The sequence below is a fragment of the Thermodesulfobacteriota bacterium genome (genome assembly GCA_040757775.1).
Lineage (GTDB): Bacteria > Desulfobacterota > UBA8473 > UBA8473 > UBA8473 > UBA8473.
Genome location: JBFLWQ010000006.1, coordinates 1 through 57,671, shown reverse-complemented (window position 1 = coordinate 57,671; position 57,671 = coordinate 1). Strand labels below are relative to the sequence as shown.

The following is a 57,671-nucleotide window of genomic DNA, read 5'->3' as shown; positions in this document are numbered from 1 at the left end:
CTCTCTGTTCTTTGGAGTGCCTGCAATGGATCCATCCAGATCTACAACATGTATTAATTCAGCTCCCTTATCTTCCCATCTCATAGCTATCTCAGAAGGATCATTGGAAAAGACAGTGACTTTATCCATCTGACCCTGCATAAGGCGAACGCATTTTCCCTCTTTTAAATCAATGGCAGGTATAATAATCATAAAAATTTAACCCATGCTATTTTCTTCTTAATCCGGGGAATTTTTTTAATACATCTTCAACTGCCTGTTCTGCCAGCTCATCCGCAGTTAACCACTTGCTTCCTATTTTGAGAAATGCATACAATTTGAGTACATTTTCACTGAGAGATTTTTGGGTTTCGTCAAAGGAACCTTCCCAGATACTTTTATCCTCTTTTAGGCTGATGAGGTGCACTTCGAATGCTATTGATGCCGGCCTGCTGACTGAATAAGCATATCCTTCACGCTCCTGGTAACGAAATACAAAACCTGCTAAAACTGCATCTGCATTGAGCTCTTTTCCAACCTGGACCGCCATTTTAAGATGGGATGCTTTTAAATCATCATATAACGCCTTGGAAATAGCCCCCCCTGCCTGATCCATGGGTAACACTCTATAGACCTCTAAGGCATTTAGCCTCTGATAGAAAAGGTTGGCAAGCCTTTTTTCAGCATTTGGCAGAATCTCCCCGCTTCTGAATAGGTTTCCACATATCGGGCAGCTGACAACCCCCCTATTTTTTGTTTCTTTCACTATTGTTTGAAATGGTATTATGGCAATTGTATTAATGCCAGCGATCTTTTCAACAGCAGGTTGAGGTGCCCTTGCAGCTTTCAATTGTGCACACCCCATCATTATAAGGCTTATCCAGATAATCATTAATTTTATGAAAGGCAATATACACCTTTTGTTCATGTCTATCATGCCCGTTTCACACGGGAGTCCCATCTATTTTAATTTACTGAAGTTTTTCAAAATCTGTAACCCCAATTTTTGGCTCTTTTCCGGGTGGAACTGCATGGCAATGATGTTATCCTTCCAGATGCTGGATGTGAACTCGATTCCATGAGTTGTTGTGGTTGATATTATATTCTCATCTTCGGGAACAACGTAGAACGAGTGGACAAAATAAAAATATGAGGCGTTGTCTATGTGTTCGTACACAGGAGCCCTTTTCCTGAATTTCAAAGAATTCCATCCCATATGAGGGACCTTTAATCGTGCCCTTTGCTCCGGGTTATTACTGTCCTCTACTGGAAGATTGGCGGGAAGCCGTATTACCCTTCCTTTAATGATGTCCAGCCCCCCTGGGTTACCAAACTCTTCGCTTTCTGTGAATAAAATCTGCAGCCCCAGACATATTCCCAGAAAAGGTTTGCCTGCTTCGATAGCTCTGTATATGGAATCCACAAGACTCAGCTTTTCCAGATTGTTCATGCATTTTGCAAACGCTCCCACACCCGGCAATATGACTGAAGAGGCATCTGAAATCTGCCCTGGAGTATTGGCTATGATTGCCCTGCTGCCAATCTTTTCCAATGCCTTTTGGACACTTCTCAGGTTTCCCATCCCATAATCTACTACAGCAGTAAAACCCTTCGCCATTTATAACTTGCCTTTCGTGGACATCACCCCTTCTATTCTCCTGTCAATTGCGGTGGCTTTATCTAATGCTCTGCCAAATGCCTTAAAGACAGCTTCAATTGTATGATGGGTGTCCTTACCGTACATAACATTGATATGTAAGGTTATTCCGGCGCTGCTGCTGAATGCCCTGAAAAATTCCCATATCAATTCTGCGTCAAATTCACCTGTTTTACCTTTCTTCAGTTTACTGTTATAGACCAGAAAAGGCCTGTCCGAGATATCCAGCACAACTGATGCCATAGCCTCAACCATGGGTACCGATGCCTCACCGTATCTTACAATTCCATCCTTTTTCCCCAATGCCTGCTTAAATCCTTCACCCAGGCATATACCCACATCCTCTACGGTGTGATGTAAATCTACAGAGGTGTCGCCCCTGGCATTAATCTTTAAATCAAAGAAACCATGTTTAGCCATCAAAGACAACATGTGATCCATAAAGGGGACAGAGGTATCTACATCATATCGCCCCGAACCATCGATATTGAGATCTACCTTAATATCAGTCTCGGAAGTTTTTCTTTGAATCTTGGCTTTTCTTTTCATAGCTGCCCTCTATTTAAGTGCCATTGTTTAAAAGGGAATTCCTTTGAGCAACAGCACGTTTATATGGTTTTTCTAGAGTCTTTAAGTTAGAATATCAACGCCCTGTTGTCATGTCAAGAAATTTATATTTGTGATGAAAGGGATGCAGAATATAGGAATCAGGTTGGGTACCTGTTAATATATATTGATGAACCTCAGTTATTTTGCTACTATATCACAAACCAACCCTCTGCTTGGTTCTCAGGAGTTCTAAATGGCTGTTCATATAATTATCGACGGATACAATTTGATTAAGCGGTCCCCGGTCTTGAGCAGATTGGACCACATGGATATAGAGAAGGGGCGGAATGAGTTAATCAGCAGACTGGTTGCCTATAAGAAGGTAAAGAACCACGGGATTACCGTGGTTTTTGACGGCTGTAAGGGGGGTGGTATTAAACAGGAGAGAACCAGGGACAGAGGGATAAATATTATATTTTCCAAAAAAGGCGAAGAAGCAGATGAAGTGATAAAGAGGGTTGTTAAGGTTGCAAGGGAAAAGGTGGTTGTGGTAACCTCTGACCGTCAGATAGTCGATTTTTCTGAAAGGCGAGGTGCCGCTGTTATACCTTCTGGCGAATTTGAGATGAGGATGGAGATGGCGGTCTTTGCCAGAGAGAAGGGGTACAATGACGAGCTTGATGATGAACCCGTTAATGAGGCTATTCACACTCAAAAGAAAGGGCCATCAAAAAAGCTTCCCAAGACACAGCGCAGAGCTATGATAAAGATCAAAAAACTCTAGGAAGACCAGATAGTTTTTAAGATAATACCTTTTCCTTAAGGGGAACTACTATCTCCTCTGCCTGTTTAACGATACGGTTAATGAGTTCCTTACAGGTCGGGATATCGTTGATAACCCCGGCGACTTGCCCACAGGCAATGGATCCCCACTCTAAGTCACCTTCATAAAAAGCCTTTCTGAATCTGCCTCTGGCGTGCTGCATCATCTCCCAGGGAGAGACATTACTTTCTTTCATCTCCAGAAGACTCTGGGAAAACTTGTTCTTCAGTACCCTGCAGCGTATACCGGTCAGGTTATCTGTAACTACGGTATCTTCTTCCCCGGAACGGGTTATCCATTCCTTAACATGCTGGGGGATAGGGCATTCCTGGGTAGCTATGAATCTGCTTCCCATAGAAATTCCTTCAGCTCCCAGTGCCATAGCGGCAATAAGCCCTTTTCCATCGCCAAATCCGCCAGCGGCTATTACAGGTATCTTGACCCTTTCCGCAACCATTCTCACTAATACGGAACTGGCAACAAAGCCTGTATGACCACCCCCTTCGGTTCCCTGAACAATAACGATGTCGGCACCATCTTGCTCCGCTTTAATAGCATGTCTGACTGCCCCCATAGTGGGAAGGTTTATTATATTATGGGGTTTTGTCTTTTCTATAATCCTCTTTGGATTTCCCTTGCCATAACTGACTACCGGCACCTTTTCTTCTATTATGATGTCTAGGAGATCTTCCAGTGCGGGGTTCTCCGGCATAAAATTAACACCAAAGGGCTTCCGGGTAAGCTTTTTTGTCTCTCTTATGTTTTCTTTGAGTTCCTCGGGCTGCATAAAGGATGATCCCAGTATCCCAAGTCCCCCTGCATTGGAAACCGCAGCTACAAGTGGAGGGAGAGAAACCCACGCCATTGCCCCCTGGATTATAGGATATTTTATTCCCAAGAGTTCTGTGACCCTCGTCTTCATTTAAACCTCCTGATTTTTAATGGTCGGGACAGGGGGATTTGAACCCCCGACCCCTGCGTCCCGAACGCAGTGCTCTACCGGGCTGAGCCATGTCCCGTCCTTGTTATTTCAGTGAGAGCTTTGAAGAAGTACCCCCTTTCTCTTCAGTATACCTGTCTGTGTGCATCGCACAGGCAGGCATTTTTTGACCCATCTAAGCTCGCTCCATTGAAAATTTACAAACTCCCCGCCTCTGGCGGGTCAAACATGTGAATTTTCTATCTGCCTCTGGCGGACTAAGAAAGGTTCCCCAAAAAATCTATGAATTCGCTCTCAGGGGACTTCTTCAAAGCTCTCTCAGTATAAACAAATTAATTGAGAAATCGCAATCCTATGCATCTTAACATAATCCTGAAGACGTTTGTCAAGATTTAATTCCCTTTTTTCTTAATCTGGCAGCAAAGAAGCCGTCCATGTCGTGGAGGTGAGGATAGGATTTAAAGAACCCCCGATTGTCGACCAGAGAACAACAACTGGCTGGAAGAACCTCTGAAATGCTGTCCAAAGCAAACTCTGGGTGATTTGCAAGAAAATCATCAATAACCTCCTCGTTCTCTTCAGGAGTAACAGTACAAGTGCTGTAAACCATTAAGCCATCTTCCTTCAGGTAATATGCCAGATTATTCAAAATGCCTGATTGAAGCCTTTTAAGAGGGGCAATCTCTTCTTCTCTTTTCTTCCATTTGCTGTCAGGGTTCCTTCTAAACACTCCCATACCAGAACATGGAGCATCAACCAGGATTCTATCAAATTTCTCTGAAAATCCCAGTGGGAGCAAGGCATCTTTTTTGAAGGCTTTCACATTGGTAATCCCCAGCCTTTTACAGTTCTCCTCAAGAAGGGCAAGCCTGGAGGAGTTGATATCAAGGGCAAATATCTCACCTCTGTTTTCCATCAGTTGTGCCATATGGGTGGTCTTGCCACCCGGTGCGGAGCAGGCATCGAGCACCCTCTCTTCTGGTTTGGGAGCTATGATATAAGCCACCAACTGGGATGCCTCATCCTGAACCTGAAACAAACCCTTTTCAAAGGAAGAAATTGCTGTAATGTCAGAAGCGCCTCTAACCTGTAGCCCTTCAGAGGAGCATGGGGTTAAAGATACCTCTTTTACATTCATTTCCAGCGCATGGAACAGTTCTTGTCTTGATGTCTTTAATGTGTTGGTTCTGATCGTAAGGGGCGGGGTCTCATTATTGCTCTGGCAGAGATCGATAGTAGCTTCTACCCCAAAGGTCTTTACCCACCTCTTCACAATCCAGAGGGGATGGGAATATACCACAGATATGTGGAATTCGGGACCTCTTTCAATATCAGGGTACTCTATTTTATCCCGTTCCCTGTCAACTGCTCGAAGATTGGCATTTACAAATCCTACTTTACCCTTATGCCCGTAAAGTTCTGTCAGGTTAGCCGATTCATTAACTGCTGCAAAAGGGGGCACTTTGGTTAAAAAAAGTAGCTGATAAACCCCAAGCCTCATTATATTTAATATCCGGGAATCCAGTTTATTGAGGGGGATATTAGAAAACCGGTTTATAATCCAGTCAATCTTTCCTTGCCATCGAAGGGTGCCGTACACCAGTTCCGTAATGAAGGCTTTGTCTAAAGTGGTGAGGAGATTATTCTTTCTAACTACAATATCCAGGGAGATATCCGCGTATGCCCCCTGGGTGTCCACCTTCTCCAATATCTCCAATGCTATCTGCCGGGCTGACTTTATCTTTTCCCCCTGTAAATGATTTACCTTAAAAATAACCTCATTGCCTGTTTAACCTCATCCATGTCCACCTGAGTGTTGAAACAGGGCCCATAAGGTCGTTTGTTTAGTATACCATAAACCGGTATAGGGTAACTGTCTTGAATACCACTGGTAAGATCTCTCTCGCAGGCTGTAGCAATAATTAATTCTGGTTTGTTTTCTACTACAATCCTTCTGGCAATGGTTCCTCCCGTGGCTACAGAGAGTTTTACATCATTCTCATCAGCCAATTCCACTAACTCCTTGATTTCACACCTTCCACACCTTTCACAGTTTCTTACATTTCCTGTAATCCTTACCTTACATTCATTGTCCTGAAGACAATGTGGCATCAATAGCAGCAACCTTTCCGGTTTTACCTTAAAGGGCATGGAGAGAACAAGTTGATTATTTATCTCAACAAAAGACTGCTGAATCCTTTCCTTTGGTATTCCTAAAAGTCTGCCCAGAAATACCATTAATGGAAATACTATATGTACTACCGCCCCTCTTAATTCATGAGAAAGAAATATTTCTTTCTCCATGACCACAGTTGAGATTAAGAGCACTATACCGGCTATTATTACCAGGACGATACCTGCCAAAATACCTCCATAAATCAAAGGCAAACCGTGGTAGATATTGACCAGCCCTATATACGGCACCCACCAAAGAAAAAAGGCTACGGCAAGCACAATCAGGCAGGAAAATGCCAGTAGACCTACAAATATCGGTTTCTGAGACTTGACTGCCTTTTTAACATCCTGTGATAAGTTTGAATCCATCTTCACCTTAAGGTAGTACCCATGCTGATTTTGTATTTGTGCCCTCTGAGAAAATCAGCTATCCCCATTTTTTTATGACCCTGCAGCTGTACCTCTGTTATTAAAAGAACCCCTTTACCAGTAGAAACCTTTATTCCTTTTTCATTCATCTCTGTAATGGTTCCCGGGGTATTATCCTCTGAATCTTCTCCCAGTGCAATACCCTTAAAGATCTTGAGTATCTTATCCTGGAGATGGGTAAAGGCACCAGGCCAGGGGGTGAGACCTTTTATCAGGTTCGATATCCGAACTGCCTCCTTTCCCCAATCTATTAACCCATCTCCCTTTTTTAACATGGGAGCTATGGTTGCCTTGGAATGATTCTGGGGAACGGGAGTTATGCTACCTTCTTTTAACCTGTGGAGGGTTTCCAGTAACAATTTTGCCCCTGTTTTTGCCAATTTATCATGGAGGTTCTCGGCAGTATCCTCCTCCTCTACCCCCACTTCCTGTTGAAGCAAGATGTCTCCTGTGTCTAATCCCTCATCCATAAGCATGGTAGTTACACCTGTCACCTTTTCCCCGTTTATAACAGCCCAGTTAATGGGGGCGGCTCCCCTGTATCTGGGAAGGAGAGATGCATGTAGATTGACACAACCAAATCGCGGGATTTTAAGGATTTCTTTTGATAGAATCTGCCCAAATGCTACCACAACAATTACATCCGGGTTTAATTCTTTCAATTTTGAAATAAAGGGATCGTCTATTATTTTTTCAGGCTGAAATACGGTGATACAATGACGCTCTGCCGTTTCTTTAACCGGCGGAGCTTTTAGCTTTCTTCCTCTCCCTTTAGGGCGATCAGGCATTGTTAATGCACCAACTATATTTTCCCCGCTTTCTATAAGGAGATCCAGTGCAGGGATAGCAAAATCTGGTGTCCCCATGAATACAATCTTCATTTTTCCAGGAATACTATTTCTTTTTTTTCTTTAGCTTCTTTTTGAAAATATCCCTTTTCAGCCAGCTAACTCTATCTATTATAAGAATCCCGTCTAAATGATCTATCTCGTGTTGAAAGGCAATTGCGAGTAAACCCTCTGCAGGTATCTGTATTTCCCTTCCTTTAATATCTAACCCTTTAACTATCACCTTCTTCTTTCTCGAGACAGTCTCTTTAAAGTCTGGTACGCTTAAACAGCCCTCTTCCTCTGCACACTCACCTTCTCCCGAGATTATCTCCGGGTTAACCAATACTACGAGATCCTCTCCTTTGCGAGTTACATCAACGATGATCACCCTAAGAGACTCGCCAACCTGAGGAGCCGCTAAACCTATCCCCGGAGCGGCATACATAGTTTCGACCATATCCTCTGCCAGCTTTTTTATCTTTTCATCTATAATTTCAACTTGCTTTGCCTTCTTTTTCAGGACAGGATCAGGATATGTCAGGATTTTTAAGATAGACATCTTACAGTTCCCTTTTTATACAAGTTTCAGGTTATTTTTTATGTTCAAGAAAGGATCTTCGAAAAACTACTATTAAAAATAATCACAACATATTAACCGGGTCAACATCCACTGACAATGCAACCCCCTTCGCCTTTATCCTCAAAGGTGCTTCTTCCATTACCTGTCTTGCAAAAGAATGGAGCAGATTTGATTTTTTGCCCTTGATTAACATCTGCCATCGATACCTACCTTTTAACTTTTCAAGGGGAGCAACAACCGGCCCGAGTATTTCGATATACTTATGGTAGGCACTGTTTTTCCCTAACAGGTCATCACAAAGCCTTCCCAGATCCCCGGCGTATTCTGCCACACCTTTTTTGCTGTTACCTGAAATCCTGAAGTTAATAAGACGGCAAAAAGGGGGATAGTTCAATTCTCTCCGAAAAACAACCTCTTCTTTGTAAAAATTTGTGAAATTATGGAGTCTTGCCTGTTGTATGCTGTAATGCTCGGGATTGAAGGTCTGGATAATAACCTTTCCCGGGAGTGTCCCCCTTCCAGCCCTGCCGGCTACCTGAGTCAACAGCTGAAAGGTTCTTTCACCTGCCCGAAAATCAGGGAAACCCAGAGATGTGTCGGCAGAGATAACCCCTACCAGAGTTATTTTTGGCAGATCATGTCCCTTGGCGATCATCTGGGTGCCAATGAGTATATCTATCTCTCCTGCTTCGAACTTCTCTAATATCCTGTGGTGAGATCTCTTTCTGGTAGTAGTATCTCTGTCCATTCTTGCAACCCTGGCATCAGGGAAAAGCCTCTTTACTTCTTCCTCTACCCCCTGGGTACCCAGCCCAAACGATCGAACCCCCGGCTTTCTGCATCCTGAACAGAGGTTTGGTATTTGTCTGGAATAATTACAGTAATGGCAATGGAGGGCATCCCCTTTGAGATGATGGACAAGGGAAACACTGCAGTTAGGGCATTTAATAATTAATCCACACTCTTCACAGATGGCAAAGGTTGCAAACCCTCGTCGGTTTAGAAATAAAATGATCTGCTCTTCTTTTGTCAGAGCCTCTTCGACAGCGTCTTTCAATCTCTTTGAAAATATCAGACCCTCCCGGGGACTCTCTTTAACCTCATCTCTCATGTCTACCACTTCTACCAATGGGAGGGGCCTATTCTCGATCCTCTCGGGCAGACTCAAGGGGGTCATCTTGCCAGTTTTTGAATTATAATAAGATTCCAGAGAGGGTGTGGCTGAACCCATAATTACTGCTGCCTTTGCCAGCTTACCTCTTACCATTGCCAGATCTCTTGCACTGTATCGTAGTTTATCTTCCTGTTTGTAGGAAGTCTCATGTTCTTCGTCTACGATAATTATCCCAGGATTTTCAAAAGGGGCGAAGATGGCAGAGCGAACCCCTACGGCTATCTTAACCTCCCCTTTCTTTATTCGTCTCCATTCATCGTATCTCTCCCCTTCCGATAGCCCGCTATGTAAGAGGGCTATGTTGTTGCCGAATCGCCACCTGAAGCGGTTCACCAACTGAGGTGTCAGAGATATCTCGGGAACCATGACGATTGCTTCTTTGCCCAATCTCATCGCCTCTTCAATAGACCTCAGATAAACCTCGGTTTTGCCACTTCCTGTCACACCATGGAGGAGAAAAGGAGAAAACTTGCCTGAATTGATTCCTTTAATAATTTTGCCTAGGACTTCCTGCTGCCTCTTCATCAACCCTGGTGGAGTATCCTGGCTATAAGGATACTCTGCGAAGGGATCACGATACACCTCTTCCCGGGACACAGAGATTAATCCCTTCTCCTTAAGCCTTTTAACACTGACGGATGGATTGCCGAACTCTTTTTTAAGCATTCGAAAAGAGACCTTCTCTTTGTCCTGCACAAATCTCAATATGGTAGCCTGTTTGGGTGCCTTTTTTTCCAATATATCCACAGAGGAGGCAAAGTCTTCTCTGGACAGGCTATTCCCCTGATACCTTACGAAGCTCTCGGTTTTAGGCTTGATCTGCCTCACTTTCTGTTTGAATTCTATATTAACCAGCCCCTCATCCCTTAAATTAAACAAAAGAGAACGGAGGTTGTTTATAAAGAACCTCTTTATAAGGTGCCTCAATGTAACACCTTTTTTCCCTGAAATTTCCTTTAATATCCGGTAAGTCTCACCAGGAAAAGCATCTCCAGCGGGATAAACAGGAGAGTTGCCATTGGATGAGGCGAGAATGCCTGTGCCTTTTTCAGTAAGGGAAAGTGTTTGTAATGTCTCGATATTAATACCCTTTGGAAGGGCAGTCTTTATCACTTCCCCCAGAGGAGAAAAGTAGTAGGTTGAGACCCAGCGGTAAAAGTTCAACTCGTCTCTGCTAAACAGAGGGGAATCATCAAGGACATCAAGGACATCTTTCGTATCTTCGATCTCGATCTCTGAAGGGAATCCCAGTGCATAACCGGTTATCCTCCTTTTGCCAAAAGGAACCAGCACCCTTTTGCCTATCTCCAGGCTGTCCCTTAAGTTTTCCGGTACCTGATAATAAAAGGTCTTTGAAAGGGGCAGACTTGGAGCTACTTCAACAAATCCTTTATCTTCCATAGGTTGTGTTTTTACTGCCAGAACTTTTGTCAAGGATGGTGCATCATTGGGGTATCTCAGAACTCATAAAATATCTTTCTGGTTTTTTCCTGGTTGTCCACAATATACAGAAGGTCGAATCTTTTTAGTTCATTTATTAACTTGTCGAGTTCTCCCCTATCAATATTCTTCATGCGGATATAAACCTGCCGATAGCCTTCCTCAGCATGTTCATAGGAGGTCATGATGCTAAGCATACTTCCCCCATAGAACCGGAATACATCGGCTACCTCCTTAATAGAACCAGACTTATCGTGAAGATTAAAGGCAAACTGAATACCGCCCTGCTTAATCCCGGTCATACTGATAAGGACTTTGAATATATCGGATTCGGTAATTATGCCTATCAGTTTTCCATTAGAATCAATCACCGGAAGGCTGCCGATCTTCTGTTCTAACATGACCACTGCCGCCTCTTCAACCGTATCATGGGGTGAGATAGTCTTTGGGTTGGGACTCATGATATCCTTCACTTTAATCTTTTCAATAAGGTAATTCAGTTCACTGACTGCCAGGGCGTTAGCCTGGGAAGCAGATTCGCGGTTAATGTCAAGGTATGATACTATCCCCTTTAATCTATCCTTCTTCAGAACAGGGATGCGGCGAATATTGTAATCTTCCATTAACTTTGTGGCAGTCTTCATTGAATCATCAATGTCAACTGTAATGACATCCTTGGACATCCAATTTTTTACCAGCATGTAGAAGTTCCCCTTTCCTCTCCCTCTCCCCTGAAAGATTTTCAGGTCTCCTTCAGAGGGAGGGACAGAGTTCCTTTTAACACCTCTTTTTTGTCTTCTCCATGTAGCACTCCTCGCAAAAGACAGCCTCTCCTTCCTTCATGGCTTCATCTTCTTCTATCTCTGTCTTGCAGATATCACATTTTACCTTCATAATTTCACCACCTTTCAGTCATTTTATAATCCTACTCCGACAAATGGTCATTCCGAGGAGCAAGACGACAAGGCTTGTCCTGAGCATAGCGAAGGAACTTACGAGATTCTTCACTTCGTTCAGGATGACACTTCGTGTCAAATTCTTCACTCCCTACGGTCGTTCAGAATGACAAGACAAAGAAATGCAGGAGTAATATTAATTAATAATTATTTATGTTAAATAATATCAACCACCAGGAAATGTGTCAAGATAAGAATCTTATTCCACTCCCCTATCGTAATCAGGAGAGAAGAAGAGCTTTTCCAACACACTTAACCTTGAAATAATCGGACATTAAAATTGACATTTTGCTGGAATTATGACAGTGTTATTTGTCGTTTCACTCTGGGATTCGGAGGAAACAAGTAGTAGGTGTGAAACAGAACCAAAACAATATGCTGGAGGTAGGAAAGATGCCCATAACCTTTGAAAAGTTCACAGAAGAGTGCAAGTTTTTAAACCCGATGAAGAACTTTGAACCTGACACACATATCATCGAATACCGACTGGATCCTTTAACCAAAGATAGTAGCTACCTTAATATTACTGCACTGGAAGCAGGGGCAAAGTGGTCTATAGAAATGGATAAGGAAGAACTTTCCCGGACCATAGAGATATCCAGAGAAGGCTGTTTCATGTGCGGGGATACGGTGAGAAAGACCACGCCAAAGTATCTGGAGAATATCTTACCTGAGGGCAGGCTTACTGTCGGACAGACTATCTTATTTCCCAATATATTTGGTCTGGCAAGGTATTCTGCTGTGCTAACCTATCCCGACAACCACTTTTTCAGTCTGGATGAATATACCCCGGAAGTCCTGATTGACACCTTTACATGTGCATTGGAATTCATAAAAAGGGTATACGATAAAGATAAAGAGGCAAAACATGCTGCTTTTGGCTGTAATTATCTCTTTCCTGCCGGGTCGTCTACCGTCCATTCCCACTTTCACCTCTTTGTAACTGCCTTTCCCTTTGATTCCATAAAGAGATTGGCTGCAGAGAGCAGGCGCTATTTCAATGAAAATTCCACTAGCTACTGGGCTGATCTTGTTAAGACAGAGAAGGAAGAGGGCAAGAGGTACATTGGCACGGTTGGTAATACCCACTGGCTTGTCCCGTATGCACCAGGTGGTACAAAAGAAGTACAGGGATTGATAGAAGGCAAATCGAACTTTATCGAGTTTGAAAAGAAAGACATAGAAAACCTGTCAGAAGGGCTGTCCAGGGTTTTAAGATACTATCGAAGCCAGAATGTAACCTCCTTCAACCTTATTGTATATTCAGGTACTCTGGGAGAAAAACAGGAACACTTGTGGCCTGGCTTAAGGATTGTTAAGAGAGGGTATTTCCCTCCATACTACACAAGTGATATCACATGGAGACAGAAACTGCTTCTGCGTAATGAGGAGTGGTTTGAATTACCTGAAACGGTGGCTTTTCAACTCAAAGAGGTGTTTACAGCCTGAAACAGATTAACTGGTCAGATACAGGTGGGTAATTAGTTGATGGATTCAGGTTGATAAAAAGTATTGCTTTTTTCGAGATAATTCGCTAAAAGAAAGGTATAAAAATGAAGGAGCTGGCTAATGCGATTCATACCTAGAGAAGGAAAATTTTTTGACTGTTTTGAAGAACTCGCGGAGAAGATCGAAGAAGGGGGAGTGCTCTTTCTGGAAATGGTTGAAAGCTATGAGTATGCTGAACCAAAGATTGCAAAATTGAAGGTAATCGAAAACGAGGCAGACAATATAACTCATAAGACGTATGAGAAGATGCACAAGACCTTCATTACCCCTTTAGACCGTGAAGACATCTATAACCTGGTCAATAAAATGGACAGCGTCCTCGATATGATTGAGGCCGCAGCTTCAAGGATGTTCCTTTATAAGGTTAAAAAACCGGCAAGGGAGATTGTGGCTCAGGCCAAGCTTTTAAATAAAGCCATTACACTAATAAAAAAGAGCGTTCACAGTCTCAGAGACATGAAGAATGCCAAAATGATCCTGGAGGCATGTATAGAGATCAATACCCTTGAAAATGAAGCTGACCATATCATGAGAACAACAATGGCTTCTCTGTTTGAACATGAAAAAGATGTCTTTGAACTGATTAAATGGAAAGAAATATTTGAAATAATCGAAGAAGCTTTGGATATATGTGAGGATGTCTCTAATATTGTAGAAGGTATCGTCCTGAAAAATGCTTGATTCTCTATCTTTTATTATTTTTCTTGTTCTTGTAGCCCTTGTTTTCGACTTTTTAAACGGTTTTCATGACGCTGCCAATTCGATTTCCACCGTTGTTTCCACCAGGGTTCTTTCGCCTCAATATGCCGTCATATGGGCAGCTTTCTTCAACTTTGCGGCTGCCTTTTTGATAGGCGTCCAGGTTGCTCACACCATTGGCACCGGTATTATCAACCCTGACATTGTCGAAAATCTTATCATCCTCTCTGCTCTGGGAGGGGCAATTGCCTGGAACATCATCACGTGGTATTTCGGGTTGCCCAGCAGTTCTTCTCATGCCCTCATAGGTGGCCTCATCGGTGCGGGCATTGTAAAGGGGGGTATCTCGGCACTTGTTTTAAGTGGTGTAACAAAAACAGCCCTTTTTATCGTTCTCTCTCCAGCAATCGGGATGATACTTGGAGTTGCCATAATGGTCGTGGTGGTCAGTATCAACCGCAATTCCAGAACTGCCCGGTCAAACAGGATATTCCGCAAGTTGCAGCTTGTATCTGCGGCAGTATACAGCCTGGGTCATGGTATGAACGATGCCCAGAAAACCATGGGGATAATCACCATTATTCTTTACAACAGGGGGCTTTTGGGGACAACCTTTCATGTCCCTTTCTGGGTTATCATCCTCTGTTACACTGTCATCGCCATGGGAACCATGGCTGGAGGATGGCGTATCGTCAAGACAATGGGCACGAGGATTACAAGGCTGCGACCCAGCGGGGGCTTTTGTGCTGAAACCGCGGCGGCTATCACCATCATTGGAGCTTCCGTCGCAGGTATCCCCGTCAGCACGACCCATACCATTACCGGTGCTATCGTTGGGGTTGGTACAGCCAAACGAGTAAGTGCTGTCCGCTGGGGAGTGGCTGGCAGTATCATCTGGGCGTGGATACTGACGATTCCCATGGCGGCACTAATATCGGCTGCCATTTATGCTACGTTGAAAATTTTCCTTTAACTGTTCCAGGCTATTTCTTCTCTTGAGGGCTTGAAAAACGCCAACTTTGTCATTTCGGCCCCCTCGCTTGTCATTCCGAGCAAGAGGCTGTGTCACAATGTCATTGCGAAGGAGTGAAACGACTGAAGCAATCTCATATGTCATTGATTATACAAAGATTGCCACACTCCCTTCGGTCGTTCGCAATGACAAAAAGAGCATTACGACACAGTCTCTTTGTCATAAGTAATAAAGCTTGCCACGTCCCTTTCACTTCGCTCGGGGCTTCGGCTCACTCGCTCTTCGCAATGACACTTCGTATAGTATCTTCAAGTCTCTCCTCTTCTGAAAAAGGGGTTGACACAAAACAGCAGCGGAGGTATACTATTTTTTGTTTAAAGGTATACTGTTTTGGGAGGTGATTAAAATGTCTAAGGTTACTGCAAAGTACCAAATTACAATACCTGTGAAAATTAGAAAAGAGCTTGGTATAGTGCCAGGGGGCGAAGTAGATATAACTAAGGAAGGGGATAAATATACTCTGGTTGTGAATCCAATTAATGAAATTAAGAAAAAATGGCGTGGAAAATTTAAAAACGGAACGACGACTGATGATTATATAGATGATATCAGGGGTAAGGCAAATTGAAAATCTGTGTTGATACTACCATTCTAATTGATATTTTAAAAGATGAATTTAGAAGCCATCAAGAGAAGTTGTATATGGCTTTGACCAGGCGCGAAGACCTTGTCGCTCCATCTGTTGTGTTTGCGGAGCTTATGCCTCAATTTAAAGGAGACACTAAACTTCTATATTCCTTTTTAAGGGAACATAATATTAGAATTGAACCGTTAGATGTTGATTCTGTGATTAATGCGTCCGGTTACACCGATAATGCGATACTCCATCATGGTGTGCTGGATGAAGGAATAGAGTTTATTCAGAAGCCTTTTACCGTGGAAAAATTGGCAGGGAAAGAGAGGGAGGTGCTGGATAAATGAATTTTTCACGCGACTATTCAGCTTTTGTCTAAAGCCCTGTATTTTAGACAGCCGATCCGCCTCTGGCGGACTACCGTCGTAGGTGGTTATAGAACACAGTAGGACAGGCGTCTCGCCTGTCATGGCTGAATAGTTACTTTTTCACAGCGAACTGTTCAGGTACAGTTTGGTGTATTGGTTGGAAATCGGAAGCCTCCAGTCTTTGCCAAATGCCTTTGGTGTAATCTTTATACCCGGGGGGGCCTGTCTGCGTTTATACTCGTTTCTATCCACCATCTGAATCACCTTCCTGACCATACCTTCATCAAATCCCATCTTTAGTATCTCGGTGTAAGCCATGTCTTGCTCTATATATGCCCGGAGGATGGCATCGAGTTTGTCGTAAGGCGGCAGGGAATCCTGGTCTTTCTGGTCAAGTCTTAGTTCAGCGGATGGTTCCCTTTCTATAATACTCTTTGGGATTACGGGTCTTCCTGATTGCCTGTTCTTAAATTCAGCCAGTTCATAGACCAGGGTCTTGGGTACATCTTTTATTACAGCAAATCCACCAGCCATATCCCCGTATAGGGTACAGTACCCCACAGCAGTTTCACTTTTATTGCCTGTAGTCAACACCAGCCACCCGAATTTATTGGAAAGGGACATCAGGATATTCCCCCGAATTCTTGCCTGGATATTTTCCTCTGTTACATCCGGTGCCATCCCCTCGAATATGGGCTTGAGTATGTCAAGATAGGAGTTAAAGACCTGTTCAATGGGGATGGATATAAGTCGGGTTCCAAGATTGTCTGATAGAATACAGGCATCTCCCCTTGTCCCTTCGGAGCTGAACCGTGACGGCATGGTCACTCCAACCACTGCCTCAGCCCCAAGGGCATCAACAGCAATAGCAGCGGTTAATGCAGAGTCTATCCCCCCGCTGATGCCAATAAGCACCTTTGGAAATCCATTCTTTATAACGTAATCCCTTACTCCAAGAACCAGGGCTGAATAGACCTCTTCCGGATAGTCAAGCCAACGGATTCTGACTTCAGGAATTTTCTGTTTTTGTGTGGGGGCAACCGAAGAGATATAGAACCTTTGAACCTCTCCTGATGAAGACTTGTCTGAAGGCATCGTTGAATTCTCTAAACGTGGAGGCTCATCTTGCATAATCTCAAGGTCAAACACCAGCATATCTTCATCGAACTGTTTGGAATTGGCAAGGAGTTCCCCCTTAGGGTCGAGGATAAAGCTCCCGCCATCAAATATAAGTTCGTCCTGCCCCCCTACCAGATTGTTATAGAAGATGAAACATCCATCCTCCAGTGCAAGCTTTCTCAACACGTCCTCCCTTACTTCCAGCTTTCCTGCATAGTAAGGAGAGGCAGAGATATTGGCTATCACCCTGGCGCCACCTTTTTGAATCTCCACTTTCGCTGGCCCCTCAGAAAACCAGGAGTCTTCGCAGATATTTATTCCGATTGCCACACCGTTTAAGACAAGGACAACGCCCTCTTTACCTGGCTCAAAGTACCTCTTTTCATCAAAAACCCCGTAATTGGGAAGAAGTACCTTGCGATAGATACCTGTTAATTTGCCATCGTGGACCAGGGCAGCAGCATTGTAGAGAGATGCCCCGCACGCCTCAGGAAAACCGACGATACAGGTAATCCCGGAAGTTTTGGTTATGATCTCCCCAAGGGTCTTTCGGCAGTCATCAAGGAACTGCCGCTTGAGGAGGAGATCTTCCGGGGGATAGCCACAGAGGGAAAGCTCGGGAAAGGTGATGAGATCTACACCTTTCTCCCTTGCCATCCCTGTATAGTGGATTATCTTATCTGCATTTCCTGAGAGATCGCCAACGGTTGTATTGATCTGGGCTAACGCAACACGAAGTAAAGGCAATATTCCAAATCCTCCGAGTAGGGGCGAGAATAGCCGCGCCCCTACTAATTACAATTTAGGCAGATACGTATCAAGCTCATATTGGCTCACATGGGTCCTGTACCTGTCCCATTCAATTTTCTTATTTTCGATGAACTTGTAGAATATGTGGTCGCCCAGTGCCTCTCTCACAAGCTCACTCTTTTCAACTTCCAGTATGGATTCATAGAGATTACCCGGCAGTTCATGGATATTCATCTCTTTCCTCTTTTCAGGACTGAAGTGATAGAGATCCTCTTCTATAGGGTCTGGTAAAGGATAGCCTTTTTCTATGCCCTTGAGGCCTGCGGCCAGCATTACAGCAAAGGCAAGATAGGGATTGCAGGCCGGGTCAGGAGAGCGAAACTCGATACGTGTAGCCTTCTCCTTGCCGGGTTTATACATAGGAATCCTTATCATAGTGGATCTGTTGCGTCTTGCCCAGCAAATATAGACAGGTGCCTCGTAGCCTGGAACAAGCCTTTTATAGGAATTTACCCACTGATTGGTTACTGCTGTGAACTCTCTTGCATGTTTCAGGAGGCCGGCAACATAGCTTTTGCCGATATCTGAAAGGTTATATTTATCTTTGGGGTTGTAAAAGGCATTTTGGTCAGATTTGAACAAGGACTGGTGGGTATGCATACCACTTCCGTTTATCCCGAAGATGGGCTTTGGCATAAATGTGGCGTAAACCCCGTTGCGTCTTGCTATCTCTTTCACTATAATCTTCAGGGTCATAGTCTTATCAGCCATCCTTAAACCCTCGTCATACCTCATGTCAATCTCGTGCTGGCTTGGGGCTACTTCGTGGTGGCTGTATTCTATATCTATGCCTATCTTCTGCAGGGCAAAGATGCTTTCTCTTCGGAGCTGCCCGGCCGTATCCAGCGGTGTAGTGTCAAAATAACCACCCTCATCCAGGGGCATTGGGTTCTTATTTTCGGTAAAATAGAAGAATTCCAGCTCCGGTCCCAGATAAAAAGTATACCCCTGGTCTTTTGCCTTTTGTAAAAGCCTCTTGAATACATACCGGGGATCGCCCTTGTAGTGACTTCCATCAGGTTCGAGGATGTCGCAAAACATCCTGACCACAGGTTTTTCCTCATCCCTCCAGGGTAAAAACTCCAGGGTAGTGGGATCCGGCTTGGCGATCATGTCGCTTTCTTCTATGCGGGCAAAACCCTCGATAGAAGAACCATCAAAACCCATTCCCTCATCCAGGGCTTCATCGATCTCGGGGGGTGTTATAGCAAAGCTCTTAAGGTACCCGAGTACGTCGGTAAACCATAATTGGATAAAACTTACGTCTCTTTCCTTAACGATTTTCTTCACATCTTCTTTTGTGCTGCAAAGCATATATCTCCTCCTTTAGGTTTTATAGCATATTGTCAAAAGTTTTAAATTTGTTTTTTTCTAAGGTGAATTTTTTTTGCTTATTTTATAAAGTACATATTAACATTTTTTGGTTGTTAATACAACCTTTTTCACCCCCTTTCTTCTATGTGAAATTATATGCGCATATACCAAATCCGAAATCTGAAGCACTAAATCGTGTCAGTGGCGGTGATCAGTGTCGGTCCGACACGGACAACCGACACTGACAACGGGAATACCCCTTCACTCATAAGGCTTCTTCTCTCCGTTCCCCTGTCCTTATCCTGATTGCCTCTTCCACCGGCAGGATAAAGATCTTACCATCGCCTATCTTCCCTGTCCTTGCAGACTTCTCTATGGTCTCCACAACCTTTGAGACCAGATTATCCCCAATCGCGATCTCTAATTTTATTTTGGGTACAAAGTTGATTACATATTCGGCACCTCTATATATTTCTGTATGGCCTTTTTGACGACCAAAGCCCTTTACCTCCGATACCGTCATTCCCTGCACACCTATTTCCATAAGTTTTTCCTTAACCTCATCTAATTTAAAAGGTTTGATAATAGCCTCTATCTTCTTCATAGTACCCTCCTCCCTGTAGTGAACGCATTAAAAGCCTCTTCATGGTTTTCAAAAGTCTCTAAGACCCCAGAAAGGCTGCGTCTGATCTTCTCCAGTTCCTTTTCATCATATATCTTCTGACCGAATATATCCCTCACGTAGAAGCTGTCAGTGACGCAGGATAGCCTTGTAGCTATCTTTGCAACGTAGATGTAGATACCCATGTCTGACATGGCCTTTGTGATCGAATAGAGGATACCGAACCTGTCGTTAGTCTCTATGTCAATCACCGTATAAAAGTCAGACGTGTCGTTATCAACCCTTATGGTAGTTTTTATGTCCCTCAGCCCCCTTTTTTTAGAGTTAAGATAAGCCCCTTTCTTTTTTACCAATTCTTCTGCTTTGACCCTCCCATCGATTACCTTCTCAAGATCATCCTGAATTGCCTTCCACTCCTCCCGATCCACATATTCATCATCATTTGTATGGTTAACCCTGAGAATATCCATAGCTATGCCGTCACTCCTCGTATCTATCTGGGCATCCAGGATATTCATGTTGTGATAGACCATGACGCCACAGACCTTGTAAAACAAACCATGGGAATCCGGTGTAGCTATAAGGATATCATAATAACCTTTATCCAGTTTCTGCCTTACATCAAAGGCAAGGGTTTTCTCTTCCAGGTTGTAACACAACAGGATGTGATTCGATATTATCTCAGGGGTGTTATTGAGAAGGTATCGAGATGGTGTTAAATCCAGATTGTAGTGAATATCATCCATGGGCATCTTCAAACGCAGCTCGGATATGACTTCATTTTTTATTTTATCGAGTTTACAGGCTATATCAGTCATGGTAAAGTCCCCCTTCTCAATAATATGGAATGCCCTGATATAGAGTTCCTGAAACAGGGTATTCTTCCAGGAATTAAATGCCTCTGCCCTCGATGCCTTCATATCAGCAAAGGTCAAAATATATAGCATTCGCAAGCTGTCACCGTCTTTCATCTTTTGGGCAAATTTTATTATCAAGTTTTCATCGGAAAGGTCTCTGGTTTGGGCTATACTGGACATATAAAGGTGATTTTCCACAAGAAAACCCAACAACTCTGTATCCTGGGAGGATAACCCCATTCTATTTGCTATTGTGTATACAAGCTTAACACCTTTCTCTACGTGGTCGGTTTCAAATGCCTTTCCCAGATCATGAAAAAGAAGGGCTAAAAAAATCAACTCTACCCCCTTCTCTTCTCTTACCAGTTTGGTTAGGAAAGGAAACGTTTCCCTGTACTTCCCTATAAGGAGATTTTCCAGCTCCTCGATGGCAAAAAGGGTATGGATGTCCGCAGTATAAATGTGATAGTAATACGACTGGGGCAGATGGGTTATATTGGCGAATTCCGGTATAAACCTGCCCAGAAATCCAAGTTTATGTATTGTCTTTAGAACCTTTGCTACCCCCCCTATACCTTTCAGGATGGAAAGGAAGTAAGTGTTTACCTCCTTAGACCTTCTAAATTCATCGTCTACCAAATCTAAATTGTCTCTAACCATTTCCTGTGTATCAACTTTGATCTCTTTCTTCAGTTCCAGAGAATACTTGAACACCTTCATCAGGGCAAATGGGTCTCTCCTTAAAAGATCGGGATCAACAATGGATATTCTGTTATTCACTATTTCAAAACCGTGGTCCATGCTTCTTGAAAAGACTTTACCCCTCATTTTTTTCAATTTTTCCTGATCCTCTCTCGCTCTGTCGATCAACACAGAGGAAAGATACTTTATGCTCTCTGCGCACTGATAATAGTCGTGCATGAATTGTCCAACTGCGATTGTTGAACTATGACCACTGTAGCCCAGTAGATTAGCCATATTTTCCTGATATTCAGAGGCAAGGTGATCATTCTTCCTGCCGCTTAGGAAGTGGATGCCATTTCTTACCTTCCACAGGAACTCCAGGGATTCTTCAAGTAGAGCGATTTCCCACGAAGACAAGACATGTTTTGTCTTTAATTCGTTTATCCCTTTTGCCTGGAACTGGACCCTCGCTATCCAGAGGGCACTGTGAATATCCCTTAAGCCCCCTTCCCCCTCTTTCAGATGTGGTTCCAGAAGGTAGACCGAATCCCCGTAATATCTGTGCCTTGACTCCATGTCTTTCAGCTGTTCTGAGATGAAGGAATTGACACCCTTGGAGAATGCGTTCCTGTAGATTGCGCCCTCAAATTCGCAGTACATGTCTTTGTCTCCCATGAGATACCGCATCTCTATCAGGGATGTCCTTGCTTTAATGTCCTCTTTCATTATGGTAATGCAATCCTTTAACCTCATGTTGTTATATCCCACCGTCAGCCCTGCATCCCACAGTGGATAGAGTATCTCACCTGTAACATCCTCCAGGTTGCCATGAAACCTCTCCGGCATGCAAAAAAGCAGGTCTATATCAGAATACGGGCTCAATTCTTCCCTGCCATAGCCTCCCACCGCGGCTATAGCATATCTTCTGGTTTTTTTCTTGCCGTCTGAAGACAGGCTGGAGGTGAAGATTTCCTTAAGGCATTTATCCATGATGGAAGAATATCTCTTAACAAGATCCCGACCGCATAATTCCTTCCTGTATTCTTCCTTTAAGCGGTCTATGCTGTATTTGATATAATCCTTCAGGTTTTCCAAGTTTCTTCCCCTATATGTGTCAAATTGTTTATAATGTATATCCGCTTTCGCCGTGCTGGCTAAGGTCAAGACCATCAGATTCCTCTTCCTCGCTTATCCTTAAACCGAGAGTCCAGTCAAGGATCTTCAATATGGCAAATGTTACAATAAAGGAGTAGACCCACGCAGCACCAACGCTTATCATCTGATCCCATAAGAGCGATGGATTGCCGAATAGTAATCCGTTATTTCCTGCACTATTTACTATCTTTGATGCGAACAACCCTGTTGCTATTGCGCCCCATGTGCCGCCTATCCCATGGACACCAACTACATCCAGTGAATCATCGTATCCGAGCTTTGTTTTTAGATTTACTGCCATATAGCATATAACTCCTGCAACAAACCCGATAATCAGGGCAGACATAGGATCAACAAAGCCTGATGCAGGTGTAATTGCCACAAGCCCTGCAACTGCACCTGATGCTGCTCCGAGTACTGTTGGTTTGCTTCTGTGTGCCCATTCAACTATCATCCATGAAAGTGCTGCCCCTGCAGTTGCGATGTGTGTAGCAACAAAGGCAGAGGTTGCCAATGCACCGGATGCAACAGCGCTTCCTCCATTAAAACCAAACCACCCAAACCACAGAAGTGCGGCACCAAGAAGTGTCATAGTAACATCATGAGGAGCCATCTGTTCAATCCTGTAGCCTTTTCTTCTACCGACAACAATAGCAGCAGCCAGGGCAGAAACTCCGGAGCTTATATGTACTACTAACCCTCCCGCAAAATCAAGTGCACCAAGCTCTCTTATCCAGCCGCCAACTCCCCAAACCCAGTGGGCAAGCGGAAAATACACAAGTGTTGCCCATAGTACAAGGAATGCAAGATAGGTTTTAAACTTGAACCTCTCAGCCAGTGCACCTGTTATCAAAGCGGGTGTAATTACAGCAAACATCATCTGAAAGATCATGAATGCCTGATGAGGTATTGTAGCCGCGTAATCAGGATTAGGTTCGGGGCCCACGCCCTTAAGCCCAACCCAGTCAAGATTTCCTATGATATGTCCGACATCAGGGCCGAATGAAAGGCTGTATCCGTAAATGACCCAGAGAACAGTCATCACACCGAGGGCGATGAAGCTTTGCATGATGGTGCCGAGGACATTCTTTCGTCTGACCATACCTCCGTAAAAGAGCGCAAGCCCGGGTGTCATCAGCATAACAAGGGCTGTAGATATTAATATCCATGCAGTATCCCCGGTGTCTACCTTTGGTGTTATCATTTCATACCTCCATATTTTGTGGATGAACTCTCAGTTGAGATTATAGTTAGCAACCACTGTGCCAGGTTTACTCTTGAAACAGATATGCCACCTATAAAATCTCTAACTAGCTGAGTTATAAGGCATTTTAAGGGTTTTGATTTTCAACTTTGATATGAAGGAGCTATTTTAAAAAAGGAATGGCTGCTCAGATTCGAGCACAATGATCAGGAGAAAAGATAGGCGATCTCAAAATATTCTAGAGTGTAATACTGATTTACCCCAATTGTTCGGCTTGGGGCAGAGTGACGAGAGCAGATAGTGAGGACATGATAGGGGACGTATAGAGGGATTCTATATAACCAAAAGGCAAGCATTTATGTTCTATGCTTGCCTTTTGGTTATCCCCGGTTTTTTTAACTCTGCAATCCTAATCTATTTAACTGATTCTTTTAATTTCTTCCCTGCTTTAAATTTGGCTACCTTCGTAGCAGGAATCTTTATGTCTTTTCCTGTTTGAGGGTTCCTACCCTTTCTGGCTTTTCTTTGAACTACAGAGAATGTACCAAAACCAGTCAGAGTCATCTTTCCGCCTTTTTTTAAGGCAGTAGTAACATTGGTTGTAAATGAATTTAAAGCCTTTTCAGCACTTGTTTTACTTATCTTTGCATCTTTTGCTATTTTGCTTACTAATTCTGCCTTTGTCACTTTTTATTCCTCCTCTCTTTTTAGTTATTTCTTTTAAAGTGTTTTTTTTCATCAAAAACATCAACTTACTTGACCTGTTCTCTCCCTGTAAACTTGCAATCGGATATTGTGCCTTGAATTCAGGCTGAAAAATTGTATTAACTTACCCCCCCCTTCCTTTAAGATTAAAAAGCGTCTAATTTGTTAACTGGCCCAAATCTACCATGATTTTCATCAACAAGTATGCAACTTGAACTTCAACAACTTTCCCCATAAAACTATAATCAGTGGGAATTTCTGCCCATATAGCACAGAGGATTGAAGCTTGTCAAGTAAAAAATACAACTTTAGTATAGAATTTCCTTAACTTGTGCAACCATATCAAAAGCTTGACAACCCTTTTAGAATATCATATGTAACTAAGTTCACACTGAAAAATTCCCTTTTCCACTTTCTAGTGCAGGTTTTTTGACCCATCTATGACTTGCTTCAGGCATTTTCAGGAACTCTCCGCCTACGGCAGATCAAATCCGCCAAAGGTGGACTTATATTCAGCTTTGTCAAGGTGGGTTCCCCAAAAATCCTGCTCATGTTCGCTCCAAAGGAAATTTTTCATTTTTCAGGATGGACTAATTAAAGAGACAAACTGCCCTTTTCCCTATGAGAATAGAATGAAAGATTTGATTGATACATTTAACAGGAAAATTAATTATTTACGGGTGTCGATTACCGATCGCTGCAACCTTAGATGTGTTTATTGCATGCCCATTGAGGGGGTGTCTAAAGTCAACCAGGAAGAGATTCTCACTTACGAGGAAATCCTCCGTATTGTTGAAGTAGCCGTTAAAAATGGTATAACAAAAGTCAGGATTACAGGGGGAGAACCCCTGGTAAGAAAAGGAGTTATAGACTTTGTGCGTTCCCTATCAATAGTCCATGGAGTTAAGGATCTTAGTTTAACTACCAATGGGATGTTACTAAAGGGTTTTGCCAGTGATCTGTTTGACGCTGGGCTTCATCGGGTAAATGTTAGTATGGATTCTCTTAATCATATGAAATTTCAAAAAATTACCAGGGGAGGAAACCTTGAAAAGGTTTATGAGGGAATAGAGGAAGCGCAGCGAGTGGGATTCTCACCTATAAAGATAAATACTGTTATTATACAGGGTTTCAATGATGACGAGGTGATTGACTTTGCCAAGCTTTCAATCGATAATCCTTACCATATAAGATTTATTGAATTAATGCCTATTGGTTCTAATAGCAAGTGGAGTAAAGATAGATACATATCATCACAGGAAGCAAAAGAGAAGATAGAAAGTTTTAAAAAGCTCTATCCCATCCATAAAAAAGGGGAAAGGGCGACTGCTCGAATGTTTAGATTTGAAGGAGCAATGGGAGAGATTGGTTTTATTAGTCCCATGAGTGCCCATTTTTGCTCTTCCTGTAACAGATTGAGGTTAACAGCCAATGGGAAGCTTAGGGCATGTCTTTTCTCCAACGAAGAAGTAGATTTGAAGCCCTTTCTTAGGGAGAGTTGTGATAACTCTGGATTAGAAAGGCTTATCGATCTAGCCATTTCTAATAAGCCTGAGAAACATCACTTGGAAGAAAAAAACCTCAAGAAATGCTCCCGTAACATGTCGGCTATTGGGGGATAGTAAGTCTACTTTCACACCTATTTTAACTCTGCTCCACATTTGCCACAAAAGGTGAATTCCTCAGGCAACCATCTGGTATTGCATTTAGGGCAAGTTTTTGTTGGGGGCCCCCAAAGAAAGGTGTGAGATTTACCCCTGGCGGTTTTTTCCCGTAGCTTTGTATGTTCAGGAACCCTCTTTTCCAAAAAGGCATTAATGCCCTCAAGGGGCTCTGGGGTTGTTGACTGTAGTGTCCAGAAATCATTTCCCTGCCGTAAAGTATGATAGACCATATCAAACCAGACATTAATCTGGTCTTTGGTAAACCTTAAAGACCACGGGGCTTTACTTAATAGAGTTTGACACAGCTTATCTACTTCTTTATCCAGATCTTCATATGGAACTACTTTGTTCACTAGCCCGTATTCCAGAGCTGTTTTGGCATCTATAACCTCATCTGTAAATAGAAACCATCGGGTTCTTCTATCTCCCATAATAGGAGTAAGGGATTGGGTCGCATAGCTGGCTACTGCCCCAACACCTCCTTCCCCCTGTTGAAACTTGGCATGATCGGCAGCAATAACAAGGTCACTGGCAATGGTAATTTCACAACCCCCACCTGCGGTTATCCCGTTTACCCTGGCAATAACCGGCTTTCCGATATACCTTAAGTTATAAATTATTCGGGCGTATTGATTGTTCATTACCCAGACCTCATGGGTGTTGTTGAATAGTCCCTTTGCCCAATTCAGATCAAGACCGGGACAGAAAAATTTATCACCACCACCCGTAATCACTACTACCCCTACTCCTGGGTCTTTCTCTGCCTCCTCTAATGCGGTACATAAGTCCTTCATAAGCTGCATGTTTAAGCTATTTCTTGCCTCTGGCCTATTTATAGTGATCCTTGCTACCATGTCCTTTGCTTCGTAAACAACAGTGTCTAATTGAATATTCATCTTTATTAACTCCCTCCTTTAATTCGTGAATCGTGAATTATGAATCGGAAATGGGTTTTATCCTATTTGCGACTTCTGACCCCTCTAAATTTTGCATACCGAAGGATTGCAAAATTTAGATTATATCTTTGCATCTTTACCTTTCCAGTAAATTTCCTTCAGTGGTCTCCTCAAGATTTTTCCAGTAGGGGTCTTAGGCATTTCTGATGCCGGTATGAAATCTACCGATTTTGGTTTCTTATAGCCGGCAAGCTTCCCTTCACAGAATTTGATTATCTCTTCGCCAGTTGCCTCTTCACCCGGTTTCAAAACAACCAGAGCCTTCACTGCCTCCCCCCATTTGTCATCTGGGACCCCTATTACAGCAATCTCATGGACTTTCGGATGCTTCGACAGTACCTCCTCTACCTCCGTAGGATAGATATTCTCTCCCCCGCTTATTATCATATCCTGCTTTCTGTCCACCAGATAAAGGTACCCTTCCTCATCCATTCTTGCCATGTCCCCTGCTGAAAGCCATTCGTCCCTGAAGGCATTCCTGGTCTTTTCTGGATCCCTATAGTATTCTTTCATCAGGGTAGGTCCCCTGGAATAGAGTTCACCTACTTCCCCTATGGGTACATCGTTACCATCTTCATCAAGAAGCCTTACTTCCTGACCAAAATACGGCTTGCCAATACTCCTGACTTTCCGTAATTGATCCTCTGGAGACAGGCTTGTAACTGCTCCTGTCTCTGTGGAACCGTAGCCCTCGTAAAGTTTACTGTGTTTAAAGAAACTGAACAGGTCTTCTTTTGTCTTTGTAAGAAGTGGGGCAGATGACGATACTAACCATCGCATGGATGATACATCGTATTTATCCTTATCCGGAAGGCTGAGCATGAGGTTTGACATGGTGGGAACCATATTGGTGCAGGTAATCTTTTCTCCATGGATTATCTCTAGTATTTCTCTTGGGTTGAATCCGCCCGATGGGTATATGTAAACCGCACCTCCTGCGAACAGAAGGAGATTGGAATGCCATACGGAGTTTGAATGGAAAAGTGGCATTATAAGCAGATATTTGTCATCGGGTGAAACCCCCCTTCCTATAAGATGTGATATGACTATGTTGTAAATAGACCGGTGGGGCATAACTGCTCCCTTGGGGAATCCGGTAGTTCCAGAGGTGTAACCTATGAAATAGGGATCTGTTTCTCTGACCTCAACATCGGGTTCTATATTCGGGGCTTTTTTTAAAAAGTCCTCATATCTGATAGCATAATCTGGAATACGGTCTCCCAGAACAACATAGTTTTTTTTCGCAATCATTCCAAGATTGGGGCGTATGGTATCGACCCTGTCTATGAAGTCCTCCCCCATTATTAATGCCTTTGAATCTGAATTTCTTGCAATGTACTCTATTTCAGGTGCTGCAAGACGGAAGTTTATCGGAACCGAGATTATACCAGCCTTGGCCATACCATAGTATATTTCCACAAACTCACTGCAGTTGTAGAGCAGTATTCCAACCTTATCCCCTTTCTTCAGACCCATAGCGGTTATACCATTGGCTATTCTGTTTGCTCTGGAGTCAAGTTCTCTGTATGTTATCCTTTTGTCTTTGCAAATGACTGCTACCTTTTCAGGGTACTTTTGAACACTCAGTTTAATTCCTCTATGTACTAAAAGTTCCACACTCATGTTTTTGCTCCCTTTTTTGTAATCACTCAATAGACTGTAGTCTCATAAATACTAACCAAAGATATTTGTTTACCCTGCCCTCAGATAACTCTTTATCCTTTCATACCTGACATTGCCTATCCCCTTCACATTTTTGAGTTCCTCTATGGTAGAAAATCCGTTATTTTTATCCCGATACTCAATAATATTTAGAGCGGTCTTTATACCTATACCAGGTACTGCTAAAAGTTCTTGCTGGCTTGCAGTATTTATGTCCAGAGGGATGGAAAAGACCATGAGCTTCTGGGGTTCCATTCTTTCAATTAATACCTTCCCCCTCCTTTCTGATATTCTCTGGACGGTTACCTTTTCCCCTCTCTTTAATATGGTAGATTGGAGTGATGTGTCAATACTCAAGCTGTGTCTTAGACCACCGGCCCTTTTAACGGCGTCACAGACAGTAACCCCTTCATTGAAATTATAAATACCGGGGGCTCTTACTTCACCCAAAACTTCAATATAGGTTCCTCCGTTCTCTTTATAGACTATCAGGCTGTTGTCTGATCCCAGGGTGTTAGTTTTGTGAATAAAATAAGAAAGGATCAAAAACAAGGCACCAAAAAAGATGACCAGCCGTTGTTCTCTTTTGGTATGTCTATTGATTTTAGTCACCACTCTTATTTTTTTTCAGCAGCTTGTAGTCTATACTGTCTACCAATGCCTGCCAGCTGGCTTCTATAATATTATGAGAGACACCTACCGTTCCCCATTTATCCTCTTTATCGCCTGATTCTATCAGTACCCTGACCCTGGCGGCTGTTCCTTCTCCCGTGGATAGGACCCTTACCTTATAGTCTATCAACTCCATGTCCTTAAGTTCTGGATAGAATTTCTCTAATGCCTTTCTAAGGGCATTATCAAGGGCATTGACAGGACCATTTCCCACAGCGGCTGTATGTTCAATCTTGCCACCTACTTTGACCATTATGGTGGCTTCAGACTGGGGAGGAGAATCCTCTTTTCCCTTTTCATCTATTACCCTAAAGCCTATGAGGTCAAAGTACTTTTTCTTGGTTCCAAGTGCCTTCTTTATGAGGACTTCGAAAGATGCCTCAGCACCTTCAAACTGATAGCCCTGGCTTTCAAGCTCTTTCATATTTTGTAATATCTCAAGGGTGATCGGGTTGTTGTCTCTAAGGTCGATATTAAATTCAGCAGCCTTGGCTACGATATTGCTTTTGCCAGAAAGATCTGAGATCAGAATCCGTTGTTTATTCCCCACCAATTCTGGTCTAATATGCTCATAGGTCTCAGGATTCCTCTTGACAGCACTGACATGTATTCCGCCCTTATGGGCAAAGGCAGAATCTCCCACGAATGCCTGGTGTTTATTGTGCCGAAGGTTGGCCAGTTCATTGACAAATCTCGATACTTCTCTAATCTTTCTCATCTGTTCATCGGATATACAGTCCATGTTCAACTTCAATTTCAGATTGGGAATCACCGAGCAGAGGTTGGCATTTCCGCATCGTTCGCCATATCCGTTAATAGTACCATGTACCTGTTCAACCCCAGACTGGACTGCAATTATAGAATTGGCTACCGCCATCTCTGAGTCGTTATGGGTATGAATCCCTAATGGTATCTTAATGTTCTTTCGAACTTCTTTTATAATTTTCTCTATTTCAAAGGGTATGGTTCCCCCATTGGTATCGCATAAAACAATGCAATCAATTCCTGCATCGGTTGCTGACTGGAGGGTCTTTAAGGCATACTCTGGATTGGCCTTATAGCCGTCGAAGAAATGCTCGGCATCATAAAGAACCTCCGGGATATTCGATTTCAAAAATTTCAACGTGTTGTGGATAGTTTTCAGATTTTCCTCCAGGGGTATACGCAAGGCGTCCCTCACATGGAGGTCCCATGATTTGCCAACTATAGTGACGGCAGACGTATGGGAATAGAGTAACGCTTTTATATTCCTGTCATTTTCGGGAGAGGTTCCTGCTCTGGCAGTACTGCCAAAGGCAACGATTTTAGAATTGCGGAGAGGTATATGCTGGATCTTTTTGAAAAACTGCATGTCCTTAGGGTTTGAGCCTGGCCATCCACTCTCAATATAGTGAATACCAAGTTCGTCCAGTTTTTCAACAATCCTGATCTTATCTTCGACAGAAAAGGATATGTCTTCCGCCTGGGTTCCATCCCTAAGGGTAGTATCATATAACTTAACCAGTCTCATCCTAGAATTCCTTATTCTCTCCTAATCCAAATGCCTCGTGCAGTACCCTTACAGCCAATTCTGTATACTTAGACTCGATTACACAGGATATCTTGATTTCAGAGGTACTTATCATCATAATATTTATCCCTTCCCTGGCAAGGACAGTAAACATCTTAGAGGCAACTCCAGAGTGACTTCGCATACCCATCCCAACAATAGAAACCTTTGAAATATTTGTGTCGGTCAATACATCCTGAGCATTAATTTCTCTTGCCGTAACCATAACCAATTCCATCGCTTTTTTAAAATCGGCCTGCGGAACGGTAAAGGTCAGGTCAGTAAGACCATCTGTGCTTACATTCTGAATTATCATATCCACAACAATGTTGGCTTCTGAAATGGGAGTAAATAGTTTAGATGCAATGCCTGGCATGTCAGGTACCTTTGTGACTGTTATTTTAGCTTCATCTTTATCGTAGGTAACACCTGAAACAATGACACTCTCCATATCCTGATCCTCCTTGGTTACAATAGTACCTGTACCGTTTTTAAAAGTAGACCTTACATGGATCGTCACCTGATATTTCTTCGCAAACTGAACAGACCTGGTCTGAAGAACCTTTGCCCCCAGACTCGCCATCTCCAGCATCTCATCATAGGATATTTTATTAAGCTTTCTGGCATCTGGGCAGATGTTCGGGTCAGCAGTGAATATTCCTTCCACATCGGTATAGATTTCACAAATATCAGCCTTGAGGGCGGCGGCTATTGCAACTGCACTGGTATCGGAGCCTCCCCTGCCTAAGGTAGTTATGTTGTCTTTTTCATCAACGCCCTGGAATCCGGCAATTACCAGTACATTTCCATCCTTAAGCTCTCTTAATAACCTCTCTGAATCTATCTTTAAAATCCGTGCCTTGCCAAAGGCACTGTCTGTTTGTATCTTAATCTGATAAGCCAATAATGACCTGGCATTTACCCCTAAAGACTTCAATGCCATGGCAAGCAGGGAACTGCTTACCTGTTCTCCTGTTGATATCAATGCATCCTGTTCCCCTTCGTCGGGCTGGTCTGCGATATCCTTCGCCATGTCCAGAAGCCTGTCCGTCTCTTCCCCCATAGCGGATACAACCGCAATAACATCATTTCCATCCTGGTGGGTACTTCTTACTCGACGGGCTACATTCTTGATTTTTTCCACATTACCTACCGAGGTACCCCCGTATTTCTGGATAATCAATGCCATCCGTCTTTCCTCTTTCCATTGGATTTGGGGTCAGACCCCACTGACTTTTTAGGAGTCCATCAACTTTGGGACTTTGCAGCTGGCTTGGACTTGATATTAAGGATATTAACCCCAGATTGTCAAGTGCAAAAACCCATATAGAAGGTATTTTTTTTCGGAAAAATTCTTGACATTATGATAACCCTATGGTAATCTTCGCCAGACGTGAATGAGCGCTCACTCACCTGATCTTTGAGGTCTATTAAATATTTGATTTACCTTCCATGTCTTACTAATCATATAAAAATAAAAAAACAATACTTTAATTATTGTTATAAGGGTATCCAATTATAGTAAAAGGAGGATGTGATTAATGGCATACGATGCGGTGAAGATGGCAGACTGGCAGATTTCCGAAGCAGCAGAGAAAAACATGCCAATGCCCGATGAGTGGAGAGAAAAACTGGGGCTTGAAAGAGATGAGATGCTTCCTATGGGCAGACTGGCAAAATTAGATTTTCTGAAAATCATTAAACGTTTGAAAGATAGACCAGATGGGAAATACATCGAGGTTACCGCTATTACACCCACTCCCTTGGGTGAGGGCAAAAGCACCACCTCAATGGGACTGATCGAAGGACTTGGGAAACGTGGTGTAAACGTAGGCGGCTGTATCAGGCAACCATCAGGCGGTCCAACCATGAACGTTAAGGGAACCGCAGCCGGTGGAGGTAATGCCCTCCTCATCCCTATGACCGAGTTCTCACTGGGACTGACAGGGGATATTAACGATATCATGAACGCCCACAACCTTGCCATGGTGGCATTGACCGCTCGAATGCAGCACGAGCGGAATTACAATGACGAACAACTCCAGAGGCTTACCGGAATGCGGCGTCTCAGTATCGATCCCACCCGGGTGGAGATGGGATGGATTATGGACCTTTGTGCCCAGTCATTAAGGAATATAGTTATCGGTCTTGGTGGTCGCATGGATGGGTTTACCATGCAGTCCAGGTTCGGTATAGCCGTGGGTTCCGAATGCATGGCTATTCTTGCTGTTATCAGAGACCTGGCAGATTTGAGGAAGCGTCTTGATGAGATAACCGTGGCATTTGATAAGAACGGCAATCCAGTTACAACCGGGGACCTGGAGGTGGGAGGAGCGATGACCGCCTTCATGCGCAACACAATCAATCCAACCCTTATGTGTACTGCCGAATATCAGCCCTGTATGGTTCATGCCGGGCCATTTGCCAACATTGCGGTAGGCCAGTCTTCCATCATCGCTGACCGCGTTGGATTGAAACTCTTCGACTACCATGTGACAGAGAGTGGCTTTGCAGCCGATATCGGGTTTGAGAAATTCTGGAACGTGAAATGTCGGTTCAGTGGCTTGAAACCCCATGTTTCCGTCTTGACCGCTACTATCCGTGCCCTCAAGATGCACGGTGGAGGCCCAAAGGTTGTCGCCGGCAAGGCACTTCCCGATGAGTATACAAAAGAGAATCTGACGCTGGTAGAAAAGGGATGTGAGAATATGGTTCACCATATTAACACTATCCGTAAGTCTGGTATTAATCCAGTAGTCTGTATCAACCGTTTCTATACCGACACTGATGCCGAGGTTGCAATTGTAAAAAAGGCAGCCGAGGCAGCCGGGGCACGTTGTGCTGAATCCAGGCATTGGGAAATGGGTGGAGAAGGTGCTCTAGAACTGGCTGATACTGTGATGGATGCATGCAAAGAAGAAAACCAATTCAAATTTCTCTATCCACTGGAGATGAAGCTGCGAGACCGAGTTGCCCTGATTGCCAAGGAGGTTTATGGGGCTGACGGTGTGTCATGGAGTCCGGAGGCTGAGGCAAAGGCCAAAATGCTGGAAGGTGATCCTAAATATGCAGATTATGCTACAATGATGGTAAAGACCCATCTGAGCCTTACGCATGATCCGACTATTAAAGGTGTTCCCAAAGGATGGACTCTGCCTGTTCGTGACGTTTTGATATATTCCGGTGCGAAGTTCCTCTGCCCTTGTGCAGGAACCATTAGCCTTATGCCAGGAACAAGCTCTAACCCTGCTTTCAGAAGGGTAGATGTGGATGTCGATACCGGTAAGGTGAAAGGACTTTTCTAGTATTTGCTGATAGAGAGGGGACTTTTTTGAGTTTTGTAATAGCAGTGGCAGGAAAAGGAGGGATAGGCAAAACAACAATAACAGGCTTAATGATTCGTGCCCTTAAAAGAAGGGGTAAAGTTCCCATACTTGCTGTTGATGCAGATTCTAATGTAAATCTGGCGGAGACAATAGGATTCAAGCAGGGGAAGACAGTTGGCGCTGTGAGGGAAGATTTTTCCTCTGAGATCTCCAATATACCACCCGGAATGACAAAAGAGACCTTTCTGGAATTAAAACTCAACGAGGGATTGATAGAAGGAGAAGGGGTGGATGTTATAACCATGGGGAGGGGTGAAGGCCCTGGGTGTTACTGTCCTGTAAATAACATGCTCAGGAGGTTCCTGGATATTCTTGGTAAAAACTATCCTTTTGTGGTAATAGACAATGAAGCTGGGATGGAACATTTGAGCAGGCGCATTTTGCAGAGAATCGATGCATTGCTGATTGTCTCAGATCCTACGCCAAAAGGTATCAGGACAGCAGGGAGAATCAGGGAACTTATCAAAGAACTTGAGTTATCAATAAAAGACACTTACTTTATAATAAACAGAATCCAGGGGGAGATGGAACCTATTATTGAGACTGAGATGGAGAAACAGGGGTTCAATTCTTTTTACGGTATCCCCATGGATAGACTGATCTATGATTATGATATATCTTTAAAACCTTTGATGGATTTGCCTGATGAATCTATTGCAGTAATTGCAGTTAACAAAATTCTGGACGAAATCATTAATTAGGTTGTTTGGGTAAAATAATTAACCTTGATGGATTTTTTACGAAGCCATCAACCTTGGGAGGGGAAAATGGCAGCAAAGATCATTAGTGGAACAGAGGTGGCAGGACAGATCAGGGAGGAACTGAAGAAGGAAGTGACTGAACTGAAAGAGAAACACAATGTGATTCCAGGGTTGGTCACCATTCTGGTAGGAGAAAATCCTGCATCAGTAAGTTACGTGACCGGTAAACAGAAGACCGCAAAGGAGTTAGGATTTTATTCGTTACAGGACAATCAGGCTGATAATATCACAGAGGAATCTTTACTGGGGTTGATTGACAAATATAATAAGGATCCCAAAATTCATGGCATACTGGTACAGTTGCCGCTGCCTAAACATATTAATGAAACGAAAGTGCTCTATGCTATAGATCCGAAGAAGGACGTGGATGCCTTCCACCCGGTCAACCTTGGGAAATTGATGATAGGTGAGGCGGATTACCTGCCCTGTACCCCTTCTGGAGTTCAACAGTTGTTAATCAGGAGTGGTGTTGAAACCAGTGGGGCAGAGGTGGTGGTTGTAGGCCGGAGCAACATTGTTGGCAAACCTGTGACCAATATTCTTTTGCAAAAGCAAAAAGGTGCGAATGCAACAGTAACAATATGTCATACAGGAACTAAAGATATGGCATCTCATACCAGGAGGGCCGATATTCTTATAGTTGCAGCAGGAAAACCTAAAGCGATAACAGCAGATATGGTAAAAAAGGGTGCCGTTGTTATCGATGTGGGTGTGAACCGTATTGGAAAATCAGAATCAGGAAAGGCGATCCTTTGTGGAGATGTAGACTTCGAAGCTGTTAAGGAAAAGGCAAGTGCTATTACGCCTGTGCCAGGAGGGGTTGGCCCAATGACGATCACTATGTTGATGATGAATACGGTAAAATCTGCTAAAGTTCATGCAGGGTTAGTTTAAAGGATATCTTTCTTATTTATTAATCTGTAGAGGGAGGTAGAGAATTAATGGCCTTTGAAATTACAAAATCACATTATACAGGAAAGATAAAAGAGGTAACTCTGGGTGCCGGGAAAAGAACAGTAACCGTAGGCGGAGAAACCTCCTATCCATTCTATCTATTTGAGGGGGAGATGCCCAATCCTCCCAGGATTGCCATGGAAATCTGGGACATGGAGCCTGAGGAATGGCCTAAGGCTGTTATTGAGCCCTTCAAAGACGTATTAAAAGATCCGGCAGCATGGGCAAAGAAGTGTGTAGAGGAATACGGTGCTGATATGGTTATAGTGCAGCTAAAAAGTACCGACCCAAATGGGTTGAACAAGGGGCCTGGAGAAGCTTCTGCCACGGTAAAAAAGGTATGTGAAGCGGTGGACGTCCCGGTGATAGTCTGGGGATGTGGCGACAAGGAAAAGGATGTCGAAGTTTTAAAGAAGGTTGCTGAAGATAACCAGGGAAAGAATTTGCTTTTGGGGCCGGTAGAAGAGGCTACCCATAAGCAGATAGGCGCCAGCGCCCTGGGGTTTCACCAATCAGTTATTTCTTCTTCTCCTATAGACATAAATCTGGCCAAGCAGCTAAATGTACTTCTCGACAACCTGGGAGTGAGTCCGGAAAAGATTATTATAGATCCCACCACAGGGGGATTGGGATACGGGCTGGAATATTCCTATTCGGTTATGGAAAGGATTCGGATGGCTGCTCTGACCCAGGAAGATGAGAAGTTGCAGAGTCCCATAATAAACAATCTGGGTAATGAAATCTGGAAGTGTAAAGAGGTCAAACTGAGCCTTGAAGAGGCACCTACTCTGGGCGATCCGGCAAAAAGGGGGGTAATGCTGGAGTGTGTAGGCGCTGTTTCTTATCTCATGGCCGGTTCGGATATTCTCGTATTGAGACATCCAGAGAGTGTTAAGTGGGTGAAAGAGTTTATGAATCTGATGATGACCGGTGATATGGCAATGAGTTCTGGCAAAATTACCGGGAAACTAAATGCCATAAATATTAAGCCGGAAGGTGACTTTCCAAAGATAATAAAAATAGAAGTCAAGGCAGAGCCTAAAGAGGAAAAGAAAGAAGATGCCCAAAAAGTACCTCCAAAGGAAAAGGTAGCGGAAAAGAAGAAGGTGGAGGAAAAACCAAAGTCAGTAGATATCAAGGCTGAAGAAAAAGCTAAACCCAAAGTTGAGGAAGAAGCGAAGGCCAGGGCGGAAGCTGATGCTGAAGCAAAAGCCAGGGCAGAGGTAGAGGCAAAGGCAAGGGCTGAAGAAGAAGCAAAGAAAAAGACTGAAGAAGAGGCAAAATCCAAGGCTGAAGCAGAAGCCAGAGCCATAGCCGATGCCGAAGAGAAGGCAAAAGCAGACGCCAGGGCAAAGGAAGAAGCCGAGAAAAAAGCTAAAGAGGATGCCAAAGCTAAGGTTAGAGATGAAGAAGAGGCATTGAAACAATCCAGGGCGAAAGAAAAGGCAGAGAGGGAAAAATCGCAAGAAGCACGTGTGGAAGGTCCCCGAGTCTTGAAAGTAGCAGAGGTTCAACTTTCTCCAGTGGATAAATTGTTAGCCCAGGTTAATCGGGTTAATAGAAGGAGCTAATTATGCTTTAAGGGAAAGCAGCCTCAGGGCTGTTAAAGAAGGAGGCAAGAGAAATGGCATCAGAAGAAGCCAAAGAAACCTTGAAGGTTGTAGAAAAAGAAAAAAAGAAGATCAAACCCGAAGAAAAGAGTGTAGATTCTGCCACCATCCAGATGCTACATAAGGCTCAACAGGATGGAGTGGAAACAATCTTTGATCGGGCTGAAACCATGAAACCCTGCAATATTGGTATTCAGGGAACCTGTTGTAAGATGTGTGCCCAGGGTCCCTGCCGTCTTCCTTTAACCAAGAAGGATTTGGAAGGAAAGGATACCCGGATGGGACTCTGCGGGGCTACTCCAGAAACTATTGCTGCCCGTAATTTTGTCCGTATGATTGCTGCCGGGGCAGCTGCCCACTCTGATCACGGCAGAGGAGTGGCCGAGGTCTTTTTAGCCGCGGCCCGTAAAGAGTCAGAGGATTATAAAATAAAAGACGAGAACAAGCTCAAAGAAATAGCCGGAGACTTTGGGGTATCTAGCACTGTAGTGGTGGACGGCGAAGAGAAAGACCGGGATGTTTATGATATAGCTGTTGAAGTAGGCGAAAAGGCACTGGGTGAGTGGGGTAAGCAGGAAGGCGAGATCTATTATGCCAAACGCGCCCCCAAAACCCGTTATGAACTCTGGAAAAAATTGGATGTTATCCCTCGGGGTATTGACCGGGAGATTGTCGAGATCATGCACCGGACCCACATGGGGGTGGATCAGGATTATGAAAACCTGATGAAACAGGGCTCCCGGGCGGCATTGGCTGATGGCTGGGCAGGGTCCATGATGGCTACTGACATGCAGGATGTGCTGTTTGGTACCCCCTTTCCGATTCACGGGGAAATTAACCTGGGGGTTTTGAAAAAGGATCATGTGAATATCATTGTCCATGGCCATGAGCCCCTTCTTTCAGAAATGATTGTTGTAGCATCTCAGGACCCTGAGATGCTACAGTATGCAGCTACCAAAGGGGCTAAAGGAATTGTTCTGGCAGGCATGTGCTGTACTGCCAACGAAATTCTGGTCCGCCACGGTATGCCCATTGCCGGAAACTACCTTCAGCAGGAGCTGGCATTGATTACAGGAGCCGTGGATGCCATGGTGGTTGATGTTCAGTGCATCATGGAAAATCTGGCTAATATTGCTCAATGCTATCATACCAAGCTGATAACCACCAATACCCGGTGCAAGATTGCTTCCGGAGATACAATCCATATTCAATTTGACGAACACCATGCCCTTGAAGATGCTAAACGGATCGTCAAAACCGCAATCGATAACTTTCCAAACCGTAAGGCAGAAGTCCTGATTCCCAAGGAAAAAGAAAAGATGGTAGTCGGATTCAGTTATGAGGCTATTAATTACCATCTGGGCGGGACATTCCGCGGCTCTTATGTTCCATTGAATGATAATATTATTAACGGCCGTATACGCGGGATTGGGGGCGTGGTGGGATGCAACAATGCCCGTACCATGCATGACAGTGCTCATTTGATTGTTGTCAAGGAACTTTTGAAAAACGATGTCATAGTCCTGACCACGGGCTGTAACGCCATGGCCTGCGGGAAGGCCGGGCTCCTGACCCCGGAAGCGGCCAAGGTCTATTGTGGGCCTGGCCTGGCTGAAGTATGTGAGACTGTGGGATTACCCCCTGTCTTACATATGGGATCCTGCGTGGACAATAGCCGTATACTAATGGCTGCTACTGAAGTGGTTAAAGCCGGGGGGCTTGGAAACGATATCAGTGATCTCCCCGCCGCCGGATGTGCCCCGGAATGGATGAGTGAAAAAGCCATCTCTATCGGGCAATACTTTGTTGCTTCTGGGGTCTATACTCTCTTTGGGGTCAACCTCCAGGTTGAAGGGTCTCCAGTTTTCAAGGACTACCTGTTTAATGGGATGGAAAAGGTCTTTGGCGGCAAATGGGACCTGGTCGAAGACCCTTATGAAATGGCCCGCAAGATGATTGCCCATATAGACGCCAAACGTAAGGCTCTGGGTATTGATAAGGCTAGGGAGCGGGTGCTCATGGATATGGCTGACCGGCAGAAGCTGGAGGCAGCTTAATCTTTACTATAATGACCTCTTAAGAAAGGAGGATTTTTCTCAATGTCCAAGTTAGTTGCTTTTGCCGCCATTCAAGGCGCATACAATATCGTTTCCAAAGCTGAGGGGACTCTCAAAAAGGCACTGGAAAAACACGGGCCGGATAAGAAGATTGAATTCCCCAATACGGCTTATTATCTTCCTATTATCTATTCTATCCTTGGAATTCCGGTAAAAACCTTGGGGGATGCCCAAAAACCTATGGAAGTAGCCAGAAAACTTCTGCCGGCTCATGTGAAGAATATGTACCACCTGCCCTACTTGGGACCTCTGTTAGACGCCGGTATGGCTGCCCTTTTTGCAGAGGAGGTGGTAGAGGCTATTCGTTATCTGGAAGACCCTGGTTTCTATCTGGTCAGTGAGGATGTTGATGAGACCTCGGGAAAAATCTGGCTTGGAGCCGCTGAAGATACAGTCTTCCGTAAACGAGGAGTTGAATTTGTGGATGGAACCGCCCCGGGTTTTGCGGCTATCGTCGGAGCTGCTCCTGATCCTGAGACGGCCAAGTGGATTGCGGAAGAATACCAGAAAAAGAACCTCTATGTTTTCATGTGTGCCAACCAAAATGGCACCACTTTTTCAGAGCAGCTTCTGGAAGCCGGGGTACAGATTGGCTGGAATACCCGTCTGGTTCCCTTTGGACCTGATATCTCCGCTGCGGTGTTTGCCCTAGGTTTTGCCAACCGTGCGGCTATGGCATTTGGGGGGATCAAACCAGGGGATTATAAGAGGGTGCTTCTCTATAATAAGGACAGAATCTTTGCTTTTGTCAATGCATTGGGTGAGGTGAATGCCGAATGGGCGGCCAATGCTGCCGGTTGTGTCAACTGGGGGTTCCCCACCATTGCCGATACCGACATACCCGAAATTCTGCCTACCGGAGTCTGCACGTACGAACATGTGGTTGCTAATGTTCCTCACAGGGAAATGCCCCAAAAGTCTATAGAGATTCGGGGGCTTAAGGTAACCGTGGCTAGTGTGGATATCCCGTTGGCATATGGTCCGGCATTCGAAGGGGAGCGGGTAAGAAAAGACGATCTTTACCTGGAGATGGGTGGTGGAAAAACCCAGGCGGTTGAGCTCTGCAGTATGGCAGATATGAAGGAGATTGAAGACGGCCAGATAGAAGTAATAGGACCTGATATTAAAGATATAAAAAAAGGCGACAGACTCCCCCTTGGTATCTTTGTCCAGGTTGCAGGACGTCAGATGCAGGAAGACTTTGAGCCCATCCTTGAAAGGCAGATACATCACCTTATCAATTATGCCCAGGGTGTTATGCACATTGGACAGCGGGATATCGCATGGATCAGGGTTGGTGAACAGGCTGTGAACAAAGGGTTTACCCTCAGGGACATCGGGGTAATCCTCCATGCCAAACTACACCAGGATTTTGGCGCCATTCTGGATAAGGTGCAGGTCACTCTTTATACTAAGAAAGATGATGTGGACAAGCTGACCGCTACTGCCAGGGAAAATTACAAGAAACGCGATGCCAGGGTAGAACAGATGACGGATGAAGGTGTGGAGACCTACTATTCTTGCACTCTGTGCCAGTCTTTTGCTCCCAACCATGTATGCATGGTAAGCCCGGAGAGGACAGGTCTCTGCGGCGCTTATAACTGGATGGACTGCAAGGCTTCTTACGAGATCAACCCCACCGGCCCAAACCAGCCGGTAGAAAAGGGAGAATGTATCGATCCGAAATTAGGACAGTGGAAGGGTGTAAATGATTTTGTCTATAAGGCATCACGGCAGAATGTAACCCATTATAATTTCTATAGTCTTGTCCACGACCCTATGACTACCTGCGGATGCTGTGAATGTATCGCAGCTGTGCTTTCCGGATGTAACGGGATTATGACAGTGGGTAGGGACTACACTGGAGAGACCCCGTCGGGGATGAAATTTACGACTCTCGCCGGAGTTATGGGGGGCGGGGCATCCTCACCAGGGTTCGTAGGACACAGCAAATACAATATTTGCCAGCGGAAGTTCATTTCTGGAGACGGCGGGCTGCTGCGGATGGTCTGGATGCCCAAAGGGCTAAAAGAGGAACTCAGAGAAGGATTATTAAGGCGGGGAAAGGAATTGGGATGCCCAGACTTGATCGATAGGATAGCTGACGAGACGGTGGGTATCACCGAGGATGAAATTATGCCGTTCTTAAAGGAGAAAGATCATCCGGCGCTAAAGATGGAACCTATTATAGGCTGATCACGGTTTTGATTTGGCCCTCCCCCTGTGTGAGGGCATTTCTCTGTGTATAAAAGTTGAGGAGGAAAGATCGTTATGGCTCTTACAGGTATAGAGATTTTTAAATTGCTTCCCAAAACAAATTGTAAGGAATGTGGTGTTCCTACCTGCCTTGCCTTTGCGATGAATCTGGCGGCGGGAAAGGCTGAGCTTTCCGCCTGTCCCTATGTTTCTGAAGAGGCAAAGGAAAAGCTTGCAGAAGCCTCCGCTCCTCCAATAAGGCAGCTCACGGTTGGATACGGAGACAGGCAGGTAAAGGTGGGAGGAGAGACAGTTCTTTACCGTCACGAGAAGACCTTTTTTAATCCAACTGGGCTGGCTGCCCTATTAACTACCGATATGGATGCAGATACTGTTGATATGAAACTAAGGAAATGGGATACCTTCCAGTATGAGAGGGTAGGGCTAAACCTTAGACCAGAACTTGTAGCCGTCAAAGATACCAGTGGCGATGCAGGGAAATTCGAGGCACTGACAAAGCAAGTGGCAGATACCAGCAATTTCAGCTATATTCTCATGAGTGAGGATAGCGATGTTATGGCTGCAGGCATCAAGGCAAAGAGCGGAACGAACCCCCTCATATATGCTGCAACCAATGACAATTTTGAAAAGATGGCAAAATTGGCTGAGGAAAGCAGATGCCCTCTGGCGATTAAAGGTACTAACATTGACAACTTAATCGAATTGTCAGATAAGGCAACTGCCCTGGGGCTTAAAGATCTGGTGCTTGACTCAGGGGCAAGATCGATAAAGCAGGTTTATGAAGATCAGATTGCCATCAGGAGGGCGGCACTTCTCGCCAAGAACAAGTCCCTGGGGTTCCCTACAATTTCTCTCCCTTTTGAAATGGCAGAGACCCTGGAACAGGAAACACTTATCGCCTCGATGCTGATTGCAAAGTATGGCAATATAGCAGTGATGTCAGATTTCGATGGAGCGAGCCTTTTCCCACTTCTCCTGGAACGTTTGAATATTTACACCGATCCCCAGCGTCCCATGGTGGTGACACAGGGGATCTACGAAATCAATAATCCGGATGAAAACTCGCCGATTTGTATTACATCTAATTTTGCCCTTACTTACTTTATCGTTTCCGGAGAGATTGAAGGCAGCAAGGTCCCTACATGGCTTTTGATTATTGATACCGAAGGACTTTCAGTTATGACGGCATGGGCAGCAGGCAAATTCGTAGGCGATGCACTGGGGATCTTTGTTAAGAAGTGTGGTATCATAGATAAGGCTAAGACAAGAAAGATAATTATTCCAGGGTATGCAGCGTCTATCAGTGGAGACCTGGAAGAGGAGTTGGGAGACTGGGAAGTAGCAATCGGACCAAGAGAAGCTGCCCATCTCCCTGCCTACTTGCGACAGCTGTCTGCATAAGAAACTTTATAGGAAAAGAGAGGGGTAAGTATGTTACGAATCGGAGAGAATTTAAATGTAATGGTAACGAAGATTGGCACTGCCATGAAGGAGAAAGATCCCGGTCCAATCAGAGAACTGGCAAAAGCAGAAGCGGAAAAAGGAGTGAACTGGATTGACATTAATCTGGGGCCGGCAAGAAAAGGCGGACCTGAACTGATGGAGTGGATTGTAAAGACCGTTCAGGAGGTAGTGCCGGATATACCTCTGGCTTTAGACACATCTAATATAGAGGCTATTGAGGCAGGGTTGAAGGTCCATAAGGGAAGAGCGATGATAAACTCGATCATGGCAAGACCGGAAAGGATGGATGCTATGATACCCCTAGCTGCAAAATACAATGCCCAGGCTATAGCCTTGCTCTGGGGGCCTTCGGGGATGCCACGAGATGAAAATGAAAGGTCAGAACTTACTGTAACTCTGGTTTCTGCTATGCTTGAAGCCGGCATAGCCCCGGAGGATATATTCGTGGATCCCATTATGACGCCTGTTAACGTCCAGCAAGACCAGATAAAAAGCATGGTAAACTTTATGATGATGTTTCCCGATATAGCAGAAGCCCTGGCACCAGGGCTAAAATCCACCTGTGGTCTATCGAATGTCTCCAATGGGGCACCTGAACACTTGCGTCCCATACTGAATCAGACATTTATAGTAATTTTAGAAAAGTATGGGATGTACTCAGCAATCGTTGATGCCTTTGATGATGAAATGACCGCCTTCTGCAAGGGTGAGAGACCGAAGATCAAGAAGATAATCGAGGATATTTGTGATGGCAATGAACCTAATCTGGCATCATTGACAAAGGAAGAACTCGATTATGTAAAAACGGCGAAGGTTCTTCTGGGACATTCCTTATATTCGGACTCGTGGCTTGAACTCTAATTAGTTTTTAAACGACTGAAAGAATTATTCCCTGTTAAGAAAGCTTTCCTGATACAAAGATCGGGATTATCGAAGAAGCCTAAATCAATTAATCGAAGGGCGAATCTCGTGAAGCATGATTAACCGCGGGACGCCCTTTTTTAACGTGGGTTAATAAATATGGAAGCTAAAGTGCTGTTAGAAAGAAATAACGGGCCATCTTTTCTTCAAGAAATAGAGGATAAACGGGAGGTTGAAATCTCTTCCTGTTTTCAATGTAAAAAGTGTTCCAATGGTTGCCCGGTAAACTTTGCTATGGATATTATGCCTCATAAGATAATACATATGATTCGTCTAGGGTTAAAGGATGAGGTATTAAAGAGTTCTACCATCTGGGCATGCGCTTCATGCGAAACGTGTACTACCAGATGCCCAAATAATATAGATATTGCTAAATTGATGGATGCCTTAAGGCAGATAGCCACTGATTTAGAGTTTGATACGGCACAAAAAGATGTTCCTGTATTCCACGCAGCTTTTCTTTCATCAGTTAAGAAGAGGGGAAGAATTCATGAATTGGGTATGATAGGAGAATATAAATTAAAAACCGGAGACTTGATGAGGGATTCCATGCTGGGGTGGGAAATGTTCAAAAGAGGAAAGTTGAAAATCCTGCCTTCCGGAATTAGGGGAAGAAAAGAGGTTAGGGGTATCTTTGAAGAAGCTCAAAGGAGAAAGAAATCATGAGGGTTTCCTATTATCCGGGTTGCTCACTAGAGGGCAGTGCCCGGGATTACGATGAATCCCTTAGAAGGGTATTTGATGTGTTGGGCATTGAACTGAGGGAGCTGGAGGATTGGAATTGCTGTGGGGCAAGCTCTGCCCATATAACTGATGATTTTCTGTCAATTGCATTGCCTATGAGAAATCTGGAAATTGCAGAAAAAGAGAATGATGATTTGCTAATTCCCTGCATGGCTTGTTTTAACAGGTTAAAAAGCGCAGAAAAGGCGGCAATTGGTGAAATAAAAACGGATGTGAAGACATCCTATAAGGGTAAGATAAAGATTAAACATATTCTGGACTTTTTAAGCGAGGATGAAAACCTTGCCCTTATGGAAAGATTTGTTAAAAAGCCTTTAACAGATCTGAGGGTTGTATCTTTCTACGGATGTCTGTATGCACGTCCTCCGAAGATTACGGATGTAGCTGATTATGAAGACCCTAAGAGTATGGATAGATTGATAAATATTTTAGGGGCAGAAAGCAAACCATGGTCATTTAAGACAGATTGCTGCGGTGGCAATCTAGCATTGACCAGGATTGACATCGTAAAGAGATTGGGCAATAACCTTTTTGATATGGCAATTGAGGCTGGCGCTGATTGCATTGCGGTGGCGTGTCCTCTGTGCCATGCCAACCTGGATACAAGGCAGAAGGAGATATCTGATGAATATGGGAAGGGATACTATCTGCCTGTATTCTATATGACTGAATTAATAGGATTATCTATGGCTCATGGTGACGCTGAGAAATGGCTCCGAAGACACATGGTCGATCCAATGGAGTTGTTAAGGTCTGTAGGGCTTATGTAAGTCGTGAATCGTGAATGGCGAATCGTTTTTTATTTTACGATTAACGACTCACGATTCACGAATAAAGAGGTGGTTTAGATGTCGGATAGTAATCAACGAAAGATAGGTTCAGTAATGGTCATTGGCGCCGGCATTGCCGGAATGCAGGCATCTCTGGACCTGGCAAATTCTGGTTTTAAGGTATATCTGGTGGATGAATCAACGTCTATTGGTGGAAGAATGGCACAACTGGACAAGACATTTCCCACTAATGACTGCTCCATGTGTACAATTTCTCCCAAGCTTATTGAATGTGATAAACATCTCAATATAGATATAATAACAAATGCCAGGGTAGAAGATGTCCAGGGGGAGGCAGGTAACTTTAAAATAAAAGTGTTGAAGCGTCCCAGATTTATAGATGTTGAAAAGTGTAACGCCTGCGGTGATTGCATAGAGGTTTGCCCGGTAAATGTTTTTGCCGCATTTGAAGAGGAGCTGACAGACCGAAAGGCCATTTACAAAAACTTTCCTCAGGCTATACCCAGTGCTTACGCTATAGACAAAAAAGGGACATCTCCATGCAAGGCTACGTGTCCAGCTCATATACATGTTCAGGGATATATAGCCCTTATTGCAAAGGGCAGGTATGAAGAGGCACTGGCGCTCATCAAAAAGGACAATCCCCTTCCGGCAATCTGCGGAAGAGTGTGTCATCATCCCTGTGAGGGAAAGTGTACAAGGGGTAAGGTTGATGAACCGGTAGCCATCGATTTTCTGAAGCGCTTTGTCGCAGACTTAGAGCTTAAATCAAAAGAGAAAAAACTGCCAGAGATTGAAGAAAAAAGGGAAGAGAGAATAGCCATTATAGGTTCAGGCCCGGCAGGGTTAAGTTCGGCCTACTACCTGGCTTTGAAAGGTTACAATGTGACGGTCTTTGAGTCACTTCCAGTGGCAGGCGGTATGCTGGCTGTGGGAATCCCGGAGTACCGGCTCCCAAAGGACATACTGAATGCAGAGATAGATTATATAAAAGAGCTTGGAGTAGAGATAAGAACAAATATCAAGATAGGGGCAGACCTTACAATCCAGGACCTGCAGAAAGATGGATACAATGCCATATTTTTAGCGGTTGGATCTCATGTCAGCAGAAAGTTAGGTATAGAGGGAGAAGACCTGCAGGGGGTTGTTCACGGTGTTCACTTTCTAAGAGATATAAATCTTGGGGAAAAGGTTTCTCTTGGGAAAAGAGTTGCAGTAATAGGTGGCGGCAATGTTGCCATTGATTCTGTCAGAACGGCTTTAAGGTTAGGTGCCGAGGAGGCATTTATAATATATAGAAGGTCTATAGAAGAAATGCCTGCCAATGATGAAGAGATAGAGGAGGCAGAAGAGGAGGGTATAAAGATTCATTACCTTGTAGCCCCGGTCAGAATTTTGGGTAAGGACGGTAAGGTAGTTGGGCTGGAATGTATAAAAATGGAGTTGGGAGAGCCAGATGAAAGCGGGAGAAGAAGGCCGGTCCCTATCAAAGATTCAGGATTCGTTATGGATGTAGATGCGGTAATCCCTGCTATAGGGCAGTCTCTTGATACGGCATTTATGTCGCCTGAGATTGAACTAAAGCTAAGCAAAAGTAATACCATTGATATAGATCCTGTTACGTATGCTACAAATATATCAGGGATATTTGCAGGAGGGGACGCTGCTTCAGGTCCAGCCACTGTTGTCGAGGCTATAGCTGCTGGTAAGGAAGCCGCTGTCTCTATTGACAGGTATTTAAAGGGAGAGGATCTGCACGAAGGCAGGGGCGAGGCCCTGGAGGAGATAGAGGTAGATACCCATGGAATCGAAAGATCAACCCGCCAGAGAATGCCAAGACTCGACGTGAAAGAGAGGATAGGCAGTTTTAATGAAGTTCAGTTGGGGTTTTCTGAGTCCCAAACCCTTGAAGAGGCAAACAGATGCCTGAATTGTGGTATCTGCAGTGAGTGTTTACGTTGTGTTGATGCATGCACTGCAAAGGCAATAAACCACCAGATGAAGGAAGAGCTTGTTGATATAGATGTGGGCTCCATAATACTAACTCCAGGGTATGAAGAGTTTCATGCAGACATAAAAGGAGAATATGGTTATGGCAGGATGAAGAATGTGGTTACGAGCCTTGAGTTTGAGAGAATACTGTCAGCATCAGGACCCTACCATGGTCATGTTTTACGTCCATCGGATCAAACCACCCCAAAGAGAGTAGCATGGATTCAATGCGTTGGTTCTCGTGATGCTTCTTGCGGCAAAGAGTACTGTTCATCAGTTTGCTGTATGTATGCAACAAAGGAAGCAATAATGGCTATAGACCATGTAGAAGGTCTTGAAGCAACTGTTTTCTATAATGATATAAGGGCATTTGGGAAAGGTTTTGAATCTTACTATGAAACAGCGAAGAATAAATACGGTGTAAAATATATAAAGAGTATCGTCTCAAATGTAAAAGAGTTTCAAAAGACCAACAACCTTATGGTGAAGTACACCACGGATAACGAACAGATTAAAGAAGAAGAGTTTGATATGGTGGTTTTGTCTGTTGGTTTGGTGCCGTCACCCGGGACAAGAGAGTTGGCTGAAAAACTCTCAGTACAACTGAATCAGTATGGTTTCTGCGAAACTAATACTCTTGCGCCTAATGTCACATCAAGACCAGGGGTCTATGTTGCCGGTGCCTTTGAAGCACCTATGGATATTCCTGAATCGGTAATGACGGCTAGCAGCGCTGCAGACCTTTCGTCAGAACTCCTTTCCAGTGAAAGGGGGAGCATGATCAAAGAAAAAATCTATCCTCCTGAAAGAGAAATTGCTTCTGAGGAAGAGAGGGTAGGAGTCTTTGTCTGTAGATGCGGTACAAACATAGCAAGGGTTGTAGATGTACCTGGAGTAGCTGAATACGCCAGGGCACTCCCAGGAGTTGTTCACGCTGAAGAGAATCTCTTTACATGTTCCACTGATACTACAAGTAATATGATAAATATTATAAAGGAAAAGGGTATAAACAGAGTGGTTGTAGCATCATGTACTCCAAGAACCCATGAACCCCTTTTCCAGGACACCCTGAGAGAAGCAGGGCTTAACAAGTACTTGTTTGAAATGGCAAATATCAGGGATCAATGTTCCTGGGTTCATGCGAATTACCCAGCAGAGGCTACTGAAAAGGCAAAGGATTTAATCCGGATGGCAGTATCCAGAGCGAATACATTGGAACCCCTGCAGGAACTTCCTTTCAACGTTATCCCCCGTGGCCTCGTCGTAGGAGGCGGGGTAACAGGTATGACTGCTGCTCTTTCTTTGGCTTCCCAGGGGTACGAGACCTACCTTGTTGAAAAGACCGGTGAGCTTGGTGGTAATGCCAGGGATTTGCATTACACCCTGGATGAAATGGAACCAAGTAAGTATGTTGAGGAGTTGATTCAGCAAGTAGAGAAACAGAACAGGATAAAGATATTTAAGGATTCCCATATAGTTGAATTCTCCGGTCATGTGGGAAACTTTAAGACCAGGGTTTCTACCGGCGGGGACTTAAAAGAGTTGGAACATGGTGTGGTGATAATTGCTACAGGAGGGGTTGAGTACACACCTACAGAATACCTGTACGGACAGGATAAAAGGGTATTGACCCAGCGGGAACTGGAAAAAAAGATAGTGGCATCCAAAGAGGAGTTTAAAGATATAAAAGATGTTGTCATGATTCAATGTGTGGGTTCCAGAGACGATGAACACAGGTTCTGTAGCAGGGTGTGTTGCGGAGAGGCAGTAAAGAATGCCATTAAGCTTAAGGAGATTAATCCGGATATTAATGTTTATGTGCTTTACAGGGATATAAGGACATATGCCTTCAAGGAACTTTACTATAAAAAGGCGAGAGAGGCTGGTGTGGTATTTATCCGATATGATGCAGACAAAAAACCAGATGTTACCTCTTCTAACGACCAGCTTGAGCTGAAGGTGTTCGATGAAACCCTGGGAGCAGAGATTACCATAAAACCAGATTGTCTTGTCTTAAGTGCAGGTATCCATCCCCGTCCTGATGCAGAGGAATTAGCCACCACATTTAAGCTGCCCCTCAATATGGACGGTTATTTCCTGGAAGCCCATATGAAGTTGCGACCATTGGATTTCTCTAATGACGGAATATACTTATGTGGATTAGCCCATTCACCGAAATTCATAGAGGAAAGCATATCTCAAGCCAGGGGAGCAGTTGCCAGAGCCTGTACGGTTCTCTCTCAGGATCAGATGTATGTGAGCGGGATGGTATCAGTGGTTGATCAGGACAGGTGTGCTGCATGTCTTACCTGCGTCAGGGTATGCCCCTTTGATGTTCCGTCTATAAATAAGGAAGGTGTTGCAGAGATAGAGGCGGCATCCTGTCAGGGATGCGGCATATGTGCCTCGGCATGTCCACGAAAGGCTATAAGCCTGCAGAACTACAAGGACAATCAGGTTGTGGCAAAGTGTGCGGTTTTGTCTGTTGCATAGCAGCTAATCTATGATTAATAATAAAAGGAAGACGCTATATGAATGAATTTGAACCGAAAGTAATTGCCTTTTGCTGTCAGTACTGTGCCTATTCTGCTGCAGATTTAGCAGGTTCTATGAGGCTCCAGTACTCCCCAAACGTCAGGATTGTAAAGCTCATGTGTACCGGCAAGGTAGATGTAATACATTTGTTAAAGGCGTTTGAAGGTGGGGCAGATGCTGTCTTTGTTGCCGGGTGAGAAGAAGGAGAATGTCATTTCCTGGAAGGAAATCTGAGGGCAAAGAAACAGGTGAAGTACGCGAAAAAATTGCTGGATGAGATTGGCATTGACAGTAGAAGGGTAGAAATGTTCAATATGGGTGCATCAGATGCACAAAAATTTACAGGTGCGGCAGACGAAATGACAGAAAGAGCAAGAGAACTTGGCCCAAATCCCATAAGGGCAAAAAAACCATGAGTAGGGGCGAACCTATGTGTTCGCTTATGAATCGTGAATGATAAATGGTTTGCGATTCACGATTTACGAAGTTGAGAGGTGAAGGGATGATAGTTGCAGATAGAAAGCCTTTTGATGATATCAAGGCCATGCTTGAGGGTTTTGAGAGGATTTTAATAGTTGGTTGTGGTGAATGTGTTTCAGTCTGTATGGTTGGGGGAGAGAAAGAGGTTGAGATACTTGCCTCTCAGCTGAGAATGGCGGCAGGAAAAGAAGGAAAGAAAATAGAGATTGGAGAAGCAACCTTAGAAAGACAGTGCGATAGAGAATACCTGGAACTTCTGAAGGACAGGATAGACAATTATGATGTGGTTGTGTCTATGGCATGCGGTGCCGGGGTTCAATTTTTGGCTGAGATGTACGACCATAAGGTAGTCCTTCCCGCAACGAATACCAGATTCATCGGTGTTACAGAGGCGGAAGGGGTGTGGGCTGAAAGATGCAGGGCATGCAGCGATTGTGTACTGGCTGAGACAGGTGGAATCTGCCCTGTTACCATATGCGCCAAGGGTCTTTTAAACGGGCCCTGTGGTGGTACAAATGATGGGAAATGTGAGGTAGATAAAGGAAAAGACTGTGCATGGACCCTCATATATAACAGGTTGAACAAACTTGGCAGGTTAGACAGTATTCGAGAGATCTTTCCAGCAAAGAAATACAGTGTTCAAACTAGACCTGGGCGGAGAGTTCACGAAGCTTTCAAAGAAAAGGAGTAATTCATGGCAAAGTCATTTAAAGAAGCCCTTGATTCTGGAAAATTTGTTGTTACTGCAGAGGTGGGTCCCCCTAAAGGGGTCGACATAGAAGAGATGAAGCACCATATCGAGATACTCAAGGATAAGGTTGATGGACTCAATGTAACTGACAACCAAAGCTCTGTTATGCGAATCAGTACCCTTCCGGTCTGTCGGCTTATTCAGGAAGCAGGGGGAGAGCCGATCCTGCAAATGACTTGCAGGGACAAAAATCGTATTGCCCTTCAGGCGGAACTTCTGGGTGCGTATATACTTGGGATAAAAAATGTTCTTTGTTTGACGGGTGATTATGTAACGGTCGGGGATCATGTCGATGCAAAACCGGTCTTTGATCTTGATTCGGTACTTTTGCTAAAGGCAATTAGAGGATTAGAGCAGGGAAAAGACTTTGGAGGTAATGAGTTAAAGGGATCCCCTACTTTTTGCAAAGGGGCCATTGTGACCCCCGAGGCAAACCCCATTGAACCTCAGCTAATTAAGTTCGAGAAGAAAATCAAGGCAGGTGCGGAGTTTATACAAACCCAAGCTATTTATGATCTTGACAATTTTAAGAAATTCATGAAATATGCCCGTAAATTCGATGTGAAGATAATGGCTGGTATAGTCCTTCTCGTCTCTGCAGGTATGGCAAGATACATGAATGCCAACGTGCCAGGGATTTTTGTTCCCAAGGATTTAATAGACGAAATGGCAGGTGCTGAAAAGGGTAAGGCACTGGAAAAGGGTATCGAAATAGCAGGACGTATGATTAAAACCCTCAAGGACGAAAAAATTTGCGATGGGGTACATATAATGGCTATAGGGAAAGAAGGAAAAGTACCCGACATCCTGGCTGCTGCTGGTCTTCTTTAAAAGATTGTAGGACTAGAGAGAGCATTATGCCCGACGAACAAGAATTGCAGTTATCGACCCAGCGGGCGGAAAAACCCAAATTTCTGACCCAGACCAGGTTCAATGAACTCAACCTTCCCCCAGAGGTTCTTGCCGGACTGAGGGACTCAGGATTAACTTACTGTACCCCAATTCAAGCTCATGCCTTGCCCGTATCTCTAACTGGCAGAGATATAGCCGGTCAGGCACAGACTGGTACCGGCAAAACGGCAGTCTTTCTGGTAACCATCTTCACCAAGCTTTTGGCTTTGCCTAAGCGAAAAACCAACCTGCCTTCAGCCCTTATCGTTGCTCCAACCCGGGAATTGGCAATCCAGATATATGAAGACGCAAAGGTTTTTTGCCATCATACAGGTCTGAGCATAGCCCAGGTAATCGGAGGCATTGACTATCAGAAACAGGCTGAGACCCTACGTCAAGGAGCAGATATCGTCATATGTACTCCAGGCCGTATCATAGACTATTTAAAACAGGGCATCTTCAAAACCACCGGCATTAAAGTTGTAGTCATAGATGAGGCGGACCGCCTCTTTGACCTTGGTTTTACCAAAGATATGCGCTACATCCTGCGTAACCTCCCCCATTATGAAAAGAGACAGTCCATGCTCTTCTCCGCCACCCTCTCCTACCGCGTAATGGAACTGACCTACGATTACATGAACCTGCCCGAGTTTATCTCCGTTACGCCGGAGGAGGTGACTGTGGAAGGGATTGAACAATCGCTGTTCCACGTTGGAAAAAAGGAAAAACTCCCTTTACTCCTGGGTTTGCTAAAGAGGGAGGACTTAAACCAGGTACTTATCTTTGTCAATACCAAGGCCGGAGTGGAGTGGCTCACCCGTAAACTCAAGGGCAATGGGTGGCCGGCTGAGGGCATCACCGGTGACTTGCCCCAGCGCAAACGACTCAGCCTCATGAAACGATATAAGGACGGCAACATCAAGATTCTGGTAGCTACGGATGTGGCCTCGCGAGGGATTCATGTTGAGGATATCAGTCACGTCATTAATTACGACCTTCCCCAGGATGTTGATAACTATCTCCACAGGATAGGCAGGACTGCCAGGGCAGGCAAGACCGGGCGAGCCCTGACGCTCGTCTGCGAAGATTACGTATTTCGCCTGAAGCCTCTTGAGGAGATGCTGGGTTATAATATCCCTGTAGTCTGGCCCGAAGACGATTGGTTTATAAAAGACAAATCCAGGCCATTTTCAATGGAGGGAGAAAGGCGGAGAAAAAGCCCCACGCGTGAACACAGCCGTGGCAGAGACCGGGAGATGAAGAGACCTGCCCGACCTGACCACCGAAAGATACAAAAGAAGAGTAAAACCAGTTTCCAACCCGGCGGCCTGCCTGTGCCAGAATCCACTGCCGATTCCAAATCACCGACAGCCCAAAACGAACTTCGTAAGAAAAGGAAACGCCGCCGCAGAAAAAAATCCCCGACCCAGATGGGTGGAACCCCCGAATCGGCTAATGGTTAAGGTTAGCCATAAAATCCTTCGCCCTGAGTGAGGCCGAGGATGTCGGTCGTTTTCATCCCGTTAATTCGTGTAATTTTCATCAGATTCCCAGTTCAAAGGATTGGTTATTATGTATTCCCGTATTTTATTCAATTCCGTTTCATTGCGGATTATGTGTTCGTAGTAATTGCGTTGCCAGAGGGGGATACCGAATGTGCGGCGTGATTCGTTAATATCCTTTGTTGTCTGGTATTTAAAAAATGCAACAATTTGTCCCAATGTATGTTTTCGTATGTTCTTGTGTAGGGGCGGGGTTTCCCCGCCCTTTTTTATGGTTTTGGTCTCTGTTTTTGGTAAGGGCGAGGATACCTCGCCCCTACAACAATCATCTGCGATGAAAATGATACCGTGTATGTGATTCGGCATGATGATAAATTCATCCAATTCAATATTATTAAATCTATGTATTAATTCCGCCCACCATTTTTAAATCATTTCTCCCAAAAGATTTGTGTGGGTCTTCCCTTCTGCAATTTCCCCAAATAAACATTCCCTGTCTTTCGTGCATATCGTTACATAATATATTCCTGCCTGTGAATAATTGTATCCCTTCAAGCGGATTGAACGACGCTGGTGGATGTCAGAATTGTATTTCAGACCGACCTCGCTTTCTCCAACCGATTCCATACCAACCCCACCACCGCCTCATAGACTGCATCCCGTCGCCCTGGGTGAGTCCGAAGATATCGGTCGTTTTCATCCTGTTAATTCGTGTAATTTTCATCAGATTCCCAGTTCAAAGGATTGGTTATTATGTATCCCCGTATTTTATTCAATTCCGTTTCATTGCGGATTATGTGTTCGTAGTAATTGCGTTGCCATAATTTGCCAGCATTCAATCCAATATTTTTATGTTTATAAATGCACAAGGATTTAAAAGAACCAATAATATGACCCAATGTTGTTGTAGGGGCAACCCTATGTGGTTGCCCTGATTGTTGGTGGGGTTTATTTATTATTTCAGGGCGACCACGCAGGGTCGCCCCTACGGTTGCCCTCTTGGGTAAGGACAAGCCTTACCCCTACATTTTAAATGACATGGATTTTACCTTCTCCAACCGATTCCTTACCAACCCCACCACCACCTTATAAACCGCATCCCGCTCGCCCTAGGTCAAGCCGAGGATGTCGAAGACTATGTCGTTTAGGGCTTTGCGGTCAGGGAGGGGATTAGGCTTTTGCTTGCTGATGGGGGATGGGCAGTGTTGAGGTAACTTTTACACCAGTTCCTTAAGTTCGTCAAGTGTGATGGCTGCCTTTTTGATAATATTATTAAGTGTGCCCTTTTTGACTTCCTTATGCAATGGAACGACAACCGAAATGTTTCCCGCCAGATTGTGCATGAAGATATGGCTTCCCCTCTGATGGTCAACGATAAAGCCTTTCCTCCGCAAAGCTTTAACAACATCTTTGCCTGAAAATGTTTTGCTCAAAGAGTCATCTCCACTTCTTTCAGAATAACATTTGGTCTGGATTTTATCTGATTCAGTTTTTCGAGCCCTTCGAGATAAGTATGTATTGCCTCTTTCGCATTCTCAACAGCTTCTTCTTCAGTCTCCCCCTGTGTAAAACAGCCGTCCAATGCGGGCACGGTTACATTGAATCCGCCTTCCTCAGCAGGTTCAAGTATTATATTGAATTTCATAACAATTACCTCCTCACTTTTTCATTATACTGTATTCCCATCACACACTCCTAGCCTTCTCCCTCACCAACCTCTATCCCTTCAGCATTTCGTTCAATTTTGCTTCCCATTCAGCATAAAGCGAAAGCAACGCTTTGAGGGCATTTAAGTTGTCACCGTGGATAATGAGATTGTCATGGAGACTAACTTTGTCTGTAAGACCTTTATCTTTTTTCGGAATCAGCTCATGGTATTTGACCAACAGATGATGGTTTTGAACGAACGGTTTGCCTTTAAACTGAATCTGCGCTATAGCCTATCTCCAATTTTGAGATATATATCTTATTTGTAATATTAAACAAGACTTAAACGATTTTAATAGTCAATATCTATTCAGATGCTAATAATTTAGTTGCTTCTTTTAGGTCTAAGGATGCTTGATTCAAAATAATCAACAAGAGTTTATCTAATTCAAGCACTCTTCCATACTTTGCTTTTTCCTTGCCAATATCAGACACATCCCGACCTATGGCGCCACCTTCATTAATTGGCTTATTAGATACAGGATATTTTGAAAGTAACGTTAAATAGTATTGATTCTCCTGCTCTTCTAATTTTCTTCGATCTTCCATCAATTTTTTCAAGCCAGCTGGAAGGTTTGAATATGACGATGACGGCTCTGGTATTCTATCTATATATCTATAATTCCCTCTCCGTTTTGCCTTAAAAATAATTTTTCCATCTTCATATTCACTCATTATTTTTTTTATCAATTCTGTTAACTGTAAGTTATTTGAAGCATCCTTACTTTCCAAAAATAGATTAACTTCAAACTTTACATCGCCTAGAGCTAGCGAATAATCCCTTAATGAAATTCCCGTTTCAATATGCGCCTCTAATTTTTTCAATGCCCGGACGGCTTCTTTGGCTGATTCTGCGAATACTTGAATTGAAGAGAATACAATAATAAACATTAGAACCGCTATGATAAACAATTTTCTCAGCTTCATCTTATTCACTTCCTCCCTCTTTAGCTTTTTTCTCCTCTAGTAGATACCTTTCCCATCTTATTCTTGGTTAGTGTCTTTGTTTATCTTTACGGCTTTAGATTTAGCCTTTAAAGATACCTTACTTATTCGTTTTATATAGTCTAAAGCCTGCTTAGCCTCGTCACTATCTACAACTTCTCTTTTTAATATTTCGTTCTGTAAAATTGTTTTCAGAAAATCTTCATCTACTTTAACTGTGGGGCTGATTTTTTTTAATTCTCTCTTAAGTGATAGGAGTAACGGTTGGCTGAGTAAAATAGCTGCCAGAGAAAACTTACTTGTAACCTGTTTTTGTTGGTAAAAAGCCGACATTGACGACTGTGTAAATCCCTCTCTGCTCAGGTTTCCTAAGCACTCCAATAATTGTGGATCTTTGGGGTTCGTCTGTAATACATCCAGCTCATACACAAGGGATTTATCAATCGGTTGTTTAAAGTGAATTTTATATATTTGCCAATTGATACCATTACTTAAGATGACCCATTCAATCCCATGATTAGCTCCATAATCAATTGCCTGTTTGATATAGATGTCTTTAAGGGGGCTATCAATTGCTTTTGCCTCGATCAAAAACCGCACTTCATTTCCTACCTTTACAGCTAAATCCACATATGTTCCTCTGATAGCGAATTCTGTCGTTATCTCAAGGTATTTCTTATATCCCAGTATATCTGCTAGCATGTCGGCAATAATTACTACAGTATCAGACTCATTTATGTCCCGGTCTTTTGCTTCCACAAGAATTGATCGGTACTTTTTAAGTTGAGTAATTATGCGTTCTGTAACTTTCTTTGAAATAGCCATTTTTACCCCCTCATTTATGTTTTTAATTTTACCATTCAATCTCCCTGCCAAACGAGATAACCTTGCCATTTATTAATATAGTCGGGAGAGACCTATATTGTTTCATATTTTGGATTGTCACTAATGATTTTGATAATGTTCTCAGAGTATATTAACTGTAATCTCTTTATCATTATAGCACCATCCGATTCGATTTCATAAGGTTGAATTACTGTAGTAGATAATTCATACCAAAAATTGCAGGAACACTATACTTATTTATTGGTGATTGTAAAAGATTTGGCACCATAATATAATGGTGTCATGGACATAAAATCATTCGAACATACCGTAAAGACTGAGAATATAGCTTGGCGGTTTTTAGTAAAGTTGTGTTGGAAAAACTACCGT

51 protein-coding genes and 1 tRNA gene (1 of these 52 running past the window's edge) are annotated in these 57,671 nt (G+C 43.9%); 22 read left to right on the top strand and 30 right to left on the bottom strand.

Annotated elements, in window-relative coordinates; all coding sequences use genetic code 11:
* The 4 genes in view from hisA to hisB are tightly spaced (at most 51 nt apart) and all read right to left on the bottom strand, a layout consistent with a single transcriptional unit that may run on beyond the window.
* Nucleotides 1-192: the start of a 1-(5-phosphoribosyl)-5-[(5-phosphoribosylamino)methylideneamino]imidazole-4-carboxamide isomerase gene (hisA, locus tag AB1401_05515; GenBank protein MEW6614905.1), read on the bottom strand. It extends 534 nt beyond the left edge of the window; 192 of the gene's 726 nt are visible here — the first part of the coding sequence; its start codon is at nucleotides 190-192; its stop codon lies off the left edge, out of view.
* Nucleotides 193-208: 16 nt separating this feature from the next.
* The gene (locus tag AB1401_05510; protein ID MEW6614904.1) at nucleotides 209-889 is read right to left on the bottom strand and encodes a hypothetical protein; all 681 of its coding nucleotides are present in this window, start codon (nucleotides 887-889) and stop codon (nucleotides 209-211) included.
* A 51-nt stretch (nucleotides 890-940) separates the two neighbouring features.
* Nucleotides 941-1,597, bottom strand: coding sequence for an imidazole glycerol phosphate synthase subunit HisH (gene hisH / locus AB1401_05505; protein ID MEW6614903.1), 657 nt, complete (start codon nucleotides 1,595-1,597; stop codon nucleotides 941-943).
* A complete protein-coding gene (gene hisB, locus AB1401_05500; protein MEW6614902.1) occupies nucleotides 1,598-2,185 on the bottom strand; it encodes an imidazoleglycerol-phosphate dehydratase HisB in 588 nt (195 codons plus the stop codon).
* Nucleotides 2,186-2,438: 253 nt separating this feature from the next.
* Between hisB and AB1401_05495 the strand changes: the two genes are divergently transcribed.
* Complete coding sequence (locus AB1401_05495) at nucleotides 2,439-2,969, top strand: NYN domain-containing protein (GenBank protein MEW6614901.1); 531 nt, start codon at nucleotides 2,439-2,441, stop codon at nucleotides 2,967-2,969.
* Between the two features lie 16 nt (nucleotides 2,970-2,985).
* On the opposite strand, the gene AB1401_05490 is transcribed toward AB1401_05495, so the two are convergent.
* The 8 genes from AB1401_05490 to AB1401_05455 form a co-directional block, all read right to left on the bottom strand.
* On the bottom strand, nucleotides 2,986-3,930 hold the full coding sequence (locus AB1401_05490; GenBank protein ID MEW6614900.1) for a nitronate monooxygenase: 945 nt from the start codon (nucleotides 3,928-3,930) through the stop codon (nucleotides 2,986-2,988).
* A 20-nt stretch (nucleotides 3,931-3,950) separates the two neighbouring features.
* Nucleotides 3,951-4,027, bottom strand: a tRNA-Pro gene (locus tag AB1401_05485).
* A gap of 306 nt (nucleotides 4,028-4,333) precedes the next feature.
* The gene (rsmB, locus tag AB1401_05480; GenBank protein ID MEW6614899.1) at nucleotides 4,334-5,689 is read right to left on the bottom strand and encodes a 16S rRNA (cytosine(967)-C(5))-methyltransferase RsmB; all 1,356 of its coding nucleotides are present in this window, start codon (nucleotides 5,687-5,689) and stop codon (nucleotides 4,334-4,336) included.
* A 20-nt stretch (nucleotides 5,690-5,709) separates the two neighbouring features.
* Nucleotides 5,710-6,492 (bottom strand): DUF116 domain-containing protein, encoded by a 783-nt coding sequence (locus AB1401_05475; protein ID MEW6614898.1) that lies wholly within the window; start codon nucleotides 6,490-6,492, stop codon nucleotides 5,710-5,712.
* 2 nt (nucleotides 6,493-6,494) lie between these two features.
* The gene (fmt, locus tag AB1401_05470) at nucleotides 6,495-7,433 is read right to left on the bottom strand and encodes a methionyl-tRNA formyltransferase (GenBank protein MEW6614897.1); all 939 of its coding nucleotides are present in this window, start codon (nucleotides 7,431-7,433) and stop codon (nucleotides 6,495-6,497) included.
* Between the two features lie 13 nt (nucleotides 7,434-7,446).
* Nucleotides 7,447-7,941, bottom strand: a complete 495-nt coding sequence (gene def / locus AB1401_05465) for a peptide deformylase (protein ID MEW6614896.1) — start codon at nucleotides 7,939-7,941, stop codon at nucleotides 7,447-7,449.
* An 82-nt stretch (nucleotides 7,942-8,023) separates the two neighbouring features.
* A complete protein-coding gene (gene priA / locus AB1401_05460) occupies nucleotides 8,024-10,570 on the bottom strand; it encodes a primosomal protein N' (protein MEW6614895.1) in 2,547 nt (848 codons plus the stop codon).
* 23 nt (nucleotides 10,571-10,593) lie between these two features.
* Nucleotides 10,594-11,277: a CBS and ACT domain-containing protein gene (locus tag AB1401_05455; GenBank protein ID MEW6614894.1), complete on the bottom strand. Its 684-nt coding sequence runs from the start codon at nucleotides 11,275-11,277 to the stop codon at nucleotides 10,594-10,596.
* Between the two features lie 648 nt (nucleotides 11,278-11,925).
* Here AB1401_05455 and AB1401_05450 point away from each other — a divergent pair.
* The 5 genes from AB1401_05450 (at nucleotide 11,926) to AB1401_05430 (ending at nucleotide 15,694) form a co-directional block, all read left to right on the top strand.
* Nucleotides 11,926-12,981: a hypothetical protein gene (locus AB1401_05450; GenBank protein MEW6614893.1), complete on the top strand. Its 1,056-nt coding sequence runs from the start codon at nucleotides 11,926-11,928 to the stop codon at nucleotides 12,979-12,981.
* Nucleotides 12,982-13,101: 120 nt separating this feature from the next.
* On the top strand, nucleotides 13,102-13,722 hold the full coding sequence (locus AB1401_05445) for a DUF47 family protein (protein ID MEW6614892.1): 621 nt from the start codon (nucleotides 13,102-13,104) through the stop codon (nucleotides 13,720-13,722).
* Nucleotides 13,715-14,713: an inorganic phosphate transporter gene (locus tag AB1401_05440; GenBank protein ID MEW6614891.1), complete on the top strand. Its 999-nt coding sequence runs from the start codon at nucleotides 13,715-13,717 to the stop codon at nucleotides 14,711-14,713. The genes AB1401_05445 and AB1401_05440 overlap by 8 nt, the downstream gene beginning before the upstream one ends.
* Nucleotides 14,714-15,119: 406 nt before the next feature.
* On the top strand, nucleotides 15,120-15,341 hold the full coding sequence (locus tag AB1401_05435; protein MEW6614890.1) for an AbrB/MazE/SpoVT family DNA-binding domain-containing protein: 222 nt from the start codon (nucleotides 15,120-15,122) through the stop codon (nucleotides 15,339-15,341).
* A complete protein-coding gene (locus AB1401_05430; protein MEW6614889.1) occupies nucleotides 15,338-15,694 on the top strand; it encodes a PIN domain-containing protein in 357 nt (118 codons plus the stop codon). The genes AB1401_05435 and AB1401_05430 overlap by 4 nt, the downstream gene beginning before the upstream one ends.
* A gap of 141 nt (nucleotides 15,695-15,835) precedes the next feature.
* Here the strand turns inward: AB1401_05430 and AB1401_05425 are convergent, their stop codons facing one another.
* The 6 genes from AB1401_05425 to AB1401_05400 all read right to left on the bottom strand — a co-directional run bounded on the left by AB1401_05425 (nucleotide 15,836) and on the right by AB1401_05400 (nucleotide 24,167).
* The gene (locus tag AB1401_05425) at nucleotides 15,836-17,581 is read right to left on the bottom strand and encodes an NAD+ synthase (protein ID MEW6614888.1); all 1,746 of its coding nucleotides are present in this window, start codon (nucleotides 17,579-17,581) and stop codon (nucleotides 15,836-15,838) included.
* A 48-nt stretch (nucleotides 17,582-17,629) separates the two neighbouring features.
* The gene (locus AB1401_05420; GenBank protein MEW6614887.1) at nucleotides 17,630-18,958 is read right to left on the bottom strand and encodes a glutamine synthetase family protein; all 1,329 of its coding nucleotides are present in this window, start codon (nucleotides 18,956-18,958) and stop codon (nucleotides 17,630-17,632) included.
* Between the two features lie 265 nt (nucleotides 18,959-19,223).
* Complete coding sequence (locus tag AB1401_05415; GenBank protein MEW6614886.1) at nucleotides 19,224-19,562, bottom strand: P-II family nitrogen regulator; 339 nt, start codon at nucleotides 19,560-19,562, stop codon at nucleotides 19,224-19,226.
* Nucleotides 19,559-22,291, bottom strand: coding sequence for a [protein-PII] uridylyltransferase (gene glnD, locus AB1401_05410; GenBank protein MEW6614885.1), 2,733 nt, complete (start codon nucleotides 22,289-22,291; stop codon nucleotides 19,559-19,561). Before glnD ends, AB1401_05415 begins: the two co-directional genes overlap by 4 nt.
* On the bottom strand, nucleotides 22,245-23,480 hold the full coding sequence (locus tag AB1401_05405) for an ammonium transporter (GenBank protein ID MEW6614884.1): 1,236 nt from the start codon (nucleotides 23,478-23,480) through the stop codon (nucleotides 22,245-22,247). Before AB1401_05405 ends, glnD begins: the two co-directional genes overlap by 47 nt.
* Before the next feature lie 414 nt (nucleotides 23,481-23,894).
* Nucleotides 23,895-24,167: an HU family DNA-binding protein gene (locus AB1401_05400; protein ID MEW6614883.1), complete on the bottom strand. Its 273-nt coding sequence runs from the start codon at nucleotides 24,165-24,167 to the stop codon at nucleotides 23,895-23,897.
* A 650-nt stretch (nucleotides 24,168-24,817) separates the two neighbouring features.
* On the opposite strand from AB1401_05400, the gene moaA reads away from it, so the two are divergent.
* Nucleotides 24,818-25,807 (top strand): GTP 3',8-cyclase MoaA, encoded by a 990-nt coding sequence (gene moaA / locus AB1401_05395; protein MEW6614882.1) that lies wholly within the window; start codon nucleotides 24,818-24,820, stop codon nucleotides 25,805-25,807.
* Nucleotides 25,808-25,824: 17 nt separating this feature from the next.
* Here the strand turns inward: moaA and AB1401_05390 are convergent, their stop codons facing one another.
* The 5 genes from AB1401_05390 to AB1401_05370 all read right to left on the bottom strand — a co-directional run bounded on the left by AB1401_05390 (nucleotide 25,825) and on the right by AB1401_05370 (nucleotide 31,877).
* Nucleotides 25,825-26,745, bottom strand: coding sequence for an enoyl-CoA hydratase/isomerase family protein (locus tag AB1401_05390; protein ID MEW6614881.1), 921 nt, complete (start codon nucleotides 26,743-26,745; stop codon nucleotides 25,825-25,827).
* A gap of 120 nt (nucleotides 26,746-26,865) precedes the next feature.
* Nucleotides 26,866-28,428 (bottom strand): long-chain-fatty-acid--CoA ligase, encoded by a 1,563-nt coding sequence (locus AB1401_05385; protein MEW6614880.1) that lies wholly within the window; start codon nucleotides 28,426-28,428, stop codon nucleotides 26,866-26,868.
* 69 nt (nucleotides 28,429-28,497) lie between these two features.
* Nucleotides 28,498-29,079, bottom strand: a complete 582-nt coding sequence (locus AB1401_05380; protein ID MEW6614879.1) for a ComEA family DNA-binding protein — start codon at nucleotides 29,077-29,079, stop codon at nucleotides 28,498-28,500.
* On the bottom strand, nucleotides 29,072-30,649 hold the full coding sequence (cimA, locus tag AB1401_05375) for a citramalate synthase (GenBank protein MEW6614878.1): 1,578 nt from the start codon (nucleotides 30,647-30,649) through the stop codon (nucleotides 29,072-29,074). Before cimA ends, AB1401_05380 begins: the two co-directional genes overlap by 8 nt.
* A 1-nt stretch (nucleotide 30,650) precedes the next feature.
* Nucleotides 30,651-31,877, bottom strand: a complete 1,227-nt coding sequence (locus AB1401_05370) for an aspartate kinase (GenBank protein MEW6614877.1) — start codon at nucleotides 31,875-31,877, stop codon at nucleotides 30,651-30,653.
* 352 nt (nucleotides 31,878-32,229) lie between these two features.
* Here AB1401_05370 and AB1401_05365 point away from each other — a divergent pair, with 352 nt between their 5' ends.
* From AB1401_05365 to AB1401_05295, 15 genes are all read left to right on the top strand, one after another.
* Nucleotides 32,230-33,993 carry a formate--tetrahydrofolate ligase gene (locus tag AB1401_05365; GenBank protein MEW6614876.1) on the top strand — a complete coding sequence of 588 codons (1,764 nt, stop codon included), beginning with the start codon at nucleotides 32,230-32,232 and terminating at the stop codon, nucleotides 33,991-33,993.
* Nucleotides 33,994-34,019: 26 nt separating this feature from the next.
* On the top strand, nucleotides 34,020-34,775 hold the full coding sequence (locus AB1401_05360) for an AAA family ATPase (protein ID MEW6614875.1): 756 nt from the start codon (nucleotides 34,020-34,022) through the stop codon (nucleotides 34,773-34,775).
* A gap of 66 nt (nucleotides 34,776-34,841) precedes the next feature.
* Nucleotides 34,842-35,729, top strand: a complete 888-nt coding sequence (locus AB1401_05355; protein MEW6614874.1) for a tetrahydrofolate dehydrogenase/cyclohydrolase catalytic domain-containing protein — start codon at nucleotides 34,842-34,844, stop codon at nucleotides 35,727-35,729.
* 47 nt (nucleotides 35,730-35,776) lie between these two features.
* Nucleotides 35,777-37,360, top strand: a complete 1,584-nt coding sequence (locus AB1401_05350) for an acetyl-CoA decarbonylase/synthase complex subunit delta (protein MEW6614873.1) — start codon at nucleotides 35,777-35,779, stop codon at nucleotides 37,358-37,360.
* A 53-nt stretch (nucleotides 37,361-37,413) separates the two neighbouring features.
* Complete coding sequence (gene cooS / locus AB1401_05345) at nucleotides 37,414-39,456, top strand: anaerobic carbon-monoxide dehydrogenase catalytic subunit (protein ID MEW6614872.1); 2,043 nt, start codon at nucleotides 37,414-37,416, stop codon at nucleotides 39,454-39,456.
* A gap of 42 nt (nucleotides 39,457-39,498) precedes the next feature.
* Nucleotides 39,499-41,712 (top strand): acetyl-CoA decarbonylase/synthase complex subunit alpha/beta, encoded by a 2,214-nt coding sequence (acsB, locus tag AB1401_05340; protein MEW6614871.1) that lies wholly within the window; start codon nucleotides 39,499-39,501, stop codon nucleotides 41,710-41,712.
* Between the two features lie 75 nt (nucleotides 41,713-41,787).
* Entirely contained in the window at nucleotides 41,788-43,134 is a 1,347-nt protein-coding gene (acsC, locus tag AB1401_05335) for an acetyl-CoA decarbonylase/synthase complex subunit gamma (GenBank protein ID MEW6614870.1), read from the top strand.
* Nucleotides 43,135-43,164: 30 nt separating this feature from the next.
* Nucleotides 43,165-44,058, top strand: a complete 894-nt coding sequence (locus tag AB1401_05330; GenBank protein MEW6614869.1) for a dihydropteroate synthase — start codon at nucleotides 43,165-43,167, stop codon at nucleotides 44,056-44,058.
* A 171-nt stretch (nucleotides 44,059-44,229) separates the two neighbouring features.
* The gene (locus AB1401_05325; GenBank protein MEW6614868.1) at nucleotides 44,230-44,784 is read left to right on the top strand and encodes a 4Fe-4S dicluster domain-containing protein; all 555 of its coding nucleotides are present in this window, start codon (nucleotides 44,230-44,232) and stop codon (nucleotides 44,782-44,784) included.
* Nucleotides 44,781-45,632 carry a CoB--CoM heterodisulfide reductase iron-sulfur subunit B family protein gene (locus AB1401_05320; GenBank protein ID MEW6614867.1) on the top strand — a complete coding sequence of 284 codons (852 nt, stop codon included), beginning with the start codon at nucleotides 44,781-44,783 and terminating at the stop codon, nucleotides 45,630-45,632. The genes AB1401_05325 and AB1401_05320 overlap by 4 nt, the downstream gene beginning before the upstream one ends.
* A 78-nt stretch (nucleotides 45,633-45,710) precedes the next feature.
* On the top strand, nucleotides 45,711-50,138 hold the full coding sequence (locus tag AB1401_05315; GenBank protein MEW6614866.1) for an NAD(P)-binding protein: 4,428 nt from the start codon (nucleotides 45,711-45,713) through the stop codon (nucleotides 50,136-50,138).
* Nucleotides 50,139-50,176: 38 nt separating this feature from the next.
* Nucleotides 50,177-50,596 (top strand): hydrogenase iron-sulfur subunit, encoded by a 420-nt coding sequence (locus AB1401_05310; GenBank protein ID MEW6614865.1) that lies wholly within the window; start codon nucleotides 50,177-50,179, stop codon nucleotides 50,594-50,596.
* Nucleotides 50,597-50,682: 86 nt separating this feature from the next.
* On the top strand, nucleotides 50,683-51,351 hold the full coding sequence (locus AB1401_05305; GenBank protein ID MEW6614864.1) for a methylenetetrahydrofolate reductase C-terminal domain-containing protein: 669 nt from the start codon (nucleotides 50,683-50,685) through the stop codon (nucleotides 51,349-51,351).
* A gap of 3 nt (nucleotides 51,352-51,354) precedes the next feature.
* Complete coding sequence (locus AB1401_05300; protein ID MEW6614863.1) at nucleotides 51,355-52,242, top strand: methylenetetrahydrofolate reductase; 888 nt, start codon at nucleotides 51,355-51,357, stop codon at nucleotides 52,240-52,242.
* Between the two features lie 26 nt (nucleotides 52,243-52,268).
* Entirely contained in the window at nucleotides 52,269-53,765 is a 1,497-nt protein-coding gene (locus AB1401_05295; GenBank protein MEW6614862.1) for a DEAD/DEAH box helicase, read from the top strand.
* Nucleotides 53,766-53,825: 60 nt separating this feature from the next.
* On the opposite strand, the gene AB1401_05290 is transcribed toward AB1401_05295, so the two are convergent.
* From AB1401_05290 to AB1401_05260, 7 genes are all read right to left on the bottom strand, one after another.
* A complete protein-coding gene (locus AB1401_05290) occupies nucleotides 53,826-54,194 on the bottom strand; it encodes a transposase (GenBank protein MEW6614861.1) in 369 nt (122 codons plus the stop codon).
* A 36-nt stretch (nucleotides 54,195-54,230) separates the two neighbouring features.
* Nucleotides 54,231-54,431 (bottom strand): hypothetical protein, encoded by a 201-nt coding sequence (locus AB1401_05285; protein MEW6614860.1) that lies wholly within the window; start codon nucleotides 54,429-54,431, stop codon nucleotides 54,231-54,233.
* Nucleotides 54,432-54,508: 77 nt separating this feature from the next.
* A complete protein-coding gene (locus AB1401_05280; protein MEW6614859.1) occupies nucleotides 54,509-54,817 on the bottom strand; it encodes a hypothetical protein in 309 nt (102 codons plus the stop codon).
* Nucleotides 54,818-55,021: 204 nt separating this feature from the next.
* Nucleotides 55,022-55,237, bottom strand: coding sequence for a type II toxin-antitoxin system HicA family toxin (locus AB1401_05275; protein MEW6614858.1), 216 nt, complete (start codon nucleotides 55,235-55,237; stop codon nucleotides 55,022-55,024).
* Complete coding sequence (locus AB1401_05270) at nucleotides 55,234-55,449, bottom strand: type II toxin-antitoxin system HicB family antitoxin (GenBank protein ID MEW6614857.1); 216 nt, start codon at nucleotides 55,447-55,449, stop codon at nucleotides 55,234-55,236. The genes AB1401_05275 and AB1401_05270 overlap by 4 nt, the downstream gene beginning before the upstream one ends.
* A 368-nt stretch (nucleotides 55,450-55,817) precedes the next feature.
* Nucleotides 55,818-56,438, bottom strand: a complete 621-nt coding sequence (locus AB1401_05265; GenBank protein MEW6614856.1) for a hypothetical protein — start codon at nucleotides 56,436-56,438, stop codon at nucleotides 55,818-55,820.
* A gap of 57 nt (nucleotides 56,439-56,495) precedes the next feature.
* Nucleotides 56,496-57,281, bottom strand: a complete 786-nt coding sequence (locus AB1401_05260) for a restriction endonuclease subunit R (GenBank protein ID MEW6614855.1) — start codon at nucleotides 57,279-57,281, stop codon at nucleotides 56,496-56,498.
* Nucleotides 57,282-57,671 lie beyond the last annotated feature (390 nt).

What these genes read in the sequence shown, in the direction of transcription:
- acsC (MEW6614870.1), top strand. Translation starts at nt 41,788, where the DNA reads ATGGCTCTTACAGGTATAGAGATTTTTAAATTGCTTCCCAAAACAAAT.
- AB1401_05435 (MEW6614890.1), top strand. Translation starts at nt 15,120, where the DNA reads ATGTCTAAGGTTACTGCAAAGTACCAAATTACAATACCTGTGAAAATT.
- AB1401_05350 (MEW6614873.1), top strand. Translation starts at nt 35,777, where the DNA reads ATGGCCTTTGAAATTACAAAATCACATTATACAGGAAAGATAAAAGAG.
- AB1401_05285 (MEW6614860.1), bottom strand. Translation starts at nt 54,431, where the DNA reads ATGGAATCGGTTGGAGAAAGCGAGGTCGGTCTGAAATACAATTCTGAC.
- AB1401_05315 (MEW6614866.1), top strand. Translation starts at nt 45,711, where the DNA reads ATGTCGGATAGTAATCAACGAAAGATAGGTTCAGTAATGGTCATTGGC.
- AB1401_05305 (MEW6614864.1), top strand. Translation starts at nt 50,683, where the DNA reads ATGATAGTTGCAGATAGAAAGCCTTTTGATGATATCAAGGCCATGCTT.
- AB1401_05370 (MEW6614877.1), bottom strand. Translation starts at nt 31,877, where the DNA reads ATGGCATTGATTATCCAGAAATACGGGGGTACCTCGGTAGGTAATGTG.
- AB1401_05455 (MEW6614894.1), bottom strand. Translation starts at nt 11,277, where the DNA reads ATGCTGGTAAAAAATTGGATGTCCAAGGATGTCATTACAGTTGACATT.
- AB1401_05295 (MEW6614862.1), top strand. Translation starts at nt 52,269, where the DNA reads ATGCCCGACGAACAAGAATTGCAGTTATCGACCCAGCGGGCGGAAAAA.
- hisB (MEW6614902.1), bottom strand. Translation starts at nt 2,185, where the DNA reads ATGAAAAGAAAAGCCAAGATTCAAAGAAAAACTTCCGAGACTGATATT.
- AB1401_05265 (MEW6614856.1), bottom strand. Translation starts at nt 56,438, where the DNA reads ATGAAGCTGAGAAAATTGTTTATCATAGCGGTTCTAATGTTTATTATT.
- AB1401_05260 (MEW6614855.1), bottom strand. Translation starts at nt 57,281, where the DNA reads ATGGCTATTTCAAAGAAAGTTACAGAACGCATAATTACTCAACTTAAA.
- AB1401_05385 (MEW6614880.1), bottom strand. Translation starts at nt 28,428, where the DNA reads ATGAGTGTGGAACTTTTAGTACATAGAGGAATTAAACTGAGTGTTCAA.
- AB1401_05440 (MEW6614891.1), top strand. Translation starts at nt 13,715, where the DNA reads ATGCTTGATTCTCTATCTTTTATTATTTTTCTTGTTCTTGTAGCCCTT.
- AB1401_05490 (MEW6614900.1), bottom strand. Translation starts at nt 3,930, where the DNA reads ATGAAGACGAGGGTCACAGAACTCTTGGGAATAAAATATCCTATAATC.
- AB1401_05415 (MEW6614886.1), bottom strand. Translation starts at nt 19,562, where the DNA reads ATGAAGAAGATAGAGGCTATTATCAAACCTTTTAAATTAGATGAGGTT.
- AB1401_05420 (MEW6614887.1), bottom strand. Translation starts at nt 18,958, where the DNA reads ATGCTTTGCAGCACAAAAGAAGATGTGAAGAAAATCGTTAAGGAAAGA.
- AB1401_05450 (MEW6614893.1), top strand. Translation starts at nt 11,926, where the DNA reads ATGCCCATAACCTTTGAAAAGTTCACAGAAGAGTGCAAGTTTTTAAAC.
- AB1401_05475 (MEW6614898.1), bottom strand. Translation starts at nt 6,492, where the DNA reads ATGGATTCAAACTTATCACAGGATGTTAAAAAGGCAGTCAAGTCTCAG.
- AB1401_05355 (MEW6614874.1), top strand. Translation starts at nt 34,842, where the DNA reads ATGGCAGCAAAGATCATTAGTGGAACAGAGGTGGCAGGACAGATCAGG.
- moaA (MEW6614882.1), top strand. Translation starts at nt 24,818, where the DNA reads ATGAAAGATTTGATTGATACATTTAACAGGAAAATTAATTATTTACGG.
- AB1401_05405 (MEW6614884.1), bottom strand. Translation starts at nt 23,480, where the DNA reads ATGATAACACCAAAGGTAGACACCGGGGATACTGCATGGATATTAATA.
- AB1401_05495 (MEW6614901.1), top strand. Translation starts at nt 2,439, where the DNA reads ATGGCTGTTCATATAATTATCGACGGATACAATTTGATTAAGCGGTCC.
- def (MEW6614896.1), bottom strand. Translation starts at nt 7,941, where the DNA reads ATGTCTATCTTAAAAATCCTGACATATCCTGATCCTGTCCTGAAAAAG.
- fmt (MEW6614897.1), bottom strand. Translation starts at nt 7,433, where the DNA reads ATGAAGATTGTATTCATGGGGACACCAGATTTTGCTATCCCTGCACTG.
- AB1401_05365 (MEW6614876.1), top strand. Translation starts at nt 32,230, where the DNA reads ATGGCATACGATGCGGTGAAGATGGCAGACTGGCAGATTTCCGAAGCA.
- cooS (MEW6614872.1), top strand. Translation starts at nt 37,414, where the DNA reads ATGGCATCAGAAGAAGCCAAAGAAACCTTGAAGGTTGTAGAAAAAGAA.
- cimA (MEW6614878.1), bottom strand. Translation starts at nt 30,649, where the DNA reads ATGAGACTGGTTAAGTTATATGATACTACCCTTAGGGATGGAACCCAG.
- AB1401_05445 (MEW6614892.1), top strand. Translation starts at nt 13,102, where the DNA reads ATGCGATTCATACCTAGAGAAGGAAAATTTTTTGACTGTTTTGAAGAA.
- AB1401_05330 (MEW6614869.1), top strand. Translation starts at nt 43,165, where the DNA reads ATGTTACGAATCGGAGAGAATTTAAATGTAATGGTAACGAAGATTGGC.
- AB1401_05390 (MEW6614881.1), bottom strand. Translation starts at nt 26,745, where the DNA reads ATGAATATTCAATTAGACACTGTTGTTTACGAAGCAAAGGACATGGTA.
- hisH (MEW6614903.1), bottom strand. Translation starts at nt 1,597, where the DNA reads ATGGCGAAGGGTTTTACTGCTGTAGTAGATTATGGGATGGGAAACCTG.
- AB1401_05270 (MEW6614857.1), bottom strand. Translation starts at nt 55,449, where the DNA reads ATGAAATTCAATATAATACTTGAACCTGCTGAGGAAGGCGGATTCAAT.
- acsB (MEW6614871.1), top strand. Translation starts at nt 39,499, where the DNA reads ATGTCCAAGTTAGTTGCTTTTGCCGCCATTCAAGGCGCATACAATATC.
- glnD (MEW6614885.1), bottom strand. Translation starts at nt 22,291, where the DNA reads ATGGTCTTGACCTTAGCCAGCACGGCGAAAGCGGATATACATTATAAA.
- AB1401_05300 (MEW6614863.1), top strand. Translation starts at nt 51,355, where the DNA reads ATGGCAAAGTCATTTAAAGAAGCCCTTGATTCTGGAAAATTTGTTGTT.
- AB1401_05320 (MEW6614867.1), top strand. Translation starts at nt 44,781, where the DNA reads ATGAGGGTTTCCTATTATCCGGGTTGCTCACTAGAGGGCAGTGCCCGG.